Origin of the sequence: Neorhizobium alkalisoli, assembly GCF_007829835.1 — a bacterium.
Taxonomy (GTDB): domain Bacteria; phylum Pseudomonadota; class Alphaproteobacteria; order Rhizobiales; family Rhizobiaceae; genus Neorhizobium.
On the sequence record NZ_VIWP01000012.1, the window covers coordinates 1 to 57,671 of the forward strand.

Consider the following 57,671-nt stretch of genomic DNA (forward strand, 5'->3'; position numbering starts at 1 on the left):
CCAAAGGTTTGCGCTCAACGCGGGGTGGAGCAGCCCGGTAGCTCGTCAGGCTCATAACCTGAAGGCCGCAGGTTCAAATCCTGCCCCCGCAACCATCTTTACTTACGATCCCGACAAAGCCCCTTCGCGGGGCTTTTTACGTTCTACGGGTATCGTCAGGATACCAGCGAGATCACCGCGAACGTCGATCTCTATCTTCCCGTCAATCGGCGTCAGGATGATGTCTTCAACCAAGGTTCGCAGGACCTGAGCAGCCTCGATACGCTGCACTGCGTCAGCTACGGTGTCAACGCGCTCTACGAGAAGCCGAACGCCTATAGCGGTAACGGCGTCTCGCAGCACGGTCTCGACATGCGTCTCGGTCAGGCCGACCGGCTGGCTCGCGCCGCCGGCCTCGACATGGTGGATGTCGGCTGGCGTCCGACCGTCGGCAACTATCTGGGCCGCGTCACCAAGCCCCACATCCTGCAGGCCGTCCGCGAGGGCGCTGGCGAACAGGCCGCGCAGCTTACCCGAAAATCCCGCGATCTGACGGGGCCTATAAGATTGCTCTCTCGGCCGAAATCAGTGCTGACATTAAGCGATACGACATCCCAAACGTACACTTTAAACTTGAAATCCAGACATGGAAGCTTTCCAATGCAAACGAGATCGCGGCCGCAAAAAAGCAACTTGGCGATTTCCTTGGCTCAGTGCGCGTCGAGGCGCTAAGCGCTATAAACGCAATTGACCGAGCGACCAACGCGAAGGGCGTCCCTTCCGCCGTTGCGGTAAAGCTACAGAGTGCCAGTGCGATTATTCGGCGTATTTCGACTGCGCTCGGTGTCCTTCAGGACAAGCTGGACAACGGCCAATGGCCGCCCGCTGATCTCGATCTATTCGAGCAGCAATTGGTTGATGAGCTCGACAAGATCTCAAAGGCGGTCTCCGACATATTCACGGAGGCCGATGACGCGCTTTTGGGGTTGGCGGATTCAGTCAAGGACTATTTCAAGCCGATCAAATCGCGCTTCGATGCGCTGCCGACACTGGCGGATTTGGCCAGGTGGCAAACCGACCTCGAGGCAAATGTTGGAACACTCGCCACAGCTGTCAAAGCTGATATCGACAGTGTCGAGACCGCGGCCGCAGACTTGCCCGCGGAACATTGCGCCTGAGCTTCCGGATAAGTTGCTTTTACACCCTGCGGGTTGCTCAAGGGGTCGAATACAAGCTTGCCGGCGAACGCCGATCCGAAAGCACTTCAACGGATTACGCCGACAGCTTCGGCTGAGAAGCATGCAAGATCACAGACCTGCCGGACGATGCAAAGGCCATCGTATTGAGCATATCGCGCCCGACCTCTTGGAAATTCTAGAATTGAGAACAGGGCTGCCGTCATTAAGGAGGACGCTATGCCAAACTTGAAATACACCGTGCCGCCACCAATCGAAGCGGTTGACCAGGGTGTTGCTGACCTCTGCTGGCTGGCGGCAACAACAGTGGTCTACAGCTGGAAAGATGGTCGCCGGTGGACCATGACCGAAGCCGCGAACCGCCTTGGTGTGGAATTTATCGCACACCAGGCGGCGGGTTCGGCTCTGTCCTACAACGAATTGGCCCTATGGCGAAACCGTGGCCCGTTTGGGATGCAACATCAGCAGTGCATCGCTGCCAATGGCTGGGACGCACTGCTGCGAGCCCACGGTCCGCTGATCACTCTGGTCGATGGAAGTGGCGCTGGCGAGATTAATCACGCGGTTATCGTGTACGGTATCGAAGGCGACGGAGGTGCGGGGACCACCTTCCTCAGTGTCGCTAATGGGCAGGGAGGAGTGCTCCAGCGCTGGAGCCTCAGCGACTTTGTGTCCATCTTCGAGATTGGGCCAGGCAACGATCTGCTATTTAGTGTACTCTACTCTCAATAATTGGCCGAATAGGAACATGGGGATGCGGACGAAAACTTGGACCACCAAGAGGTAGTTCATGTATTCCCATGCAAGCATAATTCGGGCGGTCGAGCTGTATATCAAGCTCGACAAGCGGGTTGAGGCGACGATCCGCCAGTTGGGTTGTCCGACCAAGAATGCGCCGAGGAACTGGTACCGCGAATACTAGCAGCACCGCGACCTACCCGTTCGTTGTGTGGCTCGCGCGCCGAAGTTCGCTGTGGCCCAGCCCGCAACCACCGAAACTTGTAAATTCTCCCACGCGGGAAACCGACGTAGAAGCTCCTCGACGTAAGCCTCGTGGAGCTTTTTCTTTTTGTACTCCGCGTCGATCTCGCCCGAAGCAATCCGGGACATCAGGTCATTCTGCGCGATGACGGCTGGCCAGCACGCTCCGATCGCGCTTTAGTAAGAGTTTAGAGGACTCTACTCTCTATGCCCGCTTTGCTCGCGCTTAGAATCCCGAAATTTGGCAGGACGTCCATTTCTCGGGTCGTGAGCAGCCTTTTAGACGCGGGCCGATCGACTAACCGCAAGCGATGGCTCATGAAATATCCAGCGGATGCGGAATTAATCCCATTCGCCAATCCTCTTCCTCCACCGGGCGTTTCCGCTCGGATCTGGGCCGCGAGGCGGTATTGATTGGAAGGATGAGTACTGAGAGGCGAGTATGGGGCTGTTTGGCATTTTACTTGGACTCGGTCTCCTGATGTGGTTCGCCTATCGCGGATGGAGCGTTTTGCTCCTGGCTCCCGCGGCGGCCCTCGTCGTGGCCATCATTTCCGGCGAACCGCTTCTGCCGCATTGGACCGCAACCTTCATGGGCGGGACGGCACGTTTCGTCGCGCAGTGGTTCCCGATGTTCCTATTGGGCGGTATCTTCGGCAAGATGATGGACGATAGCGGTTCGATCACCTCGATCGCCCGTTTTCTGACTGAGCGGCTGGGCGTCAAGCGGACCATGCTTTCGGTCGTGCTTGCCTCTGCCGTCGTGACTTATGGCGGTGTCAGTGTCTTCGTCGCGTTCTTCGTACTGGTGCCAATGGCGCGGGAGATGTTCCGCGCGGCGAATATTCCGGCACGGCTGATGCCAGCCGCTATCGGGCTCGGCGCTTTCACCTTCACCATGTCGGCAATGCCTGGGACGCCCTCCACCAATAACGCGATCCCGATGCCTTATTTCGGCACGACGACATTCGCCGCCCCAGGTCTCGGCATCATTGCCTCGATCATCACCTTCGCTTTCGGAATGTGGTGGCTGGCGCATATCGAAGCCAAGGCGCGCGCGGCAGGCGAGGGCTATACGGGCGATGGCGAGGCCATCGTCATCACTGAAAAGGTTCGCGAACAGGCGACGAGTTCCGGCGATTTTGACCCCAACGAACTCGTCCACGGCCAACGAAGCGACAACGGTCCGTCTTTCCTGTTCGCCGTTCTACCTCTGATTGTCGTCATCGCTGTAAACTTTCTGATGGCGCTGGTGGTGTTGCCAAGGATCGACTTTTCGGGAGCCGAAACGACGCTTGGCATCAACATCGTGTCGACGATCGGCGTATGGGCTGTCCTCATCGCCTTGGCGGCCGCGATTGTTACGGTCATCTGTGTCAATTACGGCCGGCTTGGAAAATTGCGCGAGAGCCTCGACGCAGGGGCCAATTCGGCGGTGCTGCCGATTATGACCGTCGCGAGCCTTGTCGGTTTCGGTGCGGTCGTGGCGGCCATGCCGGCCTTTAATGTCGTCCGTGACGCCGTGCTGCAGATCCCGGGCGGCCCGCTCGTTTCGCTGGTTGTGGCGATGAACGCGCTTGCCGGCCTGACTGGCACGGCCTCGGGCGGCATGGCGATCGCGCTGAATTCTCTTGGCAGCGAATATATGCGTCTCGCCGCCGAGCACGGTATCGACCCCGCGTTGATGCACCGGCTTACGACGATCAGCGCGGGAACGCTCGATGCATTACCGCATAATGGGACGGTGCTCCTGCTGTTGCAGATCAGCAAGCAGACACATGCCGGGAGCTATTTCGACATGGTGATGACGGTGATCGTCGGTGTGATCATTTCCCTGGTGGCGGTGTTCGTCCTGGGATCGATGTTCGGCTCGTTCTGAGCCGTCAGTGCAGGCATGTTTTGCGCAGGATCGCGGCAGGTCCGCTGCCAGGTCCTATGTGGTCTTCATTCGATCGACACTTTGGAGGTGTGTGATGAAAAGATTGTCGCTTATGGCTTTTGCACCATTGCTGGTGATTGGTACGCCGGCACTCGCCCATCCGGAGCATGCCGGCCATGGTTCTGTCATGGCCGGGTTTGTCCATCCGTTTGCAGGCATGGATCATGTGCTTGCAATGGCGGCAGTCGGCCTTTGGGCGGCCACGCTGGGCGGGCGTGCCCTGGTTGCCGTGCCTGCGACTTTTGTCGGCGTCATGATGCTCGGCTTCGTCGCGGCTCTCGCCGGTGTGACTGTCCCGTTCGTCGAACCGATGATCCTCTCCTCCGTCGTGGCGCTTGGACTTTTGATCGCCATCGCCCGGCAGGTGCCGGTGGTAGCCGCGGCTGGCATCGTCGGTTTGGTCGCGTTTTTCCATGGCCACGCGCATGGCGTGGAGATGGCCGGCGATAGCGCTCTGTCCTTCGGCGTGGGCTTTGCGCTCGCGACCATGCTCCTTCATGCCGCGGGCCTCGGCTTGGGTCTTGGCGCCGCACGCGTGATCCGCGGCCCGACGGGGGTACGGATCGCCGGCGCCGCGACGGCACTCGGCGGAGTTCTGTTGCTCGCGAACTGAGCCGGCAGACAAGGTTTTCCGTGCATCCAGGGTCCGATGACCGGTTCTCCCCGACATCGGGTCTATCGCTCCAGAAAGGTGTCGTGGTGTCCGAAGCAAAATCCGTGATCCTGCCGATACAACTTTTGCGGCTTGTCAGTCCAAGCCAGCCGGTGGGTGCCTTTTCCTATTCGCGCAGTCTCGAATGGGCGGTGCATGACCGTACCGTCCGTGACGAGGCGACGGCGGCGGAATGGATCTTCGGGCTTGTCGAGCGTAGCTATGCAGTCTGCGATGCGGCCCTGTTCTGGCGCATGATGCAGGCATTGGGCGCTGGCGACCGGGAAGCTTTCCTGAGGGCGGACGCCTGGCTGTCCGCAATGCGGGAAAGCCGTGAAATCGAGTTCGAGGACAAGCAGATGGGGGCATCCATGCTGCAGGTTCTCCGGGATCTCGATGTACCCTTGGTCCGATCCTATGCGGACAGGCGGTTAAGCTATCCGGCTGCTTTTGCGCTTGCCGCAACCCATTGGGACATCGCGCCGCCAGTCGCCCTGCGAGGACTTATATGGAGCATGATCGAGGGGCAGGTGTCGGCGGCAATCCGGCTGGTGCCACTCGGCCATACGTCCGGCCAGCGCCTTCTGGTCGCTGCAGCGGATGTCATTGAGCGCGCAGCCTGCAAGGCCGAATCTTTAGGCGATGACGAAATCGGCAATGCCGCACCGGCGATGGCAATGGCCAGCGCGTGGCATGAGACCCAATACAGCCGTCTGTTCCGTTCATGATTTTTATCGGACGCGTTTGAGCAGACCAAAACCCAGTCGGCATAGAGGTGCAGAGAGGATTTCGAGTTGATTTCGCTGTTTCGCGGCCTTCGATACGTTCTTCTTCTTGCCGCAGCCGGCGTGCTTGTCGGCGCCTTCCTGATGTTCTGGGAAGCGATCATGATGCTTTGGGAGAGCTACTGGATGGCCCGGCTCAACTCCGACACATCCGTGATCGTCTCCGTCCTGCGCGCGTCTGACAAGATCCTGCTCGGCATCGTCTTGATGGTGGTCGGCTGTGGCATCGCGCTCGGTTTTGCTCTCGATATTCCCGAACAGCAGCGGTCGCTTCTGCCACAATGGATGATCATCGACACGATTGCCGAACTGAAGAACCTCTTCTTCCAGATGATCATCCTCTACCTGGTCGTACATTTCGCAGCCCAGGTCGGAGAGATGCAGACGTCTCCGAACTGGGAGGCGCTGGTATTGCCGATATCCGCGCTGCTTCTGGCAGGCGCAATGAAATTGACTGCGAGCTCGCACCACCTCTCGGAAGAGGGACGTCGCGAGCGCGGCGAGAGCAGGCTTGGGAAAACGGACTGACGGCGGGATGGAACGCACCGCTCACATTCGGAACTGAAGAGAGGAATTCAGCGTATGACAGGTGGCTGGCACGCCGAGCTCGAACTGTGGTTTGCGAATTCGCATGGCAAGACGCGCCTGATGCGCCGGCGGCATTGCGGGCCGCTCGCAGTACAGCGCGCCTTCCATCCCGAGGATGACGGTTCTGCGCATCTCTACGTCCTGCATCCGCCCGGCGGCGTGGCGGGCGGCGACATGCTTGACATCACCTGCCACCTCGCGCCTCTGACGCGAAGCGTTCTCACCACGCCCGGAGCCACGAAATTCTATCGCAGCGACGGTGAGACAGGCGTGCAACGCACCCGGATCAATGTCGGCGCTGGCGCCATGTGTGAAAATCTTCCGCAGGAAACGATACTTTTCGAAGGCGCGGATGCTTTCATCTCAACATGCGTCACTCTCGACGATGATGCGGCTTATACCGGCTGGGACTTCGTAAGCTTCGGCCGGCCGGCAGCCGGCGAAGGGTTCGCGGGCGGGCGTTTTCGCCAACGCGTGGAGATCATCCGCGACCGCGAACCCATATGGTTCGAGCAGATGGCATTTTCGCGCGCGCCCGAAGTTCTGGAAGCGGCCTACGTGCTTGCTGGCCAACCCATCATGGGAACGATGGTCTATGCGGGGCCGGTGCTGGAAAACACCGTCGACCATATTCGCGATCATGTCGGGGCGGCGGCAAGAGGCGTCTTTTCGGTCACCCAACTGGAACGCGTGATCGTCTGCCGATACCTCGGCCAACGCATGTCTCAAGGCAAGGCGCTCTTTCTGCAGGCATGGAGCATTCTGCGTGAGCGCGGCCTGATGAAGAAGGCCATCGCTCCACGCATCTGGGCAACGTGAAACAGCAAAACGATGAGGGTAAACCCATGGAACTGCTACCGCGTGAAAAAGACAAACTCCTGATCTTCACGGCTGCCCTGCTGGCAGAGCGCCGCATGGCAAAAGGGCTGAAGCTGAACTACCCCGAAGTCGTGGCCTATATTTCGGCGGCCTTGCTGGAGGGCGCCCGTGAAGGGCGAACTGTTGCCGATCTGATGTCATATGGCGCGACATTGCTGAGCCGCGACGACGTCATGGAGGGCGTGCCCGAGATGATCCACGACATTCAGGTCGAGGCGACATTTCCGGACGGCACGAAACTCGTCACCGTCCACAATCCGGTTCCATAGGAGGCCGTCATGATCCCCGGCGAATATTTTATCGAGGATGGTTCCATCGCGCTCAATGCCGACCGGCAAACCCGCAAGGTCGATGTCGCAAATTCTGGCGACCGGCCGATTCAGGTTGGTTCACATTACCATTTCTACGAGACGAACGAGGCGCTCCTTTTCGACCGTGCGGCCGCACGGGGTTTCCGGCTCAACATTCCGGCGGGAACGGCCGTCCGTTTCGAGCCGGGCCAGGAACGTACGGTAGAGCTGGTCGCGCTCGACGGCGGACGTGAGGTTTATGGGTTCAACGCCAAGGTCATGGGCAAGCTGTAGGAGGCGAGGATGGGAACGATCACACGACAGAACTATGCCGATCTCTACGGCCCGACCAAGGGAGACAGGATAAGGCTGGCCGATACGGAACTCGTCATCGAGATCGAGGAAGACCATACCACTTACGGCGAGGAGGTAACCTTCGGCGGTGGCAAGGTGATCCGCGACGGTATGGGCCAGAGCCAGCGCCCGGCAGCCGAGGTGGCCGACGTCGTCATCACCAATGTGGTCATCGTTGACCACCGGGGTATCGTCAAGGCGGATGTCGGGATCAAGAACGGGCGCATTTCGGGTATCGGCAAGGCGGGCAATCCCGATATCCAGCCCGGCGTATCCATCATCGTCGGCGGAGCGACGGATATCATCGCCGGCGAGGGGCGCATACTTACCGCGGGCGGGATCGATACCCATATCCATTTCATCGCGCCCCAGCAGGCGGAAGAAGCACTGGCAAGCGGTACGACGACGCTTGTCGGCGGCGGCGCCGGCCCGACGGTCGGCACGCTCGCGACCACTGTCACGGCCGGCCCATGGGCGATCCACCGGATGCTTGAGGCCGCAGAAGCGCTGCCCATCAATGTCGGCCTGCTCGGCAAGGGCAATGTCAGCATGCCTGATCCATTGCGGGAGCAGGTTCGCGCCGGCGTCGTCGGTCTTAAGTTGCACGAAGATTGGGGCACGACGCCCGCCGCGATCGACAATTGTCTGACAGTTGCGGATGAAATGGACGTTCAGGTCGCGCTTCACAGCGATACGCTCAACGAAAGCGGCTTTGTCCGCGATACGTTTGCGGCGATGAAGGGCCGCACGATCCACAGCTTCCATACCGAGGGTGCTGGTGGCGGTCATGCGCCTGATATCATCACGGCGGCGGGTGAGGAAAACGTGCTTCCTTCCTCCACCAACCCGACAAGGCCCTATACGATCAACACGGTGGACGAGCATCTCGACATGCTGATGGTCTGCCACCACCTAAGCCCGCAGATCCCCGAGGACGTGGCTTTCGCAGAATCGCGAATCCGGCGGGAAACGATCGCGGCGGAGGATATTCTCCATGATCTCGGCGTCTTCTCGATGATGTCGTCGGACTCGCAGGCGATGGGCCGCATCGGGGAAACGACGCTTCGCTGCTGGCAGACGGCGCACAAGATGAAGGTTCAGCGCGGTCCGCTTGAGGAAGACAGCGAACGCAACGACAATTTCCGCGTCAAACGTTATGTCGCGAAATACACGATCAACCCTGCCCTGACGCATGGTTTTGCGCATGAGATCGGCTCCGTGCAGGTCGGAAAGCGCGCTGACCTCGTGCTCTGGAAGCCCGCTTTTTTCGGCATCAAGCCGCAAATGGTGATGATCGGCGGCATGATTGCGATCGCTCCGATGGGTGACCCTAATGCGTCGATCTCAACGCCGCAGCCGGTGCATTACCGCCCGATGTACGGCGTGCTGGGGCGGGCGCTCGGCTCGACAGGCGTCACCTTCGTTTCAAAAGCCGCGCTCGATGACGGGATCGGCGAAAAACTGAAGCTGTCCAAGCAGCTCGTGGCGGTCAACGGTACCCGCACGGTGCGCAAGAAGGACATGGTGCACAACAGCCGCACACCAAAGCTCGAAGTCGATCCGCAGAATTACAAGGTGCGCGTCGATGGCGAACTCATTACCTGCGAGCCGGCGGCGGCGTTGCCGATGTCGCAGCGGTATTTCCTTTTCTAGGTCGCGAAAGGATCGGGCGCAGTCTCTGCGTCCCGCTTTCTTGCCACAAGGTGCCTGGGCTCCGCGTCAAAATGCTGAAGCTTCCGGGCCTGCCAAAGGAGCAGACACTCATGAAGTTCGGTCCTTTCCCTGACCAACCATTGTTTTCCTTCGTCGAGTGGTCGCTGCGCGGCGTCGGGCAGGTGGTCTTCCAGAATAATCCCCTGTCCGGGCTGATCATCCTCGCCGCACTCGTATGGAATTCATGGATCTACGCCGTGATCTGTTTGCTCGGCGTCGTCTCGAGCACGTTGACGGCCCTCATTCTCAAGGCCGACAAAGGGATGATCCGAGACGGCCTGTATGGTTTCAATGGAGCGCTGGTCGGCCTGGCGCTTGTTGCCTTCACGAGCGAAGATTTTAGGGCGGGCTCGATCCCGTCCGTCGCAATGCTTGTCTATCTCATCTGTGGTGCAGCTTTCACCACGATGGCCGCCGCAAGCATCGGAACCTTGCTGGCACCTCACAAGGTTGCTCCCCTGACAATGCCCTTCGTCCTGATAGGGTGGCTGTTTCTGTTCGCCGTTCTGAAATTCGATGCCATCGATGCCGGGCCGATGGCCAAGCCGATCTCGCCGGAGCAGTTTTCCGATACCGTTCCCTATGTCTTCACCACATGGTCCGAGGGGATCGGGACGTCGATCGGCCAGATCTTCTTCCAGGACAACTGGATTTCCGGCTATCTCATTCTTATCGCGATCGGGCTGAACTCGCGCATTGGCGCGGCGATGGCCTTTATCGGCGCGGTCGTGGGCACGCTTGTCGCCGCCCTTTATGGTGGCCCTGAAGGGGCCGTGCGTGATGGCCTGTTCGGGTATAATTCGGCTCTGACCGCCATGGCGCTCGGGGGCGTTTTCCTGGTTCTTACCTGGCGAAGTCTGCTCTACGCCGTTTTCGGCGCGGTTCTCGCAAGCTGGTTATGGGCCTCCGTTGCCATATTCCTGACCCCGATCGGAATGCCGGTCCTGACCTCCACCTTCGTCCTCGTCACCTGGCTCATGCTGTTGGGGCAGGGGGCCTTCAAGGCACTTGTCCCGGTGCCGCCGGCCGAATCCACCACTCCGGAAGAGAACCGCGTCCGTTACCTTAGCGAAGAGCCGCACTGATTTTGGCGCCCGCTTAGGCAATGTCGTGGATGAGGTGGAATCGGGCGCAGGCTATCGCCCTGACATATCCGGCGCAGCATCGGGTTTGACGCCGAACAACCTCTGTTTCAGGCTCTCCCGCGCGGTCTGTACCATCAGGTAGAGAACGGGGATCACCACGAGGCCAAGGACGGTGCCGAGAAGCAGCCCACCCAGAACGGTGGAGCCGATCGCCTGACGACTGCCGGCACCCGCGCCGGTCGCGACCACCAATGGCACGACGCCCAATATCGAGGCGAGCGCAGTCATCAGGACAGGTCGGAACCGCTGTGAGGTGCCTTCGGTTGCCGCTTCGAGAATGCTCATGCCTTCCTCGCGGCGCTCCTTGGCGAATTCGACGATCAGGATGGCATTCTTGGCCGCAAGGCCGATAAGCAGCAGCAGGCCGATCTGCGCGTAGATGTTAAGATCGATGCCGCCGATGACGAGGGCGCCAAGAGCGCCGACCACCGCCACGGTGACCGACAGCATGACGGCAACCGGCACGCTCCAGCTTTCATATTGTGCGACAAGAAAGAGATAGGTGAAAACGATACCCATGATGAGGATGATCACGGTCTCGTTGCCGGACTGCTGCTCCTGCAGCGCCAGTCCCGTCCATTCGAAACCGAACCCGACCGGCAACGCCGCCTCGGCCAGATCGCCCATGAGCGTCAGCGCCTGGCCGGTACTTGTCCCGCCGGCAGCCTGGCCGTTGATCGAGGCGGACGAGAAGAGGTTATAACGATTGACCGAACTCGGCCCGTGGATCGTGGAAATCGAAAGCATGCTTTGCAGCGGCACGAGCGCACCGGACTGGCTTCTTACTCTCAGCCGCCCAATGTCGTCGATGCGTTGGCGATAGGTCGGTTCGTCCTGCAGGCGAACCTGATAAACCCTGGAGAAGATGTTGAAGTCATCGACATAAGCCGATCCCAGATGTGCCTGCAATGTGCTGAAGATCGAGGCCGGCGAAACACCGTAGAGTTCGGCCCGTTTCCGGTCGATATCGAGATAGAGCTGCGGCACATCGGCCGAAAACGTGCTGAACACGCCCGCAAGGCCGGGCGTGTGGTTCGCCCGCACAATAAGGTTCCGCATGACCTCGGCAAGCTCCTGCTGGCTCTGGCCCGCACGCGCCTGCAGGCGGAAATCGAAGCCTCCGGTGGTACCGAGACCGGGGATTGCCGGTGGATTGAAGGGCACGATCGATGCGGTCGAAATCGCCGCGAGCTGGGGACGCAGCCGATTGATCAATGCAAAGGCACTCTGGTCCGATCCGCGTTCGCCCCAGGGCTTGAGCGCCGAGATGATCATTCCGCTGTTCGAGCCGCCGCCGCCGACCATGCTGGTACCGGCAATGCCGATCGTATTGGCGATCCCGGGCGTCTGCTGCAGAAGCGCGCTGACCTGCACCATCGTCTGTTGTGTCCGTTCCAGGGAGGCAGCATTCGGAAGCTGCACGTTCATGAACAGATATCCCTGGTCTTCGGCCGGCACGAAGCCGGTCGGAAGAACGCGATAGAAGCCATAGATGCCCCCGAGGACGGCGACCAAAAGCACAGCGCTCAGCACCAGACGCCGCGCGAATAGCGCAAACAGATGTAGGTAGAAGCGGCGGGAGGCGTCCAGGCCGTTGTTCAGCTTGCCGAAGATGCCGGTCTTGCGTTCCGGCGACGGGCGCAGGATCAGCACGCACAAGGCAGGGCTGAGGGTCAGGGCGTTGATCGTCGAAAAGACGACGGTGACAAGGATCGTGACGGCAAACTGGCGGTAGAGCTCACCTGTTATGCCCGTCAGAAATGCGACCGGGACGAAGAGTGCGGCGAGAACCAGGGTGGTTGCAACGATCGGCCCGGTTACCTGCTGCATCGTCTCAAGAGTTGCCGCGCGAATGTCGATCGCCCGCTGGGTCATCAGCCGCTGGACATTTTCCACGACGATAATGGCGTCGTCGACGACGAGGCTGATCGCCAGAATGACGGCAAACAGCGTGATCGTATTGGCGGAATATCCCAGTGCATAGAGGACCGCAAATCCGCCGATCAGTGAGACGGGGATCGTCAGGGTCGGGATGAGAGTTGCGCGCCAGTCCTGGAGAAACGCGTAGACGACGGCGACGACGAGCAGGAAGGTGATCGCAAGCGTCACGAAGATCTCGCGGATCGTCTCCCGCACGAAGGAGGTCGTGTCGAAGACGAGCGTATAGGCGATGTCCTCCGGGAACTGGGTGGAAAGCCTGTCCAGTTCACCGAGAACGGCATTGGACACGGCAAGGGCATTTGCGTCGGACGACTGGTAGACGACGACCGTCGCGCTCGGACGGCCATTGAGGGTCGAGGCGGTGTCGTAGGACTGGGCACCGAGCTCGATACGGGCGACATCGCGCAGCCTGACAATGCCGCCGTCGCGGTTGCTGCGAACGATGATGTCGCCGAACTCGGCTTCACTGGCAAGCCGCCCGCGCGCGGCTACGGTCAGCTGCAACTGCTGTCCTGTCATTGCCGGCGGCGAACCGATCTGACCGGCGGATGCCTGGGCGTTCTGCGCCTGGATTGCGGCGGTCAGGTCCGAAGCCGTGATGCCAAGTGCCTCCATCCGGTCAGGCATCATCCAGATCCGCATGCTGTAGGTGGGCCCGAACACGCTCGCGTCGCCGACGCCGGGCAGGCGGGCCAGCGCATCTCGGATGTTCACGTTTGCATAATTGCTGATGAACACGTCGTTGCGCGTTCCCTTCGGCGAATAGATCGCCAAGCCAAGCAGCATGCTGGACGAGCGGCTGCGGACAGTCACGCCCGCCTGCGTAACAGCGGCGGGAAGGCGCGGCGTTGCCAGCGCGAGGCGATTTTGGACATTGACCTGCGCAATCGCGGGATCGGTCCCTGCCTCGAACGTAACAGTGAGCGAATAGGTGCCGTTGTCGGAGCTCGAAGAGGACATGTACAGCATGCCTTCCACGCCGTTGACCTGCTCCTCGATCGGAGCACCGACGCTATCGGTCATCACCGTTGCATTCGCGCCCGGATAAATGGTTGAAACCTGGACTTCCGGCGGCGTGATCTGGGGGAATTGCGCGACCGGGATCTGCAGAAGCGAGACGCCGCCCGCAATAAGCATGACGACCGCGATCACCATCGCGAACCGGGGACGGCCGATGAAGGGAGCGGAAATATTCATTTCGACACCGACGGCTGGGCTGGAGCAGGGGGGGTGACAATCTCGATTGTCGATCCTTCCGTGATGTTCTGAAGCCCCTCGACGATCACATCTTCGCCCCCCTTCAGCCCGCGCTCCACGATCCAGCTTCCGTCTCGCTGTTCGGAGACGGTGATCCGGCGCTGCTCGACCTTCCGATCCGGTGTGGCGAGCATGACGTATTTTCCCGCGCGGTCCTGTTGTACGGCGCCCAAGGGGATGGTCGGACGTTCCAGCCGGGTGATTTCGGCGACGACCACCGTGACGAATTGGCCGGGGATCAACAGAAAGTCGCTGTTTTGAAAGACGGAGCGGATCGCGAGGGTCCCGGTGCTTTCATCGACTTCGCTTCCCAGAAACGCGATCGGGGCATGTTGCGAATAGATCTCGCCGTTGGAAAGCCTCAGCCGCGTTTCATATCGACGGGCCAGCTCGTCCTTGCTCGCCCCGCCTGCGGCTTTCCTCAAGTCCAGCAATATGCGGTCGCTGATCGAGAACACCACACGGACCGGATCCATCTGCACTACGCGCGTCAAAGCCGGGGATGCGGCGGTGAAAAAACTTCCGACCGATAACGCCGCCGTTCCGACACGTCCCTTCAACGGAGAGGTGACATGGCTATAGCTGAGATTGAGTTCGGCCTGCCGCACGGCGGCATCAGCGGATTGAACGCCCGCTGCGGCCGTGTCGCGTGCGGTTTCGCTCTGTTCGACCGTTGCGCGGGCAACGCTCTGGTTCAAGGTCTGATTGCGTGCAAGCTGCCGCTCCGCATCGAGGAGGGTTGCATTGGCGCGTGTGAGATTGGCCTTCGCGTCGGACAGCGCAATTTCGAATGCCCGGCTATCGATCCTGAAAAGTTCCTGACCTTCTTCGACAACCGCCCCTTCCTCGAAAAGCCGCGCCTCGATGAAGCCGTCGATCCGCGAGCGAATGTCGACGGCATTCAACGCTTCCACGCGCCCCACGAACTCGTATTCCGGCGAAACATCCTCAAGCGTAACCTTCATTGTCGCAACTTTCGGCGTGTCGTCTGCCCGCGCAGAAACCGGCAGTGCTGGCGAGGCGGCAATGAATGCGGCAATCAAAGCAATCGAAAAGCTGCTGGGAATTTCCATCTGGGGTACTCCGGAAAGCGTCAATAGGCATTGCCCGAAGGTTGGAACGGCAGCACGCAGGCTTCGTCCAGCTCCGGGGCGATCAGGGTAGGCTGCCGGCAAATCCGTATGCTGCTGCTGTTTGTGCCATGATGGTATGCAGGGATGGTTTGTTGCCGTCGCCAGTTCCGGAAAGCGGAATATGGTTGTCCAGCTGGAGCAAGCCGCCATTGCGAGCTTCCTTCGGCGTCAATCCGAATTCACGGCGGAATGTGCGACTGAAGGTCGAGGGGTCCATGAAGCCCCATTCCTCGGCGATCGACGAAATGGACCGCTTGTTGGTTTCGTCGGAAAGCAGATCCTTCGTCCGAAGTAGCCTTTGGCGCCGGATATAATTCGAAATGCCGCCTGCTGCCTCGAAGATCCGGTACAGACGGGATCGCGACACGTTGAGATCGCGGCAGATCGTGTCGGGTGAGAGATTGCGGTCGGCGAGATGTGCGGCAATATGTTTTTTCGCTCGTGCTATGATCACCGCGTTGATCGGCCCTTCCGCCTCTTCAAGCTTATTGCGGCAGCATGTAATGCAGGCAGCAAGCAGCGTGGTGGTCGCAGTTGCGATGTGCTCGGCATCCCGCTCGGTTCGATACGGAAGCGAGCGATGGAGAAGCTCGATATAATCGACGATCAAGCTTGCCATTTCTGGCCGGATTAAAAGCTCCGATGGTTGCGTGAACGCGAAGTCACGAGGCAGAATAAGGGCCAGCGTACCATCATCCTTGCCTTCAGCTTCATAGGGTGCGGCAAGGCAATGCCAGCGCAATTCTCCGGAATGTTTTTTTATGCCGCTTGGACCGGCGATGAGCGGAACACTCAGGATCCAGTGGTCGAAGACCGGGTTCTTTTTGCTGCTCCACCGCCGGTGATAGCCTGTGCCGGGATAATCCAGCGACAGCAGCGCAAGGTTCCCCATCCGCCATACCTTCTGGCGTGCATTGAACGCCCGGAACTTCTCGCACAGCAGCGCGACATCGCCGAGATCGGAGTTCCAGGATCTGTACAGGTCAAACTGTTCGGCAGGCGGCGCCTCTGACGTGTCGACGTCGACGATGCAGTTCAAGAACGCCTGGCCATCGCTTCTTTCGGCAATGCGCGTGTCGTGCTGCATGGCCTCACCCCATCCTTCGAGCAAACATGAAACATCGCTGGATGCACGATGAAACAGGCTGCAGACATGTCGTATTCCGACGCAGACTGGATTGGCGTCGCGGATATGGGAAAGCATCAGGATGAGGGGGAGAAGCGGATGCGAAACCAAGATTCATGATCAAGACTCCAGGCCGGACAGCAATCGCAGGAGAAGATCAGCTCACGGCCGCAAGGGAGCCAGATGGAGAGCGCGAAGCCGTTCCAGTCACACCGAAAATGAATTCAGACGAGAGTTCAGCCCACTCTGCCAAGGGATGGGCGTTTGCAGTATTCCTACAAAAATAGAGATATGCGCACGTTTGGACATATGCAGCTGATCCCAAACCTGTGCGCGGTGTCCATTTGTTTCCGGGTGCGCAGGGGAAGACGGGAAAGCTGGAAAGCGATCACGAATGGAAGTTCGTTAAGCCAAGCGAATTGCTGACAAGCAGCGAGTTGAGTGTGCCGATAGTGACATCGGAACCGACGGTTTCCGATGTCACTATTCCCTGCCAGCCCAGCATTCTCGCTTCCTTCGGCGAAAGTCCGAATTCACGCTTGAACATGCGACTATAATTGGAAGGATCGGTAAATCCCATCTTCTCGGCGATCTGCGAGATGGAATAAACGTTGTTGCTATCCGACAATGCGCGGCGCGTCTCCAGCAGGCGTTTGCGGCGGATATAGTTGGAAATGCCCCCGGCAGGCTCGAAAATGCGGTACAGCCGCGAGCGGGAAACGCCTATCGTCCTGCAAAGACGCTCGGGGCTCAGATCCGCGTCTGCAAGTCTGGCGTCGATTGCGCGAATGGCGCGGGTGGTTATCACCGCATCGATGGGTGCCTGCGCTTGCGCCAGCTTTTCGCGAGACGGCAGGAGAACCGCGGAAACCAAGTGTATTGTGGCTTCGCCGATTCTGAAAACATCACTCCGCCTCAGATGCGAAAGATTTTGCGAAAGCAGGATCAGGTAGTCCGCGAGAAACTCGGCGGCATGGTCAGCGATCTCGGGATGAAGCGGAGCGTCCACCGCGCCGTAGGGAAGGAAAAGCGCAATCAGGCTGCCTTCGCTTTCATAGGTACCGGGTACGACGAGATTGGCTATTCGAAGCCGCTGGTTGGAAACGGGATTTTTGGGGCCGTCGGCAGTGGCGGCTTTGACGGTGACGACCCAATTGTCCACTGCCGGCTTTTTCTTGTGCTCCCAGCACAGGAGATGCAGCGGGGAATGATCGATCGCCGCAAATGCAATTTCGCCGATCTGCCAGATCTTCTCTTTGGCTTCGAAACTCAGGACGTCACCGCATTTCAGTTCGACGTTCATGACCGCCGAATGCCAGTTCCGGAAGACTTCGAAACGATCCGACGCGCGGACACAATCAGTATCGCATTCGATTGCGCATCGCAGCGGTTCGTCGACGATTATGTCGCTCGATAGTTTCCCACATCTTGCCCGTGCATCCATGATATCCCTCCCTGAGTTCACAGATAAAACAAACATGAGGTAGTCGGCACCGGACTACGCCGGTGAAATTGTGAGGGAAGCTCATTTTTTCAGCAGTTGCAACCTTGGCGATGGAGCGGAGGTGGATTGCAGGCGGATATCATTAAGAAAATCCTACACCTGCGTCGCGCTCGCCGCGCGAACAGAAATGCCGATTGCTTCGGCTATCAGTATATCAGGGGATATTTCGCGGCTCCTGTCATGACCTGCTCGTTCGCAGGCCGCAAACTGGAATTGTGCCGGGATGAACCATCCCTCCGATCTGACCGGCAGCCGGGAAGCGATGCCGCGCGCTGTCTGCCGGAATCTCGAAAATCAGAGGGTGTTCTTGTGAACGTGACCATCCTTCATGATCAGCGAGAAGTTCTTTTGTGGATCCTCGATCAGGGCGAGGTTTTCGACCGGATTGCCGTTGACGACGACCAGATCGGCAAGGGCGCCGTTCTCGATGACGCCGAGCTTGCCGGCATAGGGATTGCGCAGGTTGGAAAGCGCAAGCAGCTGGGCGTTGCCATAGGTCGCCATCTGCAGGGCCTCGGCGTTTGAGTACCAATTGCCGAGATGAGTGAGCATGACGTTCTGCCGGGGCCCGAGTTCGGGCGAAAAGAGCACGTCCGAGCCCCAGGCGGTCTTGATGCCGAGCTTGCGCGCATACTGATACAATGCCGGGGTACCCTTGAAAATCTGCTCCGCCCGCTCTGCGCCAACGCCGCTTTGGGATGCTGCATCCGCCATCGTCAAAAACGGCTGGGTGCTGAGCCATGCACCTTTTTCGGCGATCATGATCGCTGTCTCCTCGTCGATCAGATGCGCGTGCTCGATGCAGGATATTCCGGCCCGCAGCGCGCGCTGTACGGCGCGCGGTGTGTAGGCATGGACTGCGATATAGGTGTTCCAGTCGGCAACGACGCCGACGGCATGCCGAAGGTCTTCCTCGCTGAAAGTCGTCATATCCAGTGGGCTGCGCGGTGACGAGACGCCTCCGCTGCCGACGATCTTGATCTGCGATGCCCCCCGCAGAAGCTGCTCGCGTATCCGAAGCCGCAAGTCGCCGACCGCATCGACGACGGCAGCACCACCCATGAGTTCGCTGCCGCTCAACTTACCGCCATCCCTTGGAATCTCGTTGGGAAGACGCAGATCTCCGTGTCCGCCGGATGTGGTGATCATGGCGCCGGACGGATAGATCCGTGGTCCGGGCACAATCCCGGCATCGATTGCCTGCTTGAATGAAAAGACAGGTCCGCCAAGGTCCCGAACGGTTGTGAAGCCGCGCATCAGGGTGCGCTGAGCTTCTGCAGTCGATGCAGCGAAAATGATGCCGGGATCTCCACCAAGAAGCTGATTGAGCGGCACTGCCGCGAAGATCGTATGCCAATGCGCATCGATCAGGCCCGGTATGATCACCCCGTCCCGGCAATCGATAACCGTCGTACCCTCTGGCGCCGGCGCCCGCGTACGGTCCACGTAGGCGATCTGGTGATCGATTACCAGCACCTGCACATTGCCGACGACCGTGCCAGCCTTGCTGTCGAACAGACGCGCGTTGGTCAGCAGCGTCTTTATCGGCTTGGCTTGCGTCTGCGCGATGCCGCGTGCCGGGATCGCGCCGGCTATCGCGGTCGCCGCCAGCCCGGAAAGGAGGCCACGTCTGGACAGGGCTTCCAGCCGATGTGCCGCTCTCTGCAGGTCCGGTGTCAAGCAGCCGCAACCCGCATCGTGGACGAGGTGGCGATACTTACTCCCTATCCGCAGCATGGCTCTTCCTCTCTGGTTCCGCTGATAAAGTTTGCCGATTCAGACCCCGGCGAGCGGATGCTCTCTGGAATGACCAGAGGAATGGGGCGACGACGACGAAATCGCGAAGAGCCAACGTCGAAGTGACGATCGTGGCTACCGGGCTCAATCCTGCTGTTCCTCAAGACAAGGGCGGTTCGAGATCGGGCGTCTGACATTGCCGAGCATGAGGCAGGCCATCTCGATCCGACGGTACGAGATTAGCCCCGCGACTGGATAAGTCATGAGCTGAAAGTCCCGAAACTGGGCACCCCGTCCCGAAGTTGCAGGTGGCCTTTGTTTCTACTGGACAAAGGCTTGACCGCGCTAAAAGTCCTGCCGAGTATAACATTCGCCCAAGACTGATATTGACCGCCCAATGGAAGACATAGCTCGATGCCGTGACGTGTGGAGGTAAGGAAATGCGCTGGCAAAACCTGCTTGCGCTCGTTGTTTTCCACTCTGGACTGATAGCTTGCACCACGCCGCAGACGGGACTTCTCGGCATCGCGCCGCCTGCCGACAATACCGACCGGATCGCCCTCATCGCGGCGACAACCCGTGCGCCGGTGGACAACCCCGGCATGCTGTTCGGCGGCGATCGGGGCGATGCTGTCGCCTATAGCCGGATCGTCGTTTCCATTCCGCGCGATCGCAAGGCCGGCACGGTACAGTTGCCGCGGCAGATGCCCGGAGACGCGAAACGGGACTTCGTTGCCACGGCAGTGACGTCCATCAGCCGGAACGACATCGCGAACGCCTTTCGCGCCGATGGGGCGCACAGGCGCCGCGCCTTCGTTTTCGTACACGGTTATAGCACGACGTTTGATCGGGCCGTTTTCCGCTTTGCGCAGCTGGTGCATGATTCCGATGCCAAAGCGGTGCCGATCCTCTTTTCCTGGCCGTCCCGAGGACAGTTCCTCGATTACAAGCGCGATTTTGACAACGCGTCCTACTCACGAAGCGATCTGGCAAACCTGCTGGAGGCGTCCATCGCCAGCCCCTCCATCGATGAGGTCGTGGTGCTGGCGCATTCAATGGGGGCATGGCTTGCAGTCGAAGCCCTCAGGCAGGTCGCTCTGAAGCGCGGCGGGGTTCCCGCCAAGGTCACCAGCCTTATTCTCGCATCGCCCGACCTTGACGTCGGCGTCTTCCGTCGGCAGGTCGAAGACATGGGGCCGAGGCGCCCGAAGATAACGATCTTTGTGGCGCGAAATGATCGCGCGCTGCAGCTTTCGCAATTCATTTCGCGCGGCGGTGCGCGGCTTGGCAGGATCGACCTTTCGCAGGAAAAATACCGGCAGGCACTCTCCGACCTGAAGGGTATCACGGTTCTGGATCTCAGTGCTCTCAGTTTGGGCGACCGGGTCAATCACGCACTTTATGCGACCAGCCCCGAAGCCGTACGGCTGATCGGGGACCGGTTGTTGCAGGGGCAGGTGATCACCGATGCCGATGTTTCACGTCCGGCGGTGGCGATCGACGCGCTGGGCGCCGCGGCGACATTTGTCGTCACCACCCCCATTCTGATCTTCGATACGGCGAGCGGTACGCGACACTGACCGCCGTGACCAAGGCAAGCGAGCGTCTTCGCGAGCATAATGGGACAAGCAGCGCAGTGTTGGGATTCGCCGCTCATCCGAGCCGCGCCGTCAATTGATAGCATCGAGGAGAATGGCCGACATCCATCCGACCCGGACTGTATGTGGCCGGCAATGTCCATGCACCTGGGGGTGAGGTTCGGCGCATCCCGCGTGATTGGCTTTTCACTGGAAGGATCTCGATTATGAGCGACCTGGTTTTCATCGCATTCCCGACGGAAGAGAAGGCGGAAGAGGTGCGTCAGAAGGTATTATCGCTCCAGCGGGAATATCTCATCGAACTCGGTGATGCCGTCGTCGTCGTCAAGAACGAAAAGGGACAGATCAAGCTCAATCAGCTCGTCAACCTGACGGCACGTGGCGCCCTTTCGGGTGCGTTCTGGGGGACCTTGATCGGAGCGATCTTCCTGATGCCGCTTTTCGGAACGGCAATTGGCGCAGCGTCGGGCGCGCTTGGCGGTGGACTGAGCGACGTCGGGATCAACGACGAGTTCATGAAAGATGCTGCCGGTGCATTACAGCCGGGAACGGCGGGGCTCTTCCTTCTCGTGCGCAAGATGACGACCGACAAGGTTCTTGCCGATCTTAGGGGCGTCGGTGGCGAGCTGCTAAAAACCTCGTTCGATGAGACGAAGGATGCGGTTCTGCGCGAGGCGCTTTCTGCCGCTCAGGCCGAAGTCGAAGCGGCCCCGGCAAACGCATAACCCAGATCACATGCGAGGGCTGCTTCACCATCCGATCTCCGGCGGTCGTTTATACTTGGAATGGTGGTCGATCTCGGCCAGGCGAATGATACCGCTGCGATGTGGGGGAGCCTGGCTTATGAAATAGGGATGAAACGTGACCGCCATTCAGAGCATCGGTCTCATCATCGTTGCCACAGTAGCCCTGTTCGCGTGGAACAGGCTGCCGGTGATTGTCGTCGCCTGCGGAGCGGCGCTTGCGCTGTGGGCCACGGGCCTCGTCACCCTGGATCAGGCCCTTGCCGGCTTCGGCGATCAGGCAGTCCTTTTTATCGCCAGCCTTTTTATTGTGAGCGCCGGGCTCGAAAGAGCGGGCGTGACGACATGGGCCGGCCAAATTCTCGTAGCTTGGGCCGGCAGGGATAACAGGATCCGGCTTCTCCTCATCCTGATGATCACTGTCGGATGCCTGACCTCGCTCATCAGTGGAAGCGGTGCCGTCGCGGCGTTGATGCCGGTTGCCGTGATGGCTGCAGCCAGGCTGGGGCAATCACCTGCGCAGTTGCTGATGCCGCTCGCATATTCGGCCCATGCGGCATCCAATCTGCTTCTGACCGGCGCCCCAAAGAACTTCCTTGTCTCAGAGGCCCTGGACGATGCAGGCTTCAGAGGGTTCGGTTTTGCGGAATTTGCGCTTGTCGGCATTCCGCTCTTTGCCGGCACCGTGCTGATCATTCTTGTTTTGGGCAAGTACCTTCTTCCCTGGAAGAACAATGTGAGATTGCCTGCCGATTTCAGCCGGCATGCTCAGACCCTCGTCGAGCATTACGGGCTGATGGGTGGCCTGTTCCGTCTGCGTATCCGGGAGAGCTCCCCGCTTGTCGGTTTGCCTGCAGATGAAATCGGGTCTGGAAATTTGAACGACGTTCAGGTGATGGCCGTTCAATCTTCCGCGTCCGGACTGCCTGTTCGGGATCGGGCGATGACGCCGGGGGATTACCTGCTTGTGCGGGGCACTGCCGAAGCCGTCGTGGACATGGCGTGCCGGCTGCATCTGGCCATTCGCGAGGATGCCTCGGCGGCAGGTGGCCATCCCGCGTTCAATCGCCGCTCGGGACTTGCCGAAGTGATGATCCCGCCGCGCTCCGGTCTGATCGGGCAGCCGATGTATCCGGGCCTTGCGACCGAAAGCGGTGACCTGGTCGTACTGGCGGTGCAGCGAGGCGGAGACGAGATCGACTATACGAAGCCCGAACTCATGGCGGGAGACACCATTCTTCTTGAGGGAAGCTGGGAAGCTCTCGATCTGCGCCTGGATGATCCCGACGTGCTGGTCGTGGATTCGCCCGAACTCGTGCGGCGGCAGGCCGTGCCCATGGGGCGGGGGGCAAAGATCGCTATCGGAACGGTGATCGCCCTTGTTTTCATGCTGGCGACCAATGTTGTGCCGCCGGCCGTGGCGGGTATTCTGTGTGCCGGCATCCTGATGTCCTGCGGGGTGGTCACCGTCGAGCAATCCTACCGCTCCATTCACTGGACCACGGTCATCATGGTCGGCGCGATGATGCCGATCTCCACCGCAATGATGGTATCCGGCGCGGCGAAATTCGTGGCGGACGAGCTCGTGTCGGTCGTCGGTTCGGGCGGGCCGACGGCACTGCTTTCGGGCCTATTCCTGCTCGCGGCTTTTCTCGGCCAGATCATGAGTAATACCGCCACGACGATGCTTGTCATTCCGATTGCCATAGCGGCGTCGGCGGGCATGCACATAGCGCCGCAGCCGGCCCTTATGTGCCTCAGCATCGCCGGTTCCGCATCCTTCATGACACCGATTGCCACGACAACCAACATGATGGTGATGGGCCCCGGCGGCTACCGGTTCGGCGATTATTGGAAGCTTGGCACCCCCCTAATGGTCTGGTTCTTCATCGTGGCGGTTTTCATTGTCCCGATGATCTGGCCGTATTAGCGATTTCCGCTGATATGACGGAGCTTCGATCACGATGCTCGATTAGAGACTGTGCGCCTGTTCCGGGGACAGGCAGCGCATTGTCCGCTCGGCAATATTTGCGGATGATGCTATCCCGCCTACAGATCCTTGGCAAAGGATGGAGCGCTGGCTTTGTTTCATGGATGACAGCCACCATCCTTTGCAGGTGAAAATCATGAAGGGCGCACAAGGAGCATCGTCCTCATGAACGACCGAGCGATAGCCGCCATGTTTTTCATCATAGCAGCTATCGCGGTGATCTCGGCGCTGCAGATTGCGGCAGCTGTCTTCGCGCCCGTTGCCGGTGCGCTTTTCATCATCGCGCTCGTCTGGCCGTTTCAAAACAAGCTGCAGCGCGTCCTGCCTCGGTTGCTGGCGCTCGCCTTGGTGGTTGGGCTCATCATTTGCGTGTTTGTCGCGCTCACATCTATCGCCGCCTGGGGATTTGGGCGTATCGGCCGCTCCGTTGTTGCGGACGGGGCAAGGTTTCAGGCCCTTTACGGTCAAATGGCCGAATGGCTGGAAGGGCATGGCATCGTCATTGCGGGCGTATGGGCCGAACATTTCAACGTCGGCTGGCTTCTCCGGATGCTGCAGGGCGTGACAAGCCGGTTGAACACGACGATTTCGTTCTGGGTCGTCGTGATCATCTATGTCCTGCTCGGCTTGCTTGATACCCAAGCCGTTTCCGTGAACCTCCGTCAGGCCCTGGCCACCGAAACGTCCGATGCCATAATACATGGCGGCAATCTGACCGCGGCCAAGCTGCGACGCTACATGCTGGTGCGAACGATCATGAGCATTGCGACAGGCACCTTGGTCTGGGCTCTTTCTGCCGCCTTCGGATTGCGCTTTGCTGCCGAATGGGGCGTGATTGCATTCACGCTCAACTATATTCCCTTTATGGGACCGTTCGTAGCGACCCTTCTGCCGAGTGCCTATGCCCTTGCTCAATTCGGATCACCTGAGGCGGCCATCCTCATCTTTGCCGGCCTCAACGTCATCCAGTTCATCATCGGCAGCTATATCGAACCGCGGGTTGCCGGTTATGCGCTGGCAATGTCTCCCGTCCTCGTACTGTTCTCCGTTTTTTTCTGGTCCTATGTCTGGGGCGTTTTCGGAGCCTTTATCGGCGTCCCGATCATGATCACCGTCTTGACGTTCTGCGGGCAGTTTTCATCGACGCGCTGGATCGCGGAGATCTGCGGTGCGCTAGAAGAGCCACAGGCGGAGCAGTTGCCGGGCTAATCGGCGGATATGTTGCTTATTGACCGCTGTTCAGTCAGGTGATGGGCGAGCCTAGTGATTTCCTGCGGGCTCCACCCTGGAAGATCAGCCACGAGAAGCCAGGCTCTCAAATAGTGTTCCGGCGCGAAAACATGGCCAAAACCCATCGGCGTGGTATTTGCCGCCATCATATCGACCGCGAGCTGCAGCATCGTCACGATGGGAAACCATTGCAGCTGATCGCTGACATCCGGGCCGCGCGGTGCTTCCATCCAGTCGGGTTGCCGATAGAGGTCGCGATAATCGAAAAACGTAATCGCATCGCTGGCGTGCTGCAGATAGACGATCCGCATTGGCCCCCATGGCGCTTCAGCAAGTGCTGTCGTGCCATTCTGGTTCATGAAACGGAATGTCGAGCCATCGCGGAATTGCGGCAGCCATGCGGGCGATCCGGCATTGCGCGCTTCCGTGACCTGGCGCCACACCCTGCTTGCAAAAGGCGGGCCACTCCATAAAGCGCCCTGGATCGGATCGGCGAGAACTTCGAAAAGCTCGGCTGAGCGTTCCGAATTCAAGGCGCCGAGACTGAGCCCGTGCAGATAGAGCTTGGGTCGGTGGGAATGGGGCAGCGTTGTCCAGTATTGGTAGATCTGCGCGAACAGCGCCTGCGCCGCCTCCTCGCCATAGTCGGGCTCGACCAGCAGGGAAAGCGGGCTTGAAAGATAGGAATATTGTACCGCGACGCTCGCCACATCGCCTCGGTAAAGATACTCGATTGTGTCGATTGCCGCGGGATCGATCCAGCCGGTTCCGGTCGGGGTGATGACAACAAGAATGGAGCGCTCAAAGCCGCCGACGCGCTTGAGTTCCTCGAAAGCCAGTTTCGCGCGTTCCTTTGCATTGCCGCCGGATCGCAGGCCTGCATAGACCCGTATCGGCTGCTGTGCCGCCTGGCCCGTGAATTTTGCGATGTCGTCTGCGCTCGGTCCGGACGAAACAAAGCCGCGTCCGGTCCGTCCGAGCTCTGCCCAGGATATAAGCGAGGCCGGGCTGCCGGGCTGGAGCGGAGATGTGGGCTGATCCTGGTCCGGCTCGAACATGACGTCAAAGGCCGCAAAGGATGAATCGAGGACATGTAGCGCGTAACGGATCAGGAGGCCGTTCGCGACTGACCAGAACAGTACGATCCCAAGCGAAAAGCCGATTACGCGTGAAATCCGGGGCGGAAGGATGCGGTCGGCCTTGCTGGAAATCAGATTGACGACAGCCAGGAACAATCGGGTGAGCATCAACAGAGTGATGAACGCCAACAGGGCGATGACGCCGATCTCGATAGGATGGGCACTACCGACGGGCTCCATATCCATCCGCTCACGAATGGAGTTTTGCCATCCGGTGGTTTTGTACAGAAACAGCATTGCCAGCGGCAGGCAGATGGCGAACGCGCCAATCTTCATGATTTTCCGATAGCGGTCGCGCGGTTCGCGAAGTTGCATGTAGCGCCATAACCAACGCCAGGCGACGCCGAGGCCATAACCGATGGCAAAACAGCCTCCAGACAGCCCGCCCTGCATCAGCAGGCTCCGGGGAATGAGCGTCGGGGTCAGCGAGGCTACAAAAAAGATCGTGCCGAGAACGAGGCCGCCGGCCGAAAGGGAGCGCAGCAACCGCAGAGCGCCTCCAACCATGTTCCGTCTCATCGAGAATGTCGGCATGTCGGCAAATGGTCACTCCTTCAATCACGTGGGGGAATGTTCGGTTGTCAGGAGCTGCTTACCCCGATTCCTCGAAGAACTCCTATCGGCGACGCAATCGATGAATATCGACAACCCGGCCGGTTCGCGAACTAAGGCCGATCTCGAAGCGGCTATTGCCACGGGTTGCGTGATATACGAAGACCCGTCCCCTGCAGTCGATGCGGCGTACATTGCGGAATCCGCGGTTTTGAATAAGCCGCTGCCCCTGCCCGCAGGTGATCGCGCGTCCGGAATTGAGGTTGGAACCGACCTGAATGTTTATCGATAGGGCATAGGCCGGCGCAGGCAGCGATACCGGCAATATCAGGCTGAGTGCCAAAGCACATGCCTGCCACGTGTTCTTGCGCATTGTCGTTCTCCTTTGATGAGAAACACTGCGAAGATAGGTTGGGCATTCGCCGCCCTGTCAAGTTCGCGCCTTCGGTGCGTCAGGATTAGGGACGGGATGCCTATTTCATGGACATTTTGGTCAGCCTGCTCCGTATACAGGGCGGTCCACAGTGCTTTAAAAAAGGTGGCGGGCACAGCTCTGCATCTTCCCGCGTAACCAGAGGTCTGCCCTTCTTGTCGGATTTCAGAACGGGAGCTTCCGATGTCATCGAAGAATGGTCCCCTCCGTGTCGGCATCGGTGGGCCTGTCGGCTCTGGCAAAACCGCGTTGACGGAAAAGCTCTGCAAGGCCATGCGCGACAGATACTCGGTTGCCGTCGTCACCAACGATATTTACACTAAGGAGGACGCCGAGGCTCTGGTTCGCATGCAGGCACTGCCGTCCGAGCGTGTTGTCGGTGTCGAGACGGGTGGCTGCCCGCACACTGCCATTCGCGAGGATGCATCGCTCAATCTTCAAGCTATCGCCGACCTCAACCGGCGTTTCCCCGAGCTTGACATTATCTTTATAGAGTCGGGTGGCGATAATCTTTCCGCGACGTTCTCGCCCGATCTTGCCGACCTAACGATCTATGTCATCTCCGTCTGCCAGGGTGAGGAGATCCCGCGTAAGGGAGGTCCTGCGATCACGCGATCCGATCTTCTGATCATCAACAAGATGGATCTCGCCCCGCATGTGGGGGCTGATCTCGACGTCATGGAGCACGATGCCAAGCGAATGCGGGCAGACCGCCCTTTCATCTTTTCAGACATGAAACGCGGTGATGGCGTTGCCTCCGTCATCGAATTTCTGCAGGTGCAGGGTGGCTTGTGATCAGATCAGTTGTCATAGTTGATTTAGATAGGTCGCCAATGGGGATGCGGCAGCCGAACATGACCATCTGCCAGCGGTTGGCCGCCTGAGCGAATTGCGTTCCACGGGTTTAATCTATGTCGTTCGGTTTTTGCAAATCGAGGACAGGGCGACAACGGGAAAGTGAAGATCTCGACAATCCGCCCATGCGTCACGGCGCACTATGAATTGCAGATTTCGATGTACCCTTGGTTTTTAGATAATATTAATTTATTTCAATGCGTTATAAACGAAATCAGGGTTGCGGCGGTTCACATCCGTTCAAAAGCGAGGAAATTGGGTGTGGGCAGATTTAGCCTACCCGTAACTCTCGGATATTGGCAGGTGCGGCACGATCAGTCCGCAATCCCACACCAGCCCGGCAGGAACTTTGCGCCCGCCCCGTGGGCAAGCTTCAGCGCATCCTGTGTAGCTCTTTCGAAATCCTCATCGACCCGTTTCGCATCGACCCTGGTTCGCAGGAAGTCCGCCCACATGAATTCGCTGAACGGTGTCGTGTCCTTGGCGAAGCCGCCAGCTCGCCGCACTGCGCCGGCGAGCGAACGGTATGCATCGTCGGTGAGGTCCGCGACCGCCTTCGGCAGGTCACGCCAGGACCGTCGTTCGCCTTTTGCATCGAACGGATACATCCAGCGCCGGTGATCCATGACTGTCCAGAATTCCCGCTTCTCCAGATGGCTGAGATCGAAAACGATGCTGGTCAGCACGTGCACGACGCCTTCCTCCTGCAGTGCCCGAGCAAGGTGATGGTTATCGATGAGATATGGTCGCTGTTTCGGTCCGATCACGACCGGGACCATATGGCGTCCGAGGAACTCCGGACCGTTCTTGCTCGCATGCGCGCGCCATTGCAGGCGTTTGTTTGCAACTTCACGAAATCCAACGGTCATTTGGGTCGGACGCAATTCGTCGATGGCGACCGGCTGTAGTTGCGGTTCGTAGGACGTCGTCATTTCTGGTCTCCCTGATCGGCTAGCAAGGCATTGACCGCGTCGTCGACACTGTAACTGACATGGGCGAGAACAGAGGGTTCGGCAAGCCCGATCAGATCGCGAACGCGATCATGCATCCTTGCATATTGCAGGCGTCGTCCTTGCGAGCGGATGAGCGTGTCGAATTCCAGAAGCGCATCGAGAGCGGTGCTGTCGAGATCGAAGCTCTCCTCCAGGCTGACAATGACCGATGTCGCTCCGGGAGCCCTGGCGATCCGTGCGGCAGTTTCGGTCAGGATCGCATCAGCATTGGCGAAGAATAGCGGCTGAGCCGGCCGCCAGATCGCTACACCGGCGATTGGGCTGGCATCGGGGTGGCGCGCGACGTCGACAAAATCATGTCCCTTGCCGACCCTGCCGAGCGCGGCCACATAGGGTGTGGAGAGCTTTCGCAGCAGGGCTGCCAACGACAGGACGACAGCCACCACGATCCCGTTGACCACACCGAAGATGATCACGCCGAAGGCCGCCGCCAGCGCGATGACGATATCATGCTTCAGCCTGAACAGTCGGAGCAGAGGGCGAGGATCGAGCGCGTGGGTGAGCGCGGCGATGACGACCGCGGCCAGCACGGGCTCGGGAAGTGCCTCGACCAGTCCGCCACCCAGTATAATGATCAGCATCAGGCCAAGGCCCGCGACCACAGCTGTTAATCGGCTGTCGGCGCCTGCTGCCTCGCTGGCTGAACCGGCGGAGAACCCGGCGCCGACCGGCATGCCCTGGACCATGGCGCTGGCAAGGTTCGCTACACCAAGTGCGCAAAGCTCACGATTTGCAGACACTGGTTCGCCATGCCGCAACGATAGTGAACGTATCGTACCCCAGGATTCGGCAAACAGAATGAGCACCAGCGGGAATGTGTAGGGTAGCAGCTCCCGAATCTGGGCCCATTTCACGCTCGAAAATGTAGGCCAAGTCAGAGACATGGAGATAGAGCCAACCAGAGCCACTCCATGGGCCTCGAGGGCGAAAAGCTTCGTGAACGCAATGCCCGCGCAGAGCACGATAAAGGCGCCTGGCAGGAAAGGATAGCGGCGTAGCGCCAGAAGGGCGACGAGGGCTGTGCATCCGACCGTGACGCTTGTGCTGTGCCATTGTTGAAAAGTCGAAGCCAGAGCAAGGAGCTGCTCGCCTATATTTCCGCCGGGCGCACCAATGCCGGTTATCAGTGGCAATTGCTTGACAATAATTGTGATCGCCAGCCCGAAGGCGAAGCCGCGCAACACTGGCCGCGAGATGAAGCCGGCGAGATTGCCGAGGCGCAACATACCCGCCGCGATGAACAACAGACCGACAATCGCAACCATCAACGTTACGAGGACCAACTTGTCTGCCGCCGATCCCGGAAGGGCCGCGATCGTTGCCGCAAGAATGGCAGCGGAAGATGACGTCGGCGAGACGATCGCGAAACGACTGCGACCAAAAACGCTATAGGCAAGGCATCCGGCTATCGCAGCGGCAAGTGCATGCTGTGGCGCCAGCCCCGCAATACCGGCATAGGCGACAGCTTCGGGAAACATCAGTCCGGCAACAGACAAGCCTGCGACGAGATCCCTTGCTCCCACTGCCGAACTCCTCAGACCCCGGGCACTCCTCGTGCCGGATGTGACGGCCTTTGAAGCGGCCCTGGTCACCTCCTGACAGTCTATCTCCGGTCTTGGGCTCTGAACAGCGGTACGATCGGTTGGCGATCATCGCACTGGTAATTAACGTAGCGACCGAAAATGCTGGCAATCGCTACAGAGATGGGGCGTTACCAGACATCAATGCGCAAGGTGCCGCACCAATGCCGTCAGCGAGGCTAGATGGTGTAGTGGGTGACTTTCAATGAGATCCCTATTGCTCGTTCAGAAATGGCGGCCGGCGTGGGCGCACCGGATTTCCCTTCACGATGCTGGTATTCGTGCGAGCCTTGTCGTGAAGCGGATCTAGCAACCTGTTCAAATCCTGTATGTCTCGCAACACCATGCGCGCGATGAAGCAATCGTCGCCGGTAACCGTGTCGCATTGAACGACCTCCGGTGTTTCCTGCAATGCGCGTTCAACAATATGAAGTTTGCCGGGTAGCGGCTCGATCCTAACGATCGCTTCAAGCGCGTAACCGAGGGATTTTGCGCTCACATCTATCGTGAAGGCCTCGATGATGCCTTCGTCCTCAAGCCGTCTCACTCGCTCCCTTGCCGCTGGTCCTGTAATGCCTGCGCGCTTTCCCAGGTTTTGCTGGCTTGCCCTGCTGTCCTTCAGCAGTTCATCGATAATTGCGCGATCGCGCGCATCCAGCGCTACTTTCTTCATTGCATCCCCTCGGAGAAATGGCTTTCAAAATGAAACACAATTTGGCGTCATGGTTTCTATAGGGACAGTACTTAATCCATACAAACCGCTATCGTGCATGGCCAGATGCAAGCATGAAAGGCGTGATATATGCATATTCACAGGATCGCGGCGTTCACAGATCGGGGGCAGGGTGGGAATCCCGCCGGTGTCGCTCTATCCGAGCAACTGCCATCAGCCGAAGTGATGCAGCAGGTTGCGGCGAAGGTTGGCTATTCGGAGACGGTCTTTGCTTGCCCGAATGGCGATGGCTCTTGGCGCGTCAGATACTATTCGCCCGAGGCAGAAGTAGCGTTCTGCGGTCATGCGACAATAGCCCTGGGCGCGGTTCTTGGCCAAACAATCGGCCCGTCCAGCTATCCGCTTGCTCTCGCGCATGACAATATCGAGGTCTCTGTGGAGAACCGGAACGGGGTGTGGGTAAGCGTTCTGCGCTCGCCGCCAACCCGAAGCGCTCCGGCAAACTCGGCGCTCATGGCCGAAGCACTCGATCTCTTCGGCTATACCCATGGCGATCTCGATCCGGATCTTCCACCACGCGAGGCAAATGCCGGCGTCGATCATCTGATAGTTCCGCTCGGATCACGGTCTGCTCTGTCCCGGATGGACTATGATCTGGATCGCGGGCGTCGCTTCATGCGAAGCCACGGTATTGGAACGGTTGCGTTCGTATATCGGGAGAGTGGGGCGCTTTACCATGCGCGCAATGCATTTGCGATCGGTGGGGTCCTCGAAGACCCGGCAACGGGCGCGGCCGCAGCGGCCTTCGCCGGAATGCTACGCGATCTCGGGGCGATTGAAGGTAGTTTGATCACCATCCGCCAAGGCGAGGATATGGGCGAGCCGTGCCGGATCGAGGTCGAGCTTACGACTGTAGCGGGTTCGCCGGTGAATGTCCGAGGCACCTCCCGGGCGATCGTTTGATCGCCCGGCTGCCAGCCACAGCACTGTAAACGCCCCAGTGTCTTTTAGTTCGGCTTGCCGATTGCAGCGTAGATTGCACGGCTGAGATCGGCAGAGAACCGGCCGGCGCCGGACATCCCTTCGAACGCCGTGTTTGTCAGAGCGACCGCTGTCAGACCGTTCTGTGGATCGCTGAACCAGCTGTGGCCGTAAGCACCGCCCCAGCGCCAGGTGCCGGGCGGCTCAGCCGTTCCTGCCAGCTTGCTGTCACGCAATATGGAGAAACTGAGACCATAACCCAGGCCGGGCGAGCCTTCGATTTCGATCCCGGCAATCTGGTCGCGTGCCATTTCGGAAGTGTGCTTGGCAATCATCAGCTCTCCGCCGCCTTGTCGCAATGTCTCTATGAGCCGCAATATTTCGGATGCCGTGCCCACCATGCCGGCGCCCCCCGATGGAAAAGCCTTATGCTCGAACACGCGCGCCGGATCCATGGTGACGCTGGCCATTCCCGGGAGGAATGGTAGGCAATCCGGTTCGAGCATGCGGCGCGGTTTCGCTGTGTCGTCGGCGTATGCCGCAGCGAGCCGGGATATGTCGGACAGCGTGAAGCCGGTGTCCTGCAAGCCAAGCGGTCCAGTCACGAGATCCCGCATGGCTTCCGGTAGGCTGACGCCGGTTGCGGCCTCGATCACCGCGCCCGCAACATCGATACCCAGCGAATAACGGAACGCCGATCCGGGTTCGAAGACAAGTGGAACGCCAGAAAGGCGATCGATGTTCTGCGAAAGCGTCAGGTCCGTGCGATCCATGCCGTCGGATACGCCGGCCTGCGCAAGTGGCCCACCTTCCGGCTCGAAGAAGCCGTAGCTCAGTCCTGCGCTGTGGCTGAGCAGATGACGCAGCGTGATGAAAGCGGGCTTGTCCCGGAAGGTTGGGGCGAAGTTCGGCAGCCATTCGGTGATCGGTCGATCAAGATCCAGCTGCCCGCGTCCGACCAGGGCCATGACTGCGGTGGCGGTGAAAAGTTTCGAGACGGAGGCCAACCGGAAGATTGCGTCGGTGCGCATCGGAAGACCGGCTTCCCTGTCGTCGAAGCCTGTCGCTTTTGAATAAATTGTTTCGCCACCAAGCGAGACGAGGACGACGGCGCCGACGATGCGTTCGGCTGCGATCGCGCCACCGATGACGGCGTCGAGGCGCGATACGATCGAAGAATGGGATGATGTCACGGGAGTTTCCTTTGGATCAGATACGGGTAGCCGGCGGGAAGGCATGTCTGCGGGCGCAGAGGGTCGTGATGAAGGCCGGCACGAGGAGGATCAGGAGCGTAGGGGCAAAACCGCCGACTCCGGTCTGTTGAAGGACAAGCCCGCCGACGATGCCGCCGCCGGCGATTGCCAGGTTCCAGGCGGTGACCAGCATCGACTGCGCGACATCGGCAGCATCACCCGTGGCATTCAAGAGGGCAGTCTGGAACAGCGTGGCGGTACCACCGAAGGCAAGGCCCCAGATTGCAATCGCGCTGTAGATGACGGTCGGATTCCTGCCCCATAGCGCTAGCGCTAATGCGCTAAGTCCAAAAAGGGCGATGCTGGCAAGCGACAGGGCGCGCAGCCGACGGTGGATAAGCCCACCGACGACCCAGATACCCGCCAGCGCTGCCAGACCGAAAACCAGAAGGGCTAGATCTGTACGTGCAGCCATGCCGGCCGCAGCGAGAAATGGAGCGATATAGGTGTAGAGAATGTTGTGGGCGAGGATATAGGCAAAGGTGACGAACAGCACCGGGCGCACACCGGGCAGGGCGAAGACCTGGCCAAGCCGGTGGCGATGGCCCGCTGGTTGCCCTTCGAAGTCCGGCACCTTTGCCATGACCCAGACAATCAGCAGCAGCGTCAGACCGCTGATAAGACCAAAACAGGCGCGCCAGCCGATCAGCGCTCCCAGAAAAGTGCCGGCCGGGATGCCGACCGATAGAGCGATTGGCGTGCCCGCCATCGCAACGGCGATGGCGCGTCCCTTGAGGGCCTCCGGCACCATGCGTGCCGCATAACCGGCGAGCAGTGCCCAAAGCAGGCCGGCCGAAACACCCGCAAAGAACCGCGCGATCATAGTCACCAGATAGGAAGGGGAGATGGCCGTCACCGTATTGGCGATAGTGAACCCCATGACAGCAGCAAGCAGAAGCGGTCGCCGACGGATGCCTTGCGTTGCCGCCGTCAACGGGATCGCAGCGATGAGCGACCCGGCCGCATAGATCGCGACCATCTGGCCGACGAGCGCATCCGATATGGCGAGCCCTGCGCCGATCTGGGGCAACAGGCCCGCAGGCAGGGCTTCAGTGAGAATTGTGATGAATCCGGCCATGGCGAGCGCAAGCAACCCGGATAAGGGAAGGCGTCTGGGCGCGGAGGGATTAGCGGTGAGTTTGGAGGATATGGGTGCATTTGTCATGGGTCGACAATATGACGGTCGCCATGTCGGGAAAATAATGCCAGTGTTCCGATAATATCGGACACTTATGTCCGCAAAAGGAACTAACGCATGGAGCACCTCAGCGCGCTGAATGCCTTCGTCCAGACGGCGGATGCCGGCAGTTTTGCCGGAGCCGCCACCCGGCTTGGCATCTCGTCTTCCGCAGTCGGCAAAGCTGTTGCGCGCCTGGAGCAAAGGCTTGCCGTCCGTCTGTTCCATCGCTCCACGCGTTCGTTGACGCTGACGGCGGAAGGATCATTGTTCCTTGATCGCTGCCGGCGCATATTCAGTGAAGTCGAAGCCGCCGAGTTGGAGCTGTCGCAGATTCGTGAAGCGCCGCGTGGACGACTGCGGGTCAGCCTGCCGCTGATCGGCATGTTGATGATGCCCGCAGTTATGTCTTTCATGCGCGCCTATCCAGAGATCGAGCTTGATCTCGATTTTACCGATCGGCTGGTGGATGTGATCGATGAAGGTTTCGACGCCGTGATCCGGACGGGTGAAGCCCGGGATTCACGATTGATGATGCGCCGGGCAGGCAGCTTTTCCCATCGGATCGTTGGCTCACCGGGCTATCTCGCAGCACGCGGCGTGCCTTCCGCACCTTGCGATCTCTTGGTCCATGCCTGTCATCACCATAAATACCCCTCGACCGGCAAACTGGAGCTCTGGCCATTGGTATCAAAGAGCACCGATCCCGAACTTGTTCTTCCCGTGGCCTCCGTGGCGAGCACGCTTGAGCCACAGATCTATCTTGCGGAGGAGGGCTTCGGGCTTGCCTGTCTGCCACAGTTCGCCATCTGGCAACAGCTTCGTCGGGGGACGCTTGTCAGCGTGCTGGATGACTATCTGAAGGATGTTGGTGCTTTCCACATCCTCTGGCCGGCAAGCCGGCATCCTTCGCCTAAGGTATCCGCATTTGTTTCCTTTATGGCCGAGAACCTGTTGCGCGAGCCGCCCGTGTAAAACCTCCGCAGTGGCCGAAGCATCGGCGGTGCTCGGTGACATTTTCTCGGCAGAGACCGTTGCCAATTGAAGGCATAGTTCGCTCAGGACAGGAGGATTTGGAACAACGTCCATAGATTTCCCACCTCTCAATCGCATCCGGGGTGAACCGCTGATTGCAGTGATCGAGCCATACCGGAGCCTCCCCGGACATGGTTTCGTGCCTCAAAAAATGGCCGGCCTCAGGCGTGATTGCTGCTTCAGCAAAGCTTGGTTACGTCAGGTATCTGATGACGAACACGTATTTTCCGCAATTGTGTCGCTCTTTTTTCTACGTAACGAAATATGCGAACGTGATTTTCCGGAGAGAATCTATGCGGCTACTCATTGTCGAAGACGACAAGATACTTGGGTCGTCTTTGAAACGTGCCTTCGAGAAGCATGCCTACGGGGCCGACTGGTTCCGTGAGGGGCGCTCGGCGATCGAGGCCCTGCGCGATAGCGACTATGCCGCGATCGTGCTCGACGTGAACCTGCCGGGAGGTTCGGGGCTGGAGATCGCAAGCAAGCTGCGACAGCAGGGAAACGATATCCCAATCCTCATGCTGACGGCTCTGGATGGCATCCGTGATCGAGTCGCTGGTCTCGATCAGGGTGCTGACGATTATCTGACAAAGCCTTTTGATCTCGATGAGCTTCTGGCCCGTATCCGCGCGCTTTTACGGCGGCGGCAGGGGCGGGGTGAGACGGTTCTCCGCTGCGGCGAGGTCGAGCTCGATCCTTCTGCGATGGTGGCCCGAAAGTCGGGACAGCAGTTGCATCTGCCGGCCAAGGAATTTCATCTGCTGCGGCTGCTGATGGAGCGCAGCGGCCGCTATGTCACCAAGGCTGATATTGAATATGCGCTTTACGACCTTAGTGCCTCGGTCGAAAGCAACACGATCGAGGTGACGATCTACAGTCTGCGCAAGAAACTCGGTTCCGATTTTATACGCTCGATCCGCGGTGTCGGATATATGGTCGACCGTACGCCATGACGCTTAGCCAACGGCTCTTTCTCCGGATTCTTCCGACAATCATCGTGACGATCGCCATCATCGGCTTTTTCGCCTACCGCAGCGCCACCCGCGAAATCGACAATATCTATGACGCGCAGCTGATCAATGACGCCAACGTCCTGTGGTCTCTGCTCAGGCGCCCGTTGACCACGTCCGAGCCGCGGCCGGAAATCCGGGTTCCCGATCTCGATTTCACCATGGGCAACCAGCTGGCGATCAACGACGAGGCTGATGATTACGCTGACGCACATTCTTATCGCGCCTGGCGTGGCAATGTTCTTGCACTGGAAAGCAGCAATGCTTTTCCATCCAATTCGAAACAGTTCAAGGCCGGCTTCAGCGATGTTGTATTCGATGGTGAGTCCTGGCGGGTCTATTCACTGACCATTCCGGAAACGGATGTCACCGTCGAGGTGGCCGAGAACATTCAACTACGCGAAACCCTTGTCGGCAATATCCTGACCAATCTCTCCTTGCCGCTGCTGATCCTCATCCCTGTGATCGCGCTGATCACCTGGCTTGCGATCGGTGACGGGCTGAGTGCCATACGCCATCTTGTCCTACAGATTCGCAGTCGTAATCCCGAGGATCTTGCGCGCATTCCCAACGCCGCTTTGCCGGGAGACCTCGTGCCTTTGGTCGGCTCGCTCAATGTCCTTCTGCTTAAGCTTGAACGGTCACTGGCCGCAGAGCGTCAGTTTTCCGATCTTGCGGCGCATCAGCTGCGCACCCCCCAGGCCGGAACCAAGCTTCTTCTCCAGCTTCTGCAGCGATCCGACAGTGAGGAAGAGCGGAGAGCTTTGATTGCCGACCTGACGGCCAGCAACGAACGCGCCATGCATCTCATCGAGCAGCTGTTGCGGCTATCACGGATTGGGCACCAGACCATAAGGCTTGAGCGGATCACCTTGAACGATCTCGTTGCGGGGGAGTTGGCGGGTTTCGGTCCGACGTTGTCGAATCGCGGTTTTCGCGTGGACCTTGCGGAAAACGGGCAAGCATTGGTGATGACGGATCGCGCATTGCTCAGTATCATGATCGACAATATTCTCGACAATGCGATCAAGTATTCGCCGGACCCGGGTGAAATCGCGATCGGAATAACGCAGTCCGCCAGAGGCTGGGTGCTGTCGATAAGCGATCACGGCCCAGGAATCGCGCCGGAGCTGCGGGCCGCGGCCTTCCAGAAATTCAATCGACTGGATGCCGCAGATAGCGAGGGAGCCGGCCTCGGTCTCGCGATCGTGGCGGACATTGCCTATCGACTCGGCATAGAGATTCGCCTGGAAACACCGGAATGGGGTCATGGTCTCAGGGTCGATCTGGAAATTTCTGCCGCTTGACGCCCGATTTCAGTTTGGCTTCATCTTCGCCTAATCCTGCCCTCAGCCGACGCAGCTAGATGTTCTCCCGCAGGACGGAGAACATTCCATGCATGCATTTTGTGATTTCGACGGAACAATCGCCGTTGAGGACGTGACCGACGCGGTTCTGGATCAGCTCGCCTCTCCGCAATGGCACGAATTCGAAGAAGCGTGGGCCGCGGGCGAGATCACTGCCGCAGAATGCATGCGCGCGCAGATCCCGCTGATCGACGCGACGCCGCAGCAGCTCAACGCCTTGCTGAACACGATGAAGATCGATGCCGGCTTCGTGGACTTTGTCCATTTCTGCCGCAGCAACGAGATCGGCATCACCATCGTCAGCGACGGCGTCGATCGCTTCATCAGCCGCGTCCTTGCGAACCATGGGATAACCGGTCTCGAGATCATCGCCAATCGCATGTCCTATTCCGTGTCGAGCCAGGGGTGTCGCTACCGTCTCGATACTCCATACGCCAGCACCGGCTGCCCCCCCGGTGCTGGCGTATGCAAATGCCGCATCGTCAGGATGCCGGAAGATCATTTCTATGTCGGCGACGGGCGCAGTGATTTCTGCGTCTCGCACCAGGCGTCCATCGTCTTCGCCAAAGCGAAACTCGAAGCCTACTGCCAGCAGCAGGCCATTCCCTTCATCCCCTACGAGGGTTTTGCCGAGGTTCAGCGAACCGTCGCCATGCTCCTCGACGATCCGGCCCGTCGGGTGTCCGTCTCCCGGCTGGCCAGAACCGCATAACAAAGGACATCCCTATGAACGCGCATGCAAAGATCGCAGAACAGTTCGAACGCATGAAATCCGAAGAAGAGCTGCGCAGCCTCGAGGCTGCCTATTGCTCCCATGGTGACACAGTCCACTACACGGAACATCCGAAATTCTTCAACGGCTGTGAGGGATCGTTCCTCTTCGACGAAAGCGACACGCCGTTTCTCGATCTGCAGATGTGGTATTCGGCGGTCAATTTCGGTTACCGCAACGAGCGGCTGAATGCCGCCGCGCATCGCCAGCTGGATCGGCTTCCGCAGGTCGCCTCGCAATATCTGCATCGTGAAAAGGTCGAGCTTGCGACACTGATCGCGCAGGACGCCGAGCGCAAGTTCGGTCGCAAGGGGCGTGTCCATTTCAATGTCGGCGGTTCGCAGGCGGTTGAGGATTCCCTGAAGCTTGTGCGCAACTATACCGGCGGCAAGAGCCTGATGTTCGCCTTCGAGGGCGGTTACCACGGCCGCACGCTCGGCGCGACGGCAATCACCTCGTCCTACCGCTATCGCCGCCGCTACGGGCATTTCGGCGAGCGCGCGCAATTCATCGAGTTCCCCTATCATTTCCGCGGGCCGAAAGGCATGTCGAAGGAAGAGTACGGCCATTATTGCGTCCAGAAATTCGCCCGGCTGTTCGAGAGCGAATATAATGGCGTCTGGGATCCGAAGGCTGGCAAGTCCGAATATGCCGCCTTCTATATCGAGCCGATCCAGGGCACGGGCGGTTACGTCATTCCGCCGATGAACTTCTTCGTCGAACTGAAGAAGGTTCTCGACGAGCATGGCATCCTTCTCGTCGTCGACGAAATCCAGATGGGCGTCTACCGGACCGGCAAGCTCTGGTCGATCGAACATTTTGGCGTGCAGCCCGACGTGCTCGTTTTCGGCAAGGCCATCACCAATGGTCTCAACCCGCTTTCCGGCATCTGGGCGCGCGAGGAAATGATCAATCCGACCATCTTCCCGCCCGGCTCCACCCATTCCACCTTCGCAAGCAATCCGATGGGGACGGCTGTTGCGCTTGAAACGCTGAAAATGGTCGAGGAAGAGGATATTGGCACGTCCGTCATGACAAAGGGTGCGCATTTCCTCGAAGGTCTGAAAGAGCTTCAGTCCAGGCACAAGATCGTCGGTGAGGTCGATGGCCTTGGTCTCGCCCTGCGCATGGAGATTTGCCAGTCCGACAGCTATACGCCCGACAAGGCGACGCTCGACTGGATGTCCGACGAAGGCATGAAGGGCGATCTCATGGTCGACGGCCAGGCTTACGGTCTGGTGCTCGATGTCGGCGGTTACCACAAGAACGTCATCACGCTCGCGCCGAACCTGATGATCTCGCATAGCGAAATCGAGCTTGCGATCGAGCTGCTCGACCAGCTCCTGACGCGCGCCGAGCGGAGATAGGCCGGTGCAGTTGCTGCTTCTGCATCTTGATGATGCGCTGGAGTTGCAACCCGATTTCGTGGGCGCCGCCATGATGGCCGGCGCTCACGAACTCGGCGAAAAGGCCAGTGGCCTCTCGCTGAGGCTCTGGAGTCGAGGCGGCAGTCTCGATGTTCTTGCGCGACGCCTTGCGGGCCTGCCCGCCGCAGGCTCTACCAGGCCAAGGCTCTGCTTCATGGGGTCCGGCGATTTTCATCATGTCACCGCCCTCCTCATTGCCGAGGCGCTGGCCGGTTTCGACCGGCGCGCCACGGTAATCCATATCGATAACCATCCCGACTGGGTCCGTTTCAGCGGCGGGCTTCACTGCGGCTCCTGGGTAAATGCGGCAATCGCACATTCACTGGTCGACAAGGTGATCACGCTCGGCGTTTGCAGCGACGATCTCACCTCACCGGAGCGCAAGGGCGCCAATCTGGACATGCTGGTAAGCGGCAAGCTCGAACTCTATCCTTATGCGCATGCCCCAAGCCGCGTGCGCGGACGGTTCGGCAGCGGCGTGAGCTTTTCGCAGGTTGGTCAGGAAATTCACTGGGCCTGTATGTCGATGCTCGGTGAGGAGAATTTTCTTGATCTCCTCCTGAGCCGGATCAAGACCGAGCTTGTCTACATCACCATCGACAAGGATTGCCTTTCGCTTGCCGACGCGGTCACGAACTGGGATCAGGGCGCGCTTCGCCTGCCTTACGTGCTGCGGCTCGTCAGGGAGATCGGCGCCCGCCACCGGATCATTGGCGCCGACGTCACGGGTGACTATTCGCAGCCGCGTTACGGCGGATCGCTCGCGACGCGGATGCTGAAGCGGGCCGAGATCATCATCGACCAGCCATCGCGGCGGCAGGACATGGCCGCTGCCCGCAATATCAACAGCGCCGCCAACCACGCCCTGCTCGAAGTCCTGTCGGAGGTTCTATCATGAGCTCGCATGCTCTTGCCTTCCTGACGATCGCATTCTGTATCGCGACCGAGGCGGCCCGTGAACTCTGCTTCAAATACGCCGCGACCCGGCCGGGGAGATCCTTCATAGCTGTGCCAGCGACCTGGGCGGGGATCCTGTTCTGGGGTGTCGAGCTTTTGGCCTGGACCACGGTTCTCGCTGTGTTGCCATTGTCGATCGCCTTCCCGCTGATGGCGCTGAGTTACGCCTGCATCGCCATCGCGGCGGCCTTTCTCTTCGGGGAGATGGTTGATACCCGCCGCATGCTGGGGATTGCCCTTGTTGCAGGCGGTGTTGTTTGTGTCGGAGTGAGCGGGTTATGACGGACGGCGCTCCCATCATTTTCGAGGAGGGCACGAATGGCCGCGGCATTCTCCTCGTCCACGGTCTGACCGGTGCCCCGGCCGAGATGCGGCTTGTGGCAAGGCATCTCAACCGGCGCGGATACAGCGTCTTTGCCCCGCTCCTCGCCGGCCATGGCCGGGATGCAGACACGCTTCGCCGTACCCGCTGGGAGGATTGGCTAGAGAGCGTCCATGAGGCGCGCGCCAGTTTTGCCAGCCGGGTCGATACGGTCTTTGCTGCCGGCATCTGCGTCGGCGGCAAGCTTGCCATGATGGCCGCTGCGGATGCGCCGGGGACCATTCGGGCCACGGCCATCTACTCGCCCTGCTTTCACTATGACGGTTGGGAAGTGCCGCGCTATTACCCTCTGCTTTCGGCCAATCTCTGGTGGCTCTCGCGCCTTTCCCTTCTCGGAAGGCTCAATTTTCGCGAGAACGCTTCGCTCGGCATCAAGGATGAGCGGATGCGTCGGCTGATCGCCGGCATGGATGCCGACGGCGTGCTGGAAAGCTTTCCCGCTGCCGCGCTTTTCGAAATGTACGAGCTAGGCCGACGGCTCAAGTCGCGCCTGCCGTCCATGACAACGCCGACGCTGATCGTCCATTCGCGTGAAGATGATCTGAGCGGGCCTGCGCACGCCCGTTATATCGCCGCTCATATCGGCGGGCGCAGCCGTCTCCACTGGCTGAATGACAGCTATCACATGATCCACGTCGACAGGCAGCGTCACCTGGTGGCCGAGTTTACTGCCGATTTTTTTGAGGCTGAATATGCTGCAAAATCTTAAGATCCGGCCGACCGGCCGCCGCGATGCAATCGACCGATCCGGTTTCCATGTGAGCGTCCATGAAAGCCTCGATGCCGTCGGTCGCAGCGACTGGGACGATTGCTTTCCCGAGTGCCTGGAAGGTTATGACTATCTGATGGCCGTCGAAAATGCCGGTCTGGAAGGGTTCAGCTGGCGTTATATCGTCGTGCGGGAGGACGATGCCGTCGTCGCTGCCATGCCGGCCTTCGTCTGCCGCTACGCGCTTGAAACCACGCTGCCGCGCGGCCGGCTGCATCACGTGATCGAATGCGTGCGCACCGTTGCACCCGGTTTTCTGAAGCTGAGCCTTGCATGCCTGGGTTCGCCTTGCACGGAGAATGGCGTGATCGGTATCCATCCTTCGCTTGCAGCGGATAAGCGCGGCCCGGCGATGGCGGCGCTGATCTCCGGTTTCGAGGCGGCGGCCATTGCCGAAGGCTGCAATCTTCTGGCCTTCAAGGATATGCCGCTGCCGCTTGATCCGGAGTTTGCGGCAATTCTGGAGGTTCGCGGTTACGTCGATACCGGCGGAATGCCGACCGCCTGGCGCGATATCGATTTCGTCAGCATAGACGATTATCTCGGCAGGCTTTCGGCCGGCACACGCAAGGATATGCGGCGCAAGCTGAAGGCCGCCGAAAGTGTCACGGTCGAGAGGGTTACCGAACTCGGCGCGCTGGAGGACCGGTTCATGGAGCTTTACCGGCAGACCCGCGAGCGGAGCGAATGGCAGTTCGAGGATCTGACGGATGCCTATTTCACCGGCATTCTCGAACGCCTGCCCGAAAACGCGTATTGCACCGTCTATTCGGTGGATGGCGAAGTGCTGGCCTTCAACCTTCTCCTGCACGACCGCCGGCAGCTGGTCGACAAGTTCTTCTGCATGGATGCCGAGCGTGGCCGGGCCTACAATCTCTATTATCTCAGCTGGTTCGAGAACCTGCGTTATTGCCTCGAACATGGGCTGTGCCGCTATCAGAGCGGTCAGGCCTATTACGGCAACAAGGTCAGGCTCGGTAGCCGGCTCACCGCGAACGCGATGTTCTTCCGCCACACCAATTCCCTCGTCCATGCCTTCCTGAAACGCATCGCGCCGCTTCTTGCCGGCGATGACGGACAGGGCATCCCGTCATGAAGTCGATGCGTGCGGCCTGGCTGCTTGTGCCAATCCTCAATGCCCTGCAGCAGATATTCCTGAAGCAGAGCGCATCGGCTCTTGCGGGCGCACCCGGTGGCTGGCTGGACGCACTTTTCACCTCGCCATGGTTCGCACTTGCGATAGCCGCCGAGATCGCCTGTTTCGGCATCTGGATGACGGTGCTCGCAGAGATGGACCTGAGCGCCGCCTTTCCGCTCTCGGCCATCAGCTATGTGCTGATCATGGGCATTGCGTGGTTCGTCTATGGCGAGCCGGTCACCTGGCTTGAGATGGTGGGGAGCGCGCTTATCCTGGCAGGCGTCTGGTGCATCGCGGGAGCCATGCCGGCCGACAGAGACACAAGCCCTTCGACCTCTGTCGAAGGACGGGACATCAGAACCTGACCGCAAACGACTTGCTTAGCGATATGCCGATGACATTCTGGTTTCGGCTACCGAGCTCGGCGGCAATCGGGCTTGCGGCCGCGTCACCCACCAGCCTGTCGAAGCGGTCATAGATGCCGAAGGTCCAGTCGGGTGTGATCTGGTAGGACGCCGAGACTGTCGCGCCGATCGATTTCAGGCCGCCATCTGCTCCGAAGGCGCGAACCCGGCCGTTGTCGGCGGCCTCTTCCGGGCTGACACCGAAATAACGTTTCATATAGGCGCCGCTGGCAAACGAGAGACGTGGGCCAATCGAAAACGTCCACTTGTCGTCCGGCTGAATAAACCAGTCGGCGCCGAGATCGGCCACCAGCCCGCTGCCGTTCGAAAGCGCCTCGCGAAACTCGCCTCTCAGCCTTAGCGTGTCGGGTATAAGCCAGTATTGGGCATAGACGCCGAGATCGACGCTCCAGTCGATCTTGCGCAATCCCGCCAACCGGCTGTCATCGGCGCTCGATCGGCTGTCGCGAAGGCCGACGACCGGGCCGGCTTCGAAATTTCCGATACTCACCAGGCCATAGTCAAAATTGTCGTCGGGCGCGCTGTTTTCCGCCTTTTCACCGAAACGACGGATGTCGAAGGAGGGCATTCCGCTAAACGAATTTTTGGATGCGCCTGGGAACGACGGCCCATATTCGGCGCTTCCGCCAATGGTCACGATCCAGCCCGGATCTGAAACGACCAATTGCCGATCTGCAGCAAGGCTCGAGGCGCTGTCAAACAGAGACAAAAACGACGGCAAAGCCAGGATATGCACGCATCTCCGCCGCAAGGACTTGGCCATTCTTGTGCACCCGACTAGGAACAAGGGCATAGTGCTTCAATCGACCTCTATCATATCGCTGGGCCAGGATGGCTACAAGTCGCGGCTGTTTAAATCGCCAGAGCTGACAGGATTTCCGGTGCTTAGGAGAAAGGCACGAAAGTCTCGCCGTCTCTTATACCTGTCTTGCTGGTGGGGAATAATTATCAAGATCCGCTTGGCCTAGGGCAGTTCGCCCTGCTTTTGCAAGCTTCCATGAACCCGTTGCCATCAGTCTTTCGCAATCTCCTCGGTCTTGTCCCATTGCGCATCGATGAACTGAAGCGCCGGCACGATCGAAGTCTTCCAAAGCGACCAGACATGATCGCCATCGGTGATCCGCAGCTCTGATGGTCGCCCGCCGGCCTGCAGGGTTTCGTGCAGAGCAACAGCACCTCGCCAGAGGAAGAAACTGTCGTCATCGCCGCATGTGATGAATGTTGCCGGCAGGACTTCGTCTTCCGCAATGCTTTGCGAAACCAGCGTAAAGATGTTCTTCTCGTTGAACAGGCGGGCGTCGAAGGGCGTGCCAAACGCACCGGAAAAATGATCGCCGGTGGACGGAAGGACCACGCCGCTGGTAATCGTGGACCGGTCAACCTTATGGAAAAAGGCGCTGTCTTCGATCAGCTTCAGCTCCGCTGGAGACTTGTCGAGATCGGACGAGGGGACATTCTGCCAGATTGCCCCCGAAAGGCTTGCGACGGCGCCATAGAGATCCTTGTGCGAATAAGCCAAGTGCAGTGCACCGAAGCCGCCCATGGAAAGGCCTGCAATCGAACGTCCCTCGCGGTCCTTGCGCACGGGAAGGCTGTTTTCGATCTGATGGCGCAGGTCGCGCGTCAATGCCATCTCGTAGTCGCCCGGACCGCCGACAGCACCGGAATCCACATACCAGCTATTGGTGACACCCGGCATGACCACCACCAAAGGCCGAATGGTCTTGTTTTCAATCAGCCGATCGAGTGTTGCCTGAATATCGCCAAGGTCGCGCCAGCTGTTCTCGTTTCCGTCGTGGCCATGCAGAAGATAAAGTACGGGCCATCCACCCTGGGGGGCATTGCCGTCCGGCTTGTAGATGTTGACGGCGAGCGGGCCATTCAAAGCAGGGCTTTGGAAGGAGTTATTGCTGATCGATCCGGCATTCGCGAGCCCCGACAAAGATAAAGGCACCACAACAGACAAGACGGCTGCCCAAGATCTTACCATAGTGTCGACTCCTTTGATCGTTGGTTTTGGAACGCTCTTTTCCGACACTCGTTCCCTATAGCCGGCTGCTATGAGACGTCTGCGATGACACTGCGGCGAGGCTGATTTTTCTAGGCGGAGTTCATCTCATTGATGGTGTGTGATTCAATCTTCCTGAAAGGAGATTGCCATGCGTCGTCACGAATTGAGCGACGAGGAATGGGCTGTCATTGCACCTCTTTTGCCGAACAATAGCCGTGGAATTGAACGTGTCGATTTCTGAACCGCACCGGGTTTGCCGGGGGCTCCAACTTCTGAGAGAGTGGAGCCGATATGAGCAAGACAACGAACAAGTTTTCACCTGAAGTGCGCCAACGCGCCATCCGTATGGTGCTGGATCACGAGGCAGAACACCCGTCGCGGTGGGCAGCCGTTTCATCTATTGCGGGCAAAATTGGCTGCTCACCGGCCACGCTGCATGAATGGGTGAAGAAGACCGAGGTCGATGGCGGCAAACGAGCAGGCTTGCCGAGCGACGCGGCCGAGAAGATGAAAGCTCTGGAGCGGGAGAACCGCGAGCTTCGTCAGGCCAACGAGATTTTGCGCAAAGCCTCGGCCTATTTCGCGATGGCGGAGCTCGACCGCCCCTTCAAACGATGATCTCGTTCATTGACGAACACCGTGGCATGTTCGGGGTCGAGCCGATCTGCAGGCTTTTGCCGATTTCCCCATCAACCTACTACGAGAACGTCACCAAGCGCTTGGATGTGGACCGCCTGTCGGTTCGCGCCTGCAGCGATATCGCTATGAAGATCGAGATACGCCGGGTGTTCAATGAGAACTTCCAGGTCTACGGCGTGCGTAAAATCTGGCGGCAGTTGCAACGAGAAGGCTACGACATCGCCCGCTGCACGGTCGCTCGCCTTACGAGGTCGATGAGCCTGCAGGGGATTATTCGAGGAAAGCCGGTCCGCACGACATTCTCGGACAAGGCAGCCCCGAGCCCGCTTGACCGGGTAAACCGCCAGTTCAAAGCCCCAGCACCAAACAGGCTGTGGGTTTCGGACTTCACCTATGTCGCGACCTGGCAGGGTTTCGTCTACGTAGCCTTTGTGATCGACGTCTTTGCCCGGCGCATCGTTGGCTGGCGAGCGAGCCGGACGGCATATGCGAGCTTTGTCCTCGATGCCCTCGCCGAAACGATCAACGGTCTCTACAAGGCCGAGGTCATTCATCGGCGCGGACCATGGAGGAACTTCGAAGCGGTGGAGTTCGCCACTTTGGAATGGGTCGACTGGTTCAACCACCGACGATTTCTGGAGCCAATTGGAAACATACCGCCAGCCGAAGCTGAAGAACGCTACTACGCCATGCTGGACGAACCAGCCATGGCCGCATAACTCAAACCAAATGGCCTCTGATGCTGGCCATGTTGAAGAGTGGGATCAATCGCTATTGGGGCGTGCTGCTCATCCTCCTGCTTTGGCAGGCCTGGGTCACGATCGGCCAGCTCAATGCAATCGTCCTGCCCCAGCCCGTCAACGTGTTGGTCGATCTGGTAATCGATCCCCGCATCCATACCGCGAACGGCATCCAGACCCTGGCGCTCGCCATCGCCGGCCTGCTGCTCGGCATGACCTTCGACAGTCTGCTGGCGATCCTGTGCTGGTTTTCGCGGCTTGCTACCGGAATGCTGGTGCCGTTGGCGATGATCTTTTCCTCCGCGCCAATCGTGGCCCTGATCCCGATCATCGCGCGGCTGCTCGGTTACGACATCAAGACGGTGCTGGCGATCGTCGTCATCGTGTCCTTCTTTCCGGCTTTCGTCTTTACCTCATCCGGAATGCGTGCACTGCCGCCGGGTGCGCCGGATCTGTTTGAGGTTCTCGGAGCCTCGCGCCGGATGCGTTTTCGCCATCTTGTCCTGCCGGCCGCCGTGCCGAATTGGATGATTGCGCTACGGCTTGCCGTCTCCTCCGCCGTTCTGTCGGCGATGTTGGCGGAGTATTTTATGGGCCAAAGCGGCTTGGGTTACCTGTTCCGGCAAGCTGCCGGCGATTTCGACATGGAACGCGCCTTCGGCACATCGGTGATCGCCACCGTTGTTTCGGTCGTGACCTTCACCCTGTCGCAGCGAGCCGAGCGGGCGGTTAACACGCGCTGGCGGTAGGGCAAAGCGTCCGCTTATGCACGGCTGATTGACGGTCGTACTGGCGCAATAAAGACTGTCATTTTATCCAATATGTCCGATCGGTTAACGGATTGAATTTAGCAATAGCGGTGACGAATGGCATGGGCGAAACTGCATTTGCAGGACTGCCTGCTCACAAGGATCCGCTATGCTCCTGCGATCAACTCTGATCTACGCCCCTGCCATTATCTTTACGCGCATATCCGCTCTGCTTCTCGTCATCTTCGCCACCCGGATGATCGATCAGACGGAGTACGGCCTCCTGACCCTGGTTGTCGCGGTAGGAGAGATGATCGACGTAGCTGTGACAGATTGGATGCGCATTTCCCTGCTCAGGCTCGGTGGCAAGGGCGACGTTACGCGGGGTAGCCTGGCGCGTGCAGCCAGCATTCTCTTTGGAACATCGGCTCTGGCGCTAGTTGTCGCCATCCCTGCTTCAATCATTGTCGTGCCACAACGGTGGATGGAATTTCTACTGGCGGTGGCAGCCTATCTCGTGGCCGGTGCAGTTGCGCGTTTCGGTTTGATTGTGCTGCAGATGCAGCAGCGTCACACGGCTTACGTTACCCTTGAATTCCTGAGGGCTGCGTTTCAACTGGTGATGCCAGTTCTGATCTTGATGGCCGGGCACGAAACCTTCTTGGCCGTTTCCCTCGCGTCGAGCACCGGTACCCTGCTGGCTGCGGTTGTTACCGGCATTGTGGCGGCCCGACGTGTCGTTGCTGGACCATCCGTCTTTACGCATTATGAGTTTTTTGCAATCGGCCTTCCAGTCGTTGCGGTTGCACTGGTAAGCCTTGGCCTCACCAATGGCGAGCGCGTCATTCTCAACGAATTTCATGGCGCAGCCTCTGTCGCAATCTTCGCAGCCGTTTACGCACTTGCCCGACAGCCAATCGCGCTGATCGCAAATGCGGTCAATACAGCGTCATTTCCCGAGGCAGTCTCACGCTTCGACCACCAAGGTCCACTGGCCGCCGGTCACTTCATTGCGCAAACCATGGCACTGATCATTTCGCTCAGCCTGCCCGCCGCGGCACTTCTGGTTGCCTTGAGTGATGACATCGTCAGGCTCTTTCTTCCCGCCGAATATGCGGGCCCGGAAGTCTTTCTATTTGCGATCATCGCATTTGCGGTCATCGCTACAAACCTCAGCGACTATGTCTATGGAGCAATGATTCATGCTCACAAACGACCGCACTTGCTCATCATCAACAAGGCAGTCGGCTCCGTGATTTGCATTGGATTATCGCTTTTGCTGATACCCTCGATGGCAGAAATAGGTGCGGCTCTCGGCCTTGCGGCTGGCGCCGGCGCCGGCCTGTTCGTCTCGATCATCATTAATCAGAAAATGACGCCAATCCCGACGCCTTGGCGCGCCATGTTTTCGGCTATCGTCGTCGCGATCGGCACCGGATATACTGCGGCTCTCATCTCCGGTTCGATACAAGTAGACTCGCTCTTTATCAAACTCGCCATAGCAAGCATCGCGTCCGGGTTCGTCTTTCTTGCGCTAAACGCAATTATGTACCCAAAGGAGGCTATGCACCGGATATATACTGTCAAGGAAATGTTTACCTCCTGACTATATCTCACTTAGTGCGTTATTCGACCGGTATCCGGTTGATGTGCTCAAGCATACATCGGGGACATATTTCAAGGTCCAGCTTCCGGTGCCGGTCAGAGGCTTTCTTGATCATGCTGCTGTTTCATCTGCGAAATATAAATTGGATGTCAGATCGTTCGCAACGCGTTGAGCCGAGGGACATCTGTTGAACATCCTGATCCAATCCTTCGATCGGGATGCCGAGTTCGCCTGCGAAACTGTTGCCCGGCTCAATGCCTCAGGGCACGCGGCTTATGTTACCTATGCCCAAGAGACGTCTTTGGGCAGACATCTTCTAAAAATCCTGCTTGCCGTTGAAGAACGCTACCTGCGTATCACCCGGAACGCAGCTGCCATGCCTCCACCCGAAAACTTTCGTGCCGATCTAATCGTCGATCTGACGGGAGAGAGACGGTCCGAGGACACGGCTGTGCTGCGGGTCGAGATCAATGGCCATCGCAACATCCTCGACGGACTGGCCAGCGTGAAAACGAAAACTCGCCATGCCACGGTCGTCGCCTGGCTCGATGATTGGCCGGTCGCACGGGCTTCACCAATGATAAGCCGGCAGACGTTCTTCGTCGTCAATCGCGATGAGCTGTATGTCGGTGTTCAATCGCTGATCATGCACACGATTGCCCGACTGGGTGGTGGACCGCTCGATGCGCTTTCCATCGACCGGATGCCAAAGGTTTCAACCTGCTTCATCTGCGCTTATGTCGCACATCTCACAACCGCTCTTTGCCGGCGTCTGTTGCAAGTTTTCATTGGACGCCGCCATCGCTGGCCTGCCTGGCAGACCGCGTGGCGATTCATAGAAGGGCCGGGTATTGCAGAAACACGCCGATTGGACGGTACTCCCTTTTCAGTGTTGCCAGATGACGGTCAGCGCTTCTACGCCGATCCTTTTGTCCTCGAACATCAGGGCGATACGTATATCTTTGTCGAAGAGTTCCCTTACGCCACCGGCAAAGGCGTGATCTCGATGAGTAAGGTGGGAAAGGACGGGTGCGCAAGCGTGCCGCGACAGGTGCTGGAAGAACAGCACCATCTCTCCTATCCCAATGTCTTCAAGGACAAAGGCGAGATCTTCATGGTTCCGGAATCCGGAGCGGCACTTGAAGTGGTGTTGTATCGGGCCGAGAGGTTTCCTGATCGGTGGGCTCGTCATGCCTTGTTGATTGCTGGACACAATATAAATGACGCGACGTTTATGCAACGTGATGGGCGTTTATGGATGTTTGCGACCGAACGGTTCGGGAAGGGGAGTGAATCCGACACGATGGTTGTTTTCAGCGCTCCAGACCTTCTGGGGCCATGGGCACCGCACAAACTCAATCCGATCTTGATTGACAAGGCTGGTTCTAGGCCGGGCGGCCATATCATCGAAGATGATGGGCGTTTCTTTCTTCCGGTGCAAGACGGAAGCGAGGTTTATGGCGGCGGGCTAGGCTTGCGCGAGATTATCGTGGTCGATGACGACAGTGTCGTGCTGGGACCGGTCGAAGCCATTGGCACCGGCTCCGCCTGGGCACGGCGCGGCATTCATACCCTCAACCGCACCGACCACCTTGAGGTCGTCGACACCACCTGGTGTGATTGAGAGGTTTTCCTCCCTGCTTTCGCCGGTGAAACGGGTAGGAACGAAATGGCTAGCGTCGTCAAGAGGATGACATCCGGGTTCTTCGTCGCGAACCCGTTATTAGACAGGTCGACGGCGATCAGCACGAGCATCGCAATCCGCGCTTCTACCGACGCCGCGTTAAAGAGGCGAACGAAGAAAATCATTATGATGATGGCAAACGCGACGGCAGCGGGCAGGCCTAGCGTCAGAATGATAAAAACAGGCGCGCTTTCAATAAAGTAGATCTGAAGATTTGTCCTGACCAGGAGAAGCAGCGTGTTGGCATCCATGCCAAGCATGATATCGCGCCAGCTGACATAGTTGAAAATCTGGTAGATCTTGACGCGTGCAAGTGAATTATCGTCCGCAAGGGAGTTATTGAAGCGACCGAGGAAACCTGCAGAAGAGAGTGTGAAGACAAGCAATGCGCCGCAAATGATTGCGCATAAGACAATTAGCAGCTTGGCCTGCCTTTCACGGCGCAGGGACAATTTTTGCCAGCGTGAAAGGCAAAGCAGAAGTAGGATTTCCGCGGCCCCGGCCAACGTTGCAAGGCGCGCACCCGACGCAGCCAACCCCACAAAAAGCACCAGAATAAGCATGGCTCTGAGCCAGAGCGGCCATCGTGTCAGCGCGACAAACCCGATCGTCAGCGCAATATGCGCGCCCAGTGCCAAAGGGTGCCCGGCAAGTCCTGTCGGGCGGAAAAATGGCTCATCTTCTGTGAACGGCAGAAGCCGCGTCTGACTGACCAATTCTCCTATTGCGATGATTGCGCTTGTGATCATCAAGATGATGACACATTCGCCAACAATGCGACGAGCATCCGGCGTCTGCGTCAAAAGGAGAAGCCCGGTCAGGACTGCGACCAGATAGGTGTCAATGATGAAGCCGGTTGCGCTTACGCCGCTGGTCGCCACGATCAGAAATGTCAAGAAAACCAGCGCACCGCCAATTCTCAGAAGCGATCTGAAAAGCGAAAGATCAGCCGTCGACAGCAAAAATGGCCGCGAAACCAAAGCCAGAATCAGAACTGAGACGATTGCGTAAGCCGCGAGGTGGAACTTGACAATAAAAGACCCACCCTCGGACGTGTAGCTCACGAAACCATCGAGCACTCCGGCAGAAATGAATATGCGCGCGACCACCGCCAAAATCGTCAATATCAGCAGCACAATCCCAAGGGCGTTATGCCGATAGTCTAGGCTTTGCGCGCCGGTCATACCAACACGGTCCATCGAAAACCTCAGTTCGCAATCCGGATGCCATAAAGGCCACGTTAACAGTCGTTCGGATAAAGCTAGACACCTAAGTAAAATGAGGCGTTAACACCATGTCCTTCCGCGATCGGGATGCAATGGAAAAGGGAGCGCGTGCCCCCTCATTGCTCAACTACATCGCAAGAGACAATTCTACGCTGCGCAGGACGCCCGGCGGCTCGAAAACCAATCCTCCCCATCCGAAAACAGATACCCCCGTCAGCCTCGACGGTATCGGCGAATTCCTGGAACTCGATCTGCGCCGAATCCTGGTCTGGCTGCGAGACGGAATAAAGCTGGCAATCGTCGTCGGTATCGTCTGCGCTATCCTTGCAGCATGTTACGGCCTGCTCGCCAAGCCCCGTTATACGGTGAGTTCGGAAGTCTATATCGAGCCTGCCAATCTTCAGGTCATCAACAATGATCTCTATGCGCAACCCTTGCAGCAAGGAGATCGCCAGGCTCTTGTCATAGCCAACCGCGCGCGACTGATGACATCAGGCAACGTGTTGACGCGTGTTGTCCAGACTTTGAAGCTTGCCCAAGATCCGGAATTCTACCAGCCGCCGAGTGGCCTGTTCAGCTCGCAACCGTCCAGCGCCCGCGCAAATGCGGATGCCGAACTGGGAGCGCTGAAATCACTGCGAAAGAAAATCACGCTGAACGCGGATGGTCGGACATTCATCGCGGAGCTGCTGGTTACCGCATGGACGGCGGATAAGGCTATCGCCATTTCAAATGCGATCGTTACGTCGTTCAACGCCGAGCTTGCCGGCACGGAAGCGCAAACCGCCGGCAGGGCGGCGAGCGCCCTCGACGAGCGCCTTGCAGCCCTCAAATCCAGTGCGCTGGCCGCAGACGAAGCGGTGGAAAGTTATAAGCGCACCCACGGGCTTTCAACTGGCGAAAACGGCCAGCTTGTCAGCTCGCAGGCCATGACGCAGACGAACACGCAGATCCTGGCGGCACGCACCCGCGTGATCAATGCCCAGACCAATTATAATTCCCTTTCCCGTGCAAATGATACGTCGACCGCAACCATTCCCGAATTCTCCGACACGTTACGGGAACTGAAGCTGCGTACGAGCGCGCTCGAACAGCAGCTTGGAGCGCAGGAAACGACCTATGGTGATCGTCACCCGTCCATTTCGAAGATCCGCAACGAGCTGGCAACGGCACGAGAGCAGGTCAGGATCGAACTTCGACGTGCCATCAATGTTGCTAAGGCGGAACTCGATCGGGCAAATGAGGCTCTGAAACAGGTGACTGCCAACATGACGGCGCTTGAAAGTGCATCTTTCAGCGACGGCCAGTCGCAGGTAGAGCTTCGAGAGCTCCAGCGGGATGCACAGGCAAAGACGCAGATTTACGACAGTTTCCTCGTACGCGTCGGACAGATCGCGGAGAGAGAACGGATAACGACCGATACGGTTCGCGTGGTTACTCCGCCGGTGCCACCGAGTGGACGTTCATGGCCTCCTGGCCCTGCAATGCTGTTCGTTGTCGGCGGCATTCTTGGCTTTATGCTGGGATTGGGTCTGTCGGTGATCCGCGGCATCGTATCCGACCTGCGACGCCAAGATATTGCTGGCTAAGCGGATGATGCCTGGTGCTCGCGTGACATTCCACGTACCCACCCTTTCCGGTGGAGGAGCCGAACGCGTTTTTGTCCTGCTGGCAAATGAGCTATCACGGCGTGGATACGACGTCACACTTCTCGTTTGGAACGGGAAAGGTCCGAATGCCGCGCTTATCGATCGCAATGTCGATCTGGTCAGCTTCGATATGCCGATGTCGCAAGGCCGTTTTGGCAAAATGGCAACGATCCAGGGGCTGCTTCGAACGGCCCGGTTCTTTCGTCGGCAGAAACCCGACGCAGTTTTTTCCGCCCTGAATTTCGCCAATCTGATCATCGCCATCGCCTTGAGGTTGGCGGGGTCTGGCGCCCGATACTTTCCATCCTATCACAACGCGATGGGGCTGAAGACCGAAGGCCTCGCGTATTATATCGTTCCTGTTCTCAACCGCATCACGATAACGCGCACGGCGAAGGCGATCGGTGTATCTTCCGGTGTCAGCCGCAATCTGGTTGAGAAGGGTTTTCACGTCGATCAAGTGGTGACGATCTACAATCCGCTTCCGCCGCAGACGCGTCGAAACCCTGACATATACGCTTGGGAAGAGACGCTTTCCACTCTCGGAGAAGGCCCGATCGTCGCAGTTCTCGGCAGACTGGTTCCGGTCAAGGATCACGGCACTCTTCTTCAGGCCTTCCGGCGCGTCTTGAGCAAAATGGATTGCCGGCTGGCCATATTTGGTGACGGCCCTTTGGCAGAGGCGCTTTGCGATCAGGCCCGATCGCTCGGGATCTCGGATCGTGTCATGTTCGCGGGATACGTAAACGATCCGGCTGCGTGTTATGCTGCGGCAGATCTCGTCGTGTCTTCGTCGATCAGCGAAGGCTTCGGCAATGTTCTGGTCGAGGCCATGGCGGCAGGCGTGCCTGTGGTCTCGACAGATGCTCCCTATGGTCCTCGAGAAATTCTGGCCGGCGGTGAGTTCGGGGCGCTCGTTCCGGTTGGTGATCCCGTTGCGCTGGCAGATGCAATCCTGTCGACGCTCGGCCGTCCTGTCGATGAAATGAAGCTGCGGGCGCGGGCGCGGGATTTCGATATCAGCACGATTGGAGATCGATACGAGGCGCTTCTTGAGGCCGATCGAAAGCCCGGCCAGGGGCGAAATCTCTGACCTTGGATTGGTAAACAGTTTCCGCAAGCAAAAACATGCGTGCAAACATAATTGCGCCGCCTATTGCTCCAAACGAGCCCGCTTCTCGCAAGGGCCTGGTCCGCCTTCTCGATTTGTTGGATTTTTTCCCGTTTCGAACCGTCTGAAGGTAAATAAAGGCTTACAAATTGCGCGCGCAAGCAGCGTCTAAATGACGTATTTCCTTCAGATTCCGGCCGTTCCGACTGATCGCCAAAGCTTGGATGTATTGAATCATAGTATAGATTCCGAATTTGAAGATAAGTCTAACGATTGCCTTAACCTTTGCGGAACGGGTCGTATGCTATCGCGACATCAATTCACATCGGCGTTGCACGCCCCATCATAACCGACTGATTGTAACTTTACTTGATAAAAGCCCTTTAGTTGCGCCTTCGCGCCAACCCAGGAGTTGCGGAATTGAACAGCATCCTGTCCGAATTGATCACGCGTCTCTCCAACAAGCTTTCCAGCTCCAGCCTGATCGCAATGGGGGTTCTTTTTCTCGTCGTGTTTATTTGTGCTGCGGTGGCCTATAGGCGGACCGTCGAGCACAGATCGCTCAGGGACTTTTTTGACTTCGCTTTCCCCGCCGAAATCATCTGGCACCCGTCGGCAAGGGCTGATTTCTTGTTTTGGATCACCAAACGGGCGATCATGCCGTTCCTGCTGATCCCGGCTGGTGTAACGTTCGTGTTTGGCGTCGGCTATGTGACGCACCAGGCGATCGCGGCTCTGTTGCCGGTCGAAACGCCTATTTTGCAGGGTCCGGCAGGGCCGGTGACGACCCTGATCTTCACGATCACGATGCTGCTGGCCTACGACATCTCCTACTACCTCTATCACGTCGCCCAGCACCGCTATCCCTTCCTGTGGGAGCTGCACAAGGTTCATCATTCCGCCGAGGTGATGGTTGGCGTCACCAAGGACCGCGTGCATCCCCTCGATGATCTGATGAACCGTGCGTGGGATGGTGTGATCCCCGGCATCTGCTTCGGCATATGGAGCATTTTTGCGTTGAACCTGGTCGAGCTGACCGTGTTCGGCATCAATGTATATATCCTCCGGAATATCCTGATGATGGATTTCGTGCGCCACACGCATCTCAAGATCTCGTTTGGTCCCCTTAACCACGTGATCCTGTGCCCGCATTGGCACCAGCTCCATCACAGCGTCAATCCCCGCCACTACGACAAGAATTTCGGCCTGTTGTTCTCATTCTGGGACCGGATTTTCGGCACGCAGGCTGTTCCACATCCGGATGAAGATTTCAGATTTGGTCTGATGGACCGCGATGCCGCCGACTACCAATCGCTCTTCGGCCTCTGGATCCTGCCGCTGAAGAAGATGTGGAAACACATGACGCGGTTTTTCCGCAAACTTTTTGGAAATGCTTCTACGCAAAGCAGGCCCAACTCATGAACATGCACACTCTCCCCAATCGGGCCGACGTCACGAAGCTGGAAGTCGTCAACACAACTGGACGTCTCAACGAAATTGGACCTCAGTGGACCGAGCTCTGGACGCAGACCGGTGGTCAAATCTTTCAAAGCCATGCTTGGATCAAAGCATGGTGGGACACGCTTGCGGAGCGCGAGCAGTGCGAATTGCGGATCGGCCTCATTTGGCGGCAGGACATGCTTGTCGCTGTCATTCCGTTGGCAATCACCCGGCGCAAGGGTGTGCGCTTCCTTGAGTGGGCGGCCGGCGCTTATTCCGACTATGGTGATATTATCATCTCTACGGACTGCCCCGACGCAGCTCTTGCACAGCTATGGGGAAGGCTGTGCAGGGCGCGGGGCTTCGACCTTGCCTTTCTCAACCGCCTGCTGCCCAATGCAAACGCCCGTCGGCTGATTTCGGTCAGTGCGGCAAGCGGCGTCAAACTTGAACCACATCATCGGCAGGAAACCAGTTATCGCGTGGAGCGACGGTGGGAGACCGGAGAGGAATGGCTCGAGAGCAAGCCGAAGAAAATCCGTCAGGAATACCGTCGCCATCTTCGCATCCTCGGCGAAATGGGAACGATCGAGTTCCGCATGGTTTCCAGGGCAGAGGATCTCGGGGATACGCTTGAGCGGCTCGTCGAGCTGAAGCGTGGAAACCTTGCAGCTCAGCAACTTGAATCGGCAATGTTCGAGGACAAGCACGTACTTGAGGCCTTCATCAACGCGCTGTCCGCCGCAGGCATCCTTCGTTTCTTCCTGCTTGAATGCGACGGGGAAATCATCGCGGCGTCGCTAAATTTCGTTCAGAACGATGTCATGATGGTCTATGTCACGACCTACGATCCGAAATTTAGCCGTGGATCTCCAGGCGATGTCCTGATGACAGAATACGTCAAATGGTCGATCGACCACGGCCACCCTGTAATCGATTTTCTTTGCGGAGCGGAGAGGTTCAAGAATAAATTCGCAACGGATGCTGTCGCGCTGGAATCGGTTCTGGGCGCTAAGAGCCTCAGAGGCCTTGCCGCCTATATCGCTGACGACCTTCGGCAAAAGTTCAGGCGAGTTCGTCATTCCCGACCGGCGTCGGTGAAGCAATTTCTTCAG

49 protein-coding genes, 1 tRNA gene, 3 pseudogenes and 1 other annotated feature (1 of these 54 running past the window's edge) are annotated in these 57,671 nt (G+C 58.8%); of the genes and pseudogenes, 38 read left to right on the forward strand and 15 right to left on the reverse strand.

Annotated features, from left to right (window positions below):
* Positions 1–18 precede the first annotated feature (18 nt).
* From FHW37_RS28300 to FHW37_RS28360, 14 genes and pseudogenes are all read left to right on the forward strand, one after another.
* Positions 19–95 (forward strand) — tRNA-Met (locus tag FHW37_RS28300).
* A 148-nt stretch (positions 96–243) separates the two neighbouring features.
* Positions 244–510, forward strand: a pseudogene (locus FHW37_RS34275) (DNA-binding protein); the annotation flags it as partial.
* A gap of 182 nt (positions 511–692) precedes the next feature.
* Positions 693–1,157, forward strand: a complete 465-nt coding sequence (locus tag FHW37_RS28310; RefSeq protein WP_145642561.1) for a hypothetical protein — start codon at positions 693–695, stop codon at positions 1,155–1,157.
* Positions 1,158–1,394: 237 nt separating this feature from the next.
* Positions 1,395–1,907, forward strand: a complete 513-nt coding sequence (locus tag FHW37_RS28315; RefSeq protein WP_145642563.1) for a papain-like cysteine protease family protein — start codon at positions 1,395–1,397, stop codon at positions 1,905–1,907.
* 58 nt (positions 1,908–1,965) lie between these two features.
* A pseudogene (locus FHW37_RS33965) lies at positions 1,966–2,157 on the forward strand (IS3 family transposase); the annotation flags it as partial.
* Between the two features lie 441 nt (positions 2,158–2,598).
* Positions 2,599–4,035, forward strand: coding sequence for a GntP family permease (locus FHW37_RS28320; RefSeq protein ID WP_145642565.1), 1,437 nt, complete (start codon positions 2,599–2,601; stop codon positions 4,033–4,035).
* Positions 4,036–4,129: 94 nt separating this feature from the next.
* Entirely contained in the window at positions 4,130–4,708 is a 579-nt protein-coding gene (locus tag FHW37_RS28325; protein WP_145642567.1) for a HupE/UreJ family protein, read from the forward strand.
* A gap of 86 nt (positions 4,709–4,794) precedes the next feature.
* Entirely contained in the window at positions 4,795–5,475 is a 681-nt protein-coding gene (locus tag FHW37_RS28330; RefSeq protein ID WP_186458447.1) for an urease accessory protein UreF, read from the forward strand.
* A 66-nt stretch (positions 5,476–5,541) separates the two neighbouring features.
* Positions 5,542–6,060: a YqhA family protein gene (locus FHW37_RS28335; protein ID WP_145642571.1), complete on the forward strand. Its 519-nt coding sequence runs from the start codon at positions 5,542–5,544 to the stop codon at positions 6,058–6,060.
* Between the two features lie 54 nt (positions 6,061–6,114).
* On the forward strand, positions 6,115–6,939 hold the full coding sequence (locus tag FHW37_RS28340; RefSeq protein WP_145642573.1) for an urease accessory protein UreD: 825 nt from the start codon (positions 6,115–6,117) through the stop codon (positions 6,937–6,939).
* Positions 6,940–6,965: 26 nt separating this feature from the next.
* The gene (ureA, locus tag FHW37_RS28345; protein ID WP_145642575.1) at positions 6,966–7,268 is read left to right on the forward strand and encodes an urease subunit gamma; all 303 of its coding nucleotides are present in this window, start codon (positions 6,966–6,968) and stop codon (positions 7,266–7,268) included.
* A gap of 9 nt (positions 7,269–7,277) precedes the next feature.
* The gene (locus FHW37_RS28350; RefSeq protein WP_145642577.1) at positions 7,278–7,583 is read left to right on the forward strand and encodes an urease subunit beta; all 306 of its coding nucleotides are present in this window, start codon (positions 7,278–7,280) and stop codon (positions 7,581–7,583) included.
* 9 nt (positions 7,584–7,592) lie between these two features.
* A complete protein-coding gene (gene ureC, locus FHW37_RS28355) occupies positions 7,593–9,296 on the forward strand; it encodes an urease subunit alpha (protein ID WP_145642579.1) in 1,704 nt (567 codons plus the stop codon).
* A 110-nt stretch (positions 9,297–9,406) separates the two neighbouring features.
* Positions 9,407–10,441 carry an urea transporter gene (locus tag FHW37_RS28360; RefSeq protein ID WP_145642581.1) on the forward strand — a complete coding sequence of 345 codons (1,035 nt, stop codon included), beginning with the start codon at positions 9,407–9,409 and terminating at the stop codon, positions 10,439–10,441.
* Between the two features lie 51 nt (positions 10,442–10,492).
* On the opposite strand, the gene FHW37_RS28365 is transcribed toward FHW37_RS28360, so the two are convergent.
* The 5 genes from FHW37_RS28365 to FHW37_RS28385 form a co-directional block, all read right to left on the reverse strand.
* Entirely contained in the window at positions 10,493–13,639 is a 3,147-nt protein-coding gene (locus FHW37_RS28365; RefSeq protein WP_145642583.1) for an efflux RND transporter permease subunit, read from the reverse strand.
* Complete coding sequence (locus FHW37_RS28370) at positions 13,636–14,772, reverse strand: efflux RND transporter periplasmic adaptor subunit (RefSeq protein WP_145642585.1); 1,137 nt, start codon at positions 14,770–14,772, stop codon at positions 13,636–13,638. The genes FHW37_RS28365 and FHW37_RS28370 overlap by 4 nt, the downstream gene beginning before the upstream one ends.
* Positions 14,773–14,854: 82 nt before the next feature.
* The gene (locus FHW37_RS28375) at positions 14,855–15,919 is read right to left on the reverse strand and encodes a helix-turn-helix domain-containing protein (protein ID WP_186458448.1); all 1,065 of its coding nucleotides are present in this window, start codon (positions 15,917–15,919) and stop codon (positions 14,855–14,857) included.
* Positions 15,920–16,346: 427 nt separating this feature from the next.
* A complete protein-coding gene (locus FHW37_RS28380) occupies positions 16,347–17,402 on the reverse strand; it encodes a helix-turn-helix domain-containing protein (protein ID WP_186458449.1) in 1,056 nt (351 codons plus the stop codon).
* A 354-nt stretch (positions 17,403–17,756) separates the two neighbouring features.
* Complete coding sequence (locus FHW37_RS28385; RefSeq protein WP_145642590.1) at positions 17,757–19,199, reverse strand: metal-dependent hydrolase family protein; 1,443 nt, start codon at positions 19,197–19,199, stop codon at positions 17,757–17,759.
* 440 nt (positions 19,200–19,639) lie between these two features.
* Here FHW37_RS28385 and FHW37_RS28390 point away from each other — a divergent pair, with 440 nt between their 5' ends.
* The 4 genes from FHW37_RS28390 to FHW37_RS28405 all read left to right on the forward strand — a co-directional run bounded on the left by FHW37_RS28390 (position 19,640) and on the right by FHW37_RS28405 (position 24,739).
* Positions 19,640–20,779: an alpha/beta hydrolase gene (locus FHW37_RS28390; RefSeq protein WP_145642592.1), complete on the forward strand. Its 1,140-nt coding sequence runs from the start codon at positions 19,640–19,642 to the stop codon at positions 20,777–20,779.
* Between the two features lie 224 nt (positions 20,780–21,003).
* Positions 21,004–21,522: a DUF1269 domain-containing protein gene (locus tag FHW37_RS28395; protein WP_145642594.1), complete on the forward strand. Its 519-nt coding sequence runs from the start codon at positions 21,004–21,006 to the stop codon at positions 21,520–21,522.
* A gap of 136 nt (positions 21,523–21,658) precedes the next feature.
* Positions 21,659–23,470: an SLC13 family permease gene (locus FHW37_RS28400; protein ID WP_145642596.1), complete on the forward strand. Its 1,812-nt coding sequence runs from the start codon at positions 21,659–21,661 to the stop codon at positions 23,468–23,470.
* Between the two features lie 225 nt (positions 23,471–23,695).
* Complete coding sequence (locus tag FHW37_RS28405) at positions 23,696–24,739, forward strand: AI-2E family transporter (protein WP_145642598.1); 1,044 nt, start codon at positions 23,696–23,698, stop codon at positions 24,737–24,739.
* Here FHW37_RS28405 and FHW37_RS28410 read toward each other — a convergent pair.
* Together FHW37_RS28410 and FHW37_RS28415 are read right to left on the reverse strand one after the other, a co-directional pair.
* Complete coding sequence (locus FHW37_RS28410) at positions 24,736–26,418, reverse strand: alpha/beta hydrolase (protein WP_145642773.1); 1,683 nt, start codon at positions 26,416–26,418, stop codon at positions 24,736–24,738. The two genes, FHW37_RS28405 and FHW37_RS28410, sit on opposite strands and share 4 nt — an antisense overlap.
* A 97-nt stretch (positions 26,419–26,515) precedes the next feature.
* A complete protein-coding gene (locus tag FHW37_RS28415) occupies positions 26,516–26,824 on the reverse strand; it encodes a hypothetical protein (RefSeq protein WP_145642600.1) in 309 nt (102 codons plus the stop codon).
* 243 nt (positions 26,825–27,067) lie between these two features.
* Here FHW37_RS28415 and ureG point away from each other — a divergent pair, with 243 nt between their 5' ends.
* Positions 27,068–27,679 (forward strand): urease accessory protein UreG, encoded by a 612-nt coding sequence (gene ureG / locus FHW37_RS28420; protein ID WP_145642602.1) that lies wholly within the window; start codon positions 27,068–27,070, stop codon positions 27,677–27,679.
* A gap of 374 nt (positions 27,680–28,053) precedes the next feature.
* Here ureG and FHW37_RS28425 read toward each other — a convergent pair whose 3' ends face one another.
* From FHW37_RS28425 to FHW37_RS28435, 3 genes are all read right to left on the reverse strand, one after another.
* Complete coding sequence (locus FHW37_RS28425) at positions 28,054–28,671, reverse strand: ParB-like protein (RefSeq protein WP_145642604.1); 618 nt, start codon at positions 28,669–28,671, stop codon at positions 28,054–28,056.
* Entirely contained in the window at positions 28,668–30,275 is a 1,608-nt protein-coding gene (locus FHW37_RS28430; RefSeq protein ID WP_145642775.1) for a SulP family inorganic anion transporter, read from the reverse strand. The genes FHW37_RS28425 and FHW37_RS28430 overlap by 4 nt, the downstream gene beginning before the upstream one ends.
* Before the next feature lie 271 nt (positions 30,276–30,546).
* Positions 30,547–31,005 (reverse strand): Lrp/AsnC family transcriptional regulator, encoded by a 459-nt coding sequence (locus FHW37_RS28435; protein ID WP_145642606.1) that lies wholly within the window; start codon positions 31,003–31,005, stop codon positions 30,547–30,549.
* A gap of 129 nt (positions 31,006–31,134) precedes the next feature.
* Here FHW37_RS28435 and FHW37_RS28440 point away from each other — a divergent pair, with 129 nt between their 5' ends.
* The gene (locus FHW37_RS28440) at positions 31,135–31,968 is read left to right on the forward strand and encodes a PhzF family phenazine biosynthesis protein (RefSeq protein WP_145642607.1); all 834 of its coding nucleotides are present in this window, start codon (positions 31,135–31,137) and stop codon (positions 31,966–31,968) included.
* 44 nt (positions 31,969–32,012) lie between these two features.
* Here FHW37_RS28440 and FHW37_RS28445 read toward each other — a convergent pair whose 3' ends face one another.
* Positions 32,013–33,179, reverse strand: a complete 1,167-nt coding sequence (locus FHW37_RS28445; protein WP_145642609.1) for a serine hydrolase domain-containing protein — start codon at positions 33,177–33,179, stop codon at positions 32,013–32,015.
* A gap of 16 nt (positions 33,180–33,195) precedes the next feature.
* Positions 33,196–34,317 (reverse strand): MFS transporter, encoded by a 1,122-nt coding sequence (locus tag FHW37_RS28450; protein WP_246690971.1) that lies wholly within the window; start codon positions 34,315–34,317, stop codon positions 33,196–33,198.
* A 177-nt stretch (positions 34,318–34,494) separates the two neighbouring features.
* Between FHW37_RS28450 and FHW37_RS28455 the strand changes: the two genes are divergently transcribed.
* The 10 genes from FHW37_RS28455 to FHW37_RS28500 all read left to right on the forward strand — a co-directional run bounded on the left by FHW37_RS28455 (position 34,495) and on the right by FHW37_RS28500 (position 43,641).
* Positions 34,495–35,391, forward strand: a complete 897-nt coding sequence (locus FHW37_RS28455; RefSeq protein ID WP_145642613.1) for a LysR family transcriptional regulator — start codon at positions 34,495–34,497, stop codon at positions 35,389–35,391.
* Between the two features lie 353 nt (positions 35,392–35,744).
* Entirely contained in the window at positions 35,745–36,407 is a 663-nt protein-coding gene (locus FHW37_RS28460) for a response regulator transcription factor (protein ID WP_145642615.1), read from the forward strand.
* Positions 36,404–37,771, forward strand: a complete 1,368-nt coding sequence (locus FHW37_RS28465; protein WP_145642617.1) for a sensor histidine kinase — start codon at positions 36,404–36,406, stop codon at positions 37,769–37,771. The genes FHW37_RS28460 and FHW37_RS28465 overlap by 4 nt, the downstream gene beginning before the upstream one ends.
* Positions 37,772–37,859: 88 nt before the next feature.
* Entirely contained in the window at positions 37,860–38,543 is a 684-nt protein-coding gene (locus tag FHW37_RS28470) for an MtnX-like HAD-IB family phosphatase (protein ID WP_145642619.1), read from the forward strand.
* 14 nt (positions 38,544–38,557) lie between these two features.
* Positions 38,558–39,970 carry an aspartate aminotransferase family protein gene (locus tag FHW37_RS28475; RefSeq protein WP_145642621.1) on the forward strand — a complete coding sequence of 471 codons (1,413 nt, stop codon included), beginning with the start codon at positions 38,558–38,560 and terminating at the stop codon, positions 39,968–39,970.
* A gap of 4 nt (positions 39,971–39,974) precedes the next feature.
* Complete coding sequence (locus tag FHW37_RS28480; RefSeq protein ID WP_145642623.1) at positions 39,975–40,928, forward strand: arginase; 954 nt, start codon at positions 39,975–39,977, stop codon at positions 40,926–40,928.
* Entirely contained in the window at positions 40,925–41,269 is a 345-nt protein-coding gene (locus tag FHW37_RS28485) for a permease (protein ID WP_145642625.1), read from the forward strand. Before FHW37_RS28480 ends, FHW37_RS28485 begins: the two co-directional genes overlap by 4 nt.
* Entirely contained in the window at positions 41,266–42,078 is an 813-nt protein-coding gene (locus FHW37_RS28490) for an alpha/beta hydrolase (protein WP_145642627.1), read from the forward strand. Before FHW37_RS28485 ends, FHW37_RS28490 begins: the two co-directional genes overlap by 4 nt.
* Positions 42,062–43,234 (forward strand): GNAT family N-acetyltransferase, encoded by a 1,173-nt coding sequence (locus tag FHW37_RS28495; protein ID WP_145642629.1) that lies wholly within the window; start codon positions 42,062–42,064, stop codon positions 43,232–43,234. The genes FHW37_RS28490 and FHW37_RS28495 overlap by 17 nt, the downstream gene beginning before the upstream one ends.
* Positions 43,231–43,641, forward strand: a complete 411-nt coding sequence (locus tag FHW37_RS28500; RefSeq protein ID WP_186458450.1) for a DMT family transporter — start codon at positions 43,231–43,233, stop codon at positions 43,639–43,641. The genes FHW37_RS28495 and FHW37_RS28500 overlap by 4 nt, the downstream gene beginning before the upstream one ends.
* On the opposite strand, the gene FHW37_RS28505 is transcribed toward FHW37_RS28500, so the two are convergent.
* Positions 43,631–44,437 carry a MipA/OmpV family protein gene (locus FHW37_RS28505; RefSeq protein ID WP_432442911.1) on the reverse strand — a complete coding sequence of 269 codons (807 nt, stop codon included), beginning with the start codon at positions 44,435–44,437 and terminating at the stop codon, positions 43,631–43,633. The genes FHW37_RS28500 and FHW37_RS28505 overlap by 11 nt on opposite strands.
* Positions 44,438–44,713: 276 nt before the next feature.
* The gene (locus FHW37_RS28510) at positions 44,714–45,691 is read right to left on the reverse strand and encodes an alpha/beta hydrolase (protein WP_145642633.1); all 978 of its coding nucleotides are present in this window, start codon (positions 45,689–45,691) and stop codon (positions 44,714–44,716) included.
* A 312-nt stretch (positions 45,692–46,003) separates the two neighbouring features.
* On the opposite strand from FHW37_RS28510, the pseudogene FHW37_RS28515 reads away from it, so the two are divergent.
* From FHW37_RS28515 to FHW37_RS28530, 4 genes and pseudogenes are all read left to right on the forward strand, one after another.
* Positions 46,004–47,070 (forward strand): annotated as a pseudogene (locus FHW37_RS28515) (IS3 family transposase).
* Positions 46,285–46,401: a sequence feature (AL1L pseudoknot), on the forward strand. (Overlaps the previous pseudogene by 117 nt.)
* Before the next feature lie 29 nt (positions 47,071–47,099).
* Positions 47,100–47,840 carry an ABC transporter permease gene (locus FHW37_RS28520; RefSeq protein WP_246690973.1) on the forward strand — a complete coding sequence of 247 codons (741 nt, stop codon included), beginning with the start codon at positions 47,100–47,102 and terminating at the stop codon, positions 47,838–47,840.
* Positions 47,841–48,009: 169 nt separating this feature from the next.
* Complete coding sequence (locus FHW37_RS28525; protein WP_145642637.1) at positions 48,010–49,446, forward strand: lipopolysaccharide biosynthesis protein; 1,437 nt, start codon at positions 48,010–48,012, stop codon at positions 49,444–49,446.
* 187 nt (positions 49,447–49,633) lie between these two features.
* Positions 49,634–51,070, forward strand: coding sequence for a glucosamine inositolphosphorylceramide transferase family protein (locus FHW37_RS28530; RefSeq protein WP_145642639.1), 1,437 nt, complete (start codon positions 49,634–49,636; stop codon positions 51,068–51,070).
* On the opposite strand, the gene FHW37_RS28535 is transcribed toward FHW37_RS28530, so the two are convergent.
* Positions 51,013–52,329, reverse strand: a complete 1,317-nt coding sequence (locus tag FHW37_RS28535) for a VpsF family polysaccharide biosynthesis protein (protein ID WP_145642641.1) — start codon at positions 52,327–52,329, stop codon at positions 51,013–51,015. The genes FHW37_RS28530 and FHW37_RS28535 overlap by 58 nt on opposite strands.
* Before the next feature lie 95 nt (positions 52,330–52,424).
* On the opposite strand from FHW37_RS28535, the gene FHW37_RS28540 reads away from it, so the two are divergent.
* From FHW37_RS28540 to FHW37_RS28555, 4 genes are all read left to right on the forward strand, one after another.
* The gene (locus FHW37_RS28540; RefSeq protein ID WP_145642643.1) at positions 52,425–53,945 is read left to right on the forward strand and encodes a GumC family protein; all 1,521 of its coding nucleotides are present in this window, start codon (positions 52,425–52,427) and stop codon (positions 53,943–53,945) included.
* A gap of 4 nt (positions 53,946–53,949) precedes the next feature.
* Entirely contained in the window at positions 53,950–55,098 is a 1,149-nt protein-coding gene (locus FHW37_RS28545; RefSeq protein WP_246690974.1) for a glycosyltransferase, read from the forward strand.
* Between the two features lie 507 nt (positions 55,099–55,605).
* Positions 55,606–56,538 carry a sterol desaturase family protein gene (locus tag FHW37_RS28550; protein ID WP_145642781.1) on the forward strand — a complete coding sequence of 311 codons (933 nt, stop codon included), beginning with the start codon at positions 55,606–55,608 and terminating at the stop codon, positions 56,536–56,538.
* Positions 56,535–57,671: the 5' portion of a GNAT family N-acetyltransferase gene (locus tag FHW37_RS28555; protein WP_145642645.1), read on the forward strand. 795 nt of this gene lie beyond the right edge of the window; 1,137 of the gene's 1,932 nt are visible here — the first part of the coding sequence; it begins with the start codon at positions 56,535–56,537; its stop codon lies off the right edge, out of view. Before FHW37_RS28550 ends, FHW37_RS28555 begins: the two co-directional genes overlap by 4 nt.

Coding starts and splice junctions, on each gene's coding strand:
- FHW37_RS28315 (WP_145642563.1), top strand. CDS start 1,395: ATGCCAAACTTGAAATACACCGTGCCGCCACCAATCGAAGCGGTTGAC.
- FHW37_RS28320 (WP_145642565.1), top strand. CDS start 2,599: ATGGGGCTGTTTGGCATTTTACTTGGACTCGGTCTCCTGATGTGGTTC.
- FHW37_RS28325 (WP_145642567.1), top strand. CDS start 4,130: ATGAAAAGATTGTCGCTTATGGCTTTTGCACCATTGCTGGTGATTGGT.
- FHW37_RS28340 (WP_145642573.1), top strand. CDS start 6,115: ATGACAGGTGGCTGGCACGCCGAGCTCGAACTGTGGTTTGCGAATTCG.
- ureA (WP_145642575.1), top strand. CDS start 6,966: ATGGAACTGCTACCGCGTGAAAAAGACAAACTCCTGATCTTCACGGCT.
- FHW37_RS28350 (WP_145642577.1), top strand. CDS start 7,278: ATGATCCCCGGCGAATATTTTATCGAGGATGGTTCCATCGCGCTCAAT.
- ureC (WP_145642579.1), top strand. CDS start 7,593: ATGGGAACGATCACACGACAGAACTATGCCGATCTCTACGGCCCGACC.
- FHW37_RS28360 (WP_145642581.1), top strand. CDS start 9,407: ATGAAGTTCGGTCCTTTCCCTGACCAACCATTGTTTTCCTTCGTCGAG.
- FHW37_RS28365 (WP_145642583.1), bottom strand. CDS start 13,639: ATGAATATTTCCGCTCCCTTCATCGGCCGTCCCCGGTTCGCGATGGTG.
- FHW37_RS28370 (WP_145642585.1), bottom strand. CDS start 14,772: ATGGAAATTCCCAGCAGCTTTTCGATTGCTTTGATTGCCGCATTCATT.
- FHW37_RS28375 (WP_186458448.1), bottom strand. CDS start 15,919: ATGCAGCACGACACGCGCATTGCCGAAAGAAGCGATGGCCAGGCGTTC.
- FHW37_RS28380 (WP_186458449.1), bottom strand. CDS start 17,402: ATGGATGCACGGGCAAGATGTGGGAAACTATCGAGCGACATAATCGTC.
- FHW37_RS28385 (WP_145642590.1), bottom strand. CDS start 19,199: ATGCTGCGGATAGGGAGTAAGTATCGCCACCTCGTCCACGATGCGGGT.
- FHW37_RS28390 (WP_145642592.1), top strand. CDS start 19,640: ATGCGCTGGCAAAACCTGCTTGCGCTCGTTGTTTTCCACTCTGGACTG.
- FHW37_RS28395 (WP_145642594.1), top strand. CDS start 21,004: ATGAGCGACCTGGTTTTCATCGCATTCCCGACGGAAGAGAAGGCGGAA.
- FHW37_RS28405 (WP_145642598.1), top strand. CDS start 23,696: ATGAACGACCGAGCGATAGCCGCCATGTTTTTCATCATAGCAGCTATC.
- FHW37_RS28410 (WP_145642773.1), bottom strand. CDS start 26,418: ATGAGACGGAACATGGTTGGAGGCGCTCTGCGGTTGCTGCGCTCCCTT.
- FHW37_RS28415 (WP_145642600.1), bottom strand. CDS start 26,824: ATGCGCAAGAACACGTGGCAGGCATGTGCTTTGGCACTCAGCCTGATA.
- ureG (WP_145642602.1), top strand. CDS start 27,068: ATGTCATCGAAGAATGGTCCCCTCCGTGTCGGCATCGGTGGGCCTGTC.
- FHW37_RS28425 (WP_145642604.1), bottom strand. CDS start 28,671: ATGACGACGTCCTACGAACCGCAACTACAGCCGGTCGCCATCGACGAA.
- FHW37_RS28435 (WP_145642606.1), bottom strand. CDS start 31,005: ATGAAGAAAGTAGCGCTGGATGCGCGCGATCGCGCAATTATCGATGAA.
- FHW37_RS28440 (WP_145642607.1), top strand. CDS start 31,135: ATGCATATTCACAGGATCGCGGCGTTCACAGATCGGGGGCAGGGTGGG.
- FHW37_RS28450 (WP_246690971.1), bottom strand. CDS start 34,317: ATGGCCGGATTCATCACAATTCTCACTGAAGCCCTGCCTGCGGGCCTG.
- FHW37_RS28455 (WP_145642613.1), top strand. CDS start 34,495: ATGGAGCACCTCAGCGCGCTGAATGCCTTCGTCCAGACGGCGGATGCC.
- FHW37_RS28460 (WP_145642615.1), top strand. CDS start 35,745: ATGCGGCTACTCATTGTCGAAGACGACAAGATACTTGGGTCGTCTTTG.
- FHW37_RS28465 (WP_145642617.1), top strand. CDS start 36,404: ATGACGCTTAGCCAACGGCTCTTTCTCCGGATTCTTCCGACAATCATC.
- FHW37_RS28470 (WP_145642619.1), top strand. CDS start 37,860: ATGCATGCATTTTGTGATTTCGACGGAACAATCGCCGTTGAGGACGTG.
- FHW37_RS28475 (WP_145642621.1), top strand. CDS start 38,558: ATGAACGCGCATGCAAAGATCGCAGAACAGTTCGAACGCATGAAATCC.
- FHW37_RS28485 (WP_145642625.1), top strand. CDS start 40,925: ATGAGCTCGCATGCTCTTGCCTTCCTGACGATCGCATTCTGTATCGCG.
- FHW37_RS28490 (WP_145642627.1), top strand. CDS start 41,266: ATGACGGACGGCGCTCCCATCATTTTCGAGGAGGGCACGAATGGCCGC.
- FHW37_RS28495 (WP_145642629.1), top strand. CDS start 42,062: ATGCTGCAAAATCTTAAGATCCGGCCGACCGGCCGCCGCGATGCAATC.
- FHW37_RS28500 (WP_186458450.1), top strand. CDS start 43,231: ATGAAGTCGATGCGTGCGGCCTGGCTGCTTGTGCCAATCCTCAATGCC.
- FHW37_RS28510 (WP_145642633.1), bottom strand. CDS start 45,691: ATGGTAAGATCTTGGGCAGCCGTCTTGTCTGTTGTGGTGCCTTTATCT.
- FHW37_RS28520 (WP_246690973.1), top strand. CDS start 47,100: ATGTTGAAGAGTGGGATCAATCGCTATTGGGGCGTGCTGCTCATCCTC.
- FHW37_RS28525 (WP_145642637.1), top strand. CDS start 48,010: ATGCTCCTGCGATCAACTCTGATCTACGCCCCTGCCATTATCTTTACG.
- FHW37_RS28535 (WP_145642641.1), bottom strand. CDS start 52,329: ATGGACCGTGTTGGTATGACCGGCGCGCAAAGCCTAGACTATCGGCAT.
- FHW37_RS28540 (WP_145642643.1), top strand. CDS start 52,425: ATGTCCTTCCGCGATCGGGATGCAATGGAAAAGGGAGCGCGTGCCCCC.
- FHW37_RS28545 (WP_246690974.1), top strand. CDS start 53,950: ATGATGCCTGGTGCTCGCGTGACATTCCACGTACCCACCCTTTCCGGT.
- FHW37_RS28550 (WP_145642781.1), top strand. CDS start 55,606: ATGGGGGTTCTTTTTCTCGTCGTGTTTATTTGTGCTGCGGTGGCCTAT.